The organism is Lactococcus nasutitermitis (assembly GCF_018403765.1).
In the GTDB taxonomy this organism is placed as follows: domain Bacteria; phylum Bacillota; class Bacilli; order Lactobacillales; family Streptococcaceae; genus Lactococcus; species Lactococcus nasutitermitis.
The window spans coordinates 1-57,671 of sequence record NZ_BOVQ01000002.1 but is presented as its reverse complement, the minus strand read 5'-3'; the positions used below and the strand labels follow the sequence as shown (position 1 = coordinate 57,671).

Genomic DNA, 57,671 nt, shown 5'->3' with positions numbered 1-57,671 from the left:
GTTGCAGAGCTGGCAGAATTGAATATCCCTATTGTTGTTCTCTTTACCTCGAAAATTTCACTGACCTTTACCGCAGAAAAATTATCAGCCGATGGCTGGACAGTTCTCGCACAGGACATCAACGGTACAGCCACACAAATCAAGAAAAAGTTTGACAAGGGAGAAAGTCAAATTTTGCTCGGACTAGGAAGTTTCTGGGAAGGAGTGGATTTTGAACAGCAAGACAAGTTAATTCTCGTCATTTCTCGCCTGCCATTTTCTACACCAGATGACATTTTAACCAAAAAATACGCCAGCAAATTTAAAAATCCCTTTTACGATTTCAATGTCCCAATGGCAACATTAAAAATGCGCCAAGCTTTGGGACGTGTCAATCGCCGAACAACACAGCGTTCAAGTGTCGTTGTTCTTGACAATCGCCTCCTAGGAAAAAGTTATGCCAAAAGGATGCGCCACAAACTCACAGATATCATTTCTCTAAAAAAGCTCGGATTTGAAGAGACAGTCAGCGAAATATTAAATTTTTTGCTATAATAAAATAAAGAAGTCAATCAAAAAAGCAAAGGAAAAGTCATGAGAAAGCGACGAATGAAAGCATCAACCCAAATCATCATAGGTGCGCTAACAGTCATCATAGCTATTTACATTGCCATAGGACTTTTCTTGAATAAAGCAATTAGTCCTTATAATACAACGCGCGCACAAGCTATCAATATTGCCAAAAAAGAGACAAATCTAAAAACAGCCCAAAGTTTTGACATCGCAACAACGGATATTACAACTTATGCCATCAAAGGACTGGATAAAAATAACAAAGAAATCGGTGTAATTATTCCTCAAAAAAGTGGGAAAATAACTGTTGTGGACATGGATAAAGGCGTTGCTCCCACAAGCCTTACGAGCAAAAACACAAGTTCAGTTGTCTTAACGCTCTATAAAGGCAAAGCAGCTTGGGAAGTCAACAGTAGCAACAACTATAAAGTTTATGATTTCACAACAGGAAAAGAACTTATTGGATAATTCAAAAATATTGGAGAAAAAATGAAAAAAATATCTGATTTTGTATTGGACATGGATGAATCTGTGACACTTGCTGCATCAGCGCGTGCCAAAGCACTAAAAGCGCAAGGTAAGGATATTATCAATCTCACCTTGGGCGAGCCAGATTTTACCACACCAGAAAAAATAAAAGAAGCAGCCAAAGCAGCGATTGATAGCGGAAAAGCTAGCTTTTATACACAATCTGGCGGACTTCCAGAACTAAAAGAAGCGGTAAAAAGCTATTGGCAACGTCATTATGGCTACGAGATTTCCGCTGAAAATGTTGTTGTCGCGACAGGCGCAAAATTTGCTCTTTACACTTTCTTTATGACGGTACTTGATAGTCAAGATGAAGTCATTATTCCTGCGCCTTGCTGGGTTTCTTACGTTGACCAAGTGAAAATGGCAGGTGGAAAAGCTGTTGTCGTAAAAACAGAGCAAAGCCATGATTTCAAAGTAACCGTTGAGCAACTTGAAGCAGCTTATACTCCAAAAACAAAAGTTTTGTTGCTCAATAGTCCGTCCAATCCGACAGGAATGATTTACACAGAAGCAGAACTTCATGCGATTGGCGAATGGGCTGTAGCACATGATTTATTGATTTTAGCAGATGATATCTATCATCAGTTGGTTTATAATGGCGCGACATTTACTGCGATTTCAACACTTTCAGAAGAAATTCGTAAACATACGATTGTCATCAACGGCGTTTCCAAAAGTTTTGCAATGACAGGCTGGAGGATTGGTGTAGCGGTAGGAGATAGTGAGATTATCGCAGGCATGACCAAGCTCATCAGCCAAATGACTTCAAACGCAAGTGCAGTCAGTCAATATGCAGCTATTGAAGCTTTTGCAAATCCTGATATGACAGATGTAGAGACGATGCGACAGGCTTTTGAAGAACGTTTGAATACGATTTATCCTCTACTTGTCGAAATTCCTGGTTTTGAAGTCGTCAAGCCAAATGGTGCTTTTTATCTTTTCCCAAAAGTCACAGAAGCAATGAAGTTGACGGGTTATACAGATGTCACGGCATTTACGACAGCGATTTTGGAAGAAGCAAATGTGGCACTCGTGACAGGAGCAGGTTTTCATGCCCCTGAAAATGTGCGCTTGAGCTATGCAACTGCGCTCCCATCACTTATTGAAGCCGTCACACGGATTAAAAAGTGGGTGGAAAGTAAAGTTTAAAGGTAACAGAAGTTTCTAATCCGTCATTCTAGAGAGGGACAAAGAAAATGAACATCATTGGCGAACTCATCCTAGGTGCAACACCAGTTAAAATGCCGAAATGGATTTTTTTGGCTACATGGAATTTTTCGGATTTTATTATGCTGTTTTGAAATTTTTATCGGTATTTTACTTATGCTTGTTTCTACTACGATGGGCTGGTGGCTACTGCTTATTGGACTTCTTGTCCTCATTGCTGGCTTTTTCTTTGGCATCAACAATACGATAAAATCAATAAAAAATTATAGAAAGACTTATACAAAATGAAAGATTTAATCTCAATCATAGATGTAAAAAATTACGTTGGAAAAGAAGTAAAAATTGGCGCTTGGCTTGCCGATAAATCAGGGAAAGGAAAACTCCAATTCCTACAACTCCGTGATGGCACGGCGTTTTTCCAAGCCGTCGTTTTTAAACCAAATATGATTGAAAAATTTGGAGAAGAAGCAGGAACAGCGAAGTTTGAGGAAATCAAACATCTTTCTCAAGAAACTTCTGTTTATGTGACAGGAACCATCAAAGAAGACAGCCGTTCAAAATTTGGCTATGAGATGGACGTGACAGACCTTGAAGTGATTGGCGAGTCAGTGGAATATCCGATTACACCGAAAGACCACGGAACAGACTTTCTAATGGACCATCGTCATCTGTGGCTCCGCTCAAAACGTCAAATGGCGATTATGCAAATTCGTAATGCAATTATCTACGCAAGCTATGATTTCTTTGCAAAAAATGGCTTCATCAAGTTTGATAGTCCGATTTTGTCAGGAAATGCTGCTGAAAATACGACAGATTTATTTGAAACAGATTATTTTGGAAATCCTGCTTTCTTGTCTCAATCAGGTCAGCTTTATCTTGAAGCAGGGGCAATGGCACTTGGACGTGTTTTCGACTTTGGACCCGTTTTTCGTGCAGAAAAATCAAAAACGCGCCGTCATTTGACAGAATTTTGGATGATGGATGCAGAATATCCATTTGTTAGTCATGATGAGTCACTTGATATTCAAGAAGCTTATGTGAAAGCAATGATTCAAGGTGTTTTGGACAATGCAAGCTATGCGTTGGATGTGCTAGAACGCGATACAGCTGCCTTGCAAAAATACGTGGATACACCATTTAAACGTGTACCTTACGATGAAGTAATTGACATTTTACAAGCACACGAGGGCGAAGAAGGTGCCGATTATGAGCATCTGGAACATGGTGATGACTTTGGAAGCCCGCATGAAACATGGATTTCAAACTTCTACGGTGTTCCAACTTTTGTCTGCAATTATCCTGCAAGTTTCAAGGCTTTCTACATGAAACCAGTTCCTGGCAATCCTGAGCGTGTTCTGTGTGCAGACCTCTTAGCACCAGAAGGTTACGGCGAGATTATCGGTGGTTCTGAACGTGAGACAGATTATGAAAAATTACTTGAAAAAGTTAAAGAACAAGGTCTGGCAGTTGAGGATTATGACTGGTATCTTGACTTGCGTAAATATGGTTCAGTGCCGCACGCTGGTTTTGGACTTGGGCTTGAACGCATGGTGACTTTTGTCGCTGGGACAGAGCATATCCGCGAAGCCATTCCATTCCCACGAATGTTACACCGTATTAAACCTTAAAAATTTTAAAAATCTTGTCAGTTTCTCTGGCAAGATTTTTTTGTTTCAAGCTTAGGACAAAGCACAAAAATCTTAAAATAGCATGATATAATGGATTTATCAGAAAATTGGAGGAAATTATGAAAAAAGTGATTATCATTTTTGCAATCACCATTGGCTATATTATTGGCTTAGGCAGACTTTTTTGGCTTTTGAAAATAACTGGAATTTTGCATTTACCACATTTGACAGGACTTGCAGGAATAGCGGCAAACACGCTTATTCAGGATGTTCCGCTTTTAGCTTTATTTATTTTTTTAAATATTAAATTTTTTAAGCAGAAAATCTTATTTGAACGTTATTCTTGGTTAAAAACTGTGGGAATTTTGTGGCTTGCTTGGCTTTATTTGGCGATTACAATCAATGCTGTCATTGTGAAACATTCTTCGTTTCCTTTGATATTATTGAATTTACTGGCATTTTTCATTGTCGGAGCTGCGGAAGAATTTATTTTCCGAGGCCTCATTTTTGGAAGTCTTGTCTCACGTGGAAAATCCTTACCTTTTGCGGTTGCAGTTTCGTCGATTTTATTTGGCTTGACTCATTTGGTAAATTTGACACATCAGTCGCTCAATAATACATTGTTGCAAGTGATTTATGTTGTCGCCCTTGGTGTGCTACTGGCGACTATTTACATGAAAAGTAATAATCTGCTCTTGCCAATTATTTTACACACAGCGATTGATTTCACGGCAGTTTCATTGACGAGCTCGGTAAATTCAACACACGCAACAGTAGGGAGTGTTATAGGACTTTATGTTGTCGTTGCAATCATTGTTGTTCCTTATCTTTTGACGGGCAAGAAACAGCTCAGTTTGTTCAAAAAACGCTTAGAAAATTAAAAAAATAGTTTTTGACAGTTTTGTCAAAAAAATTTAACAAAAATATCACTGATAGAAGAAATGAAAACGTTGTTTTGATATAATAGATTTATGGAATTGAATGACTATCAAGAAAAAATCGTTAAATTTGACCTCAATGGAGATATTCGCGCAATTAACACAGTTGACCTCGCCTTTTTGGACAAGATTTTGGGACTTCCAGGTGAGGCTGGTGAAGTAGCAGATAAGGTTAAAAAGATTATTCGTGACCAAAAAGGACAGATAACGCAAGAAAATAAGAAAGCACTTGGTAAAGAATTGGGAGATGTGCTTTGGTATCTTGCGACAACTGCGCGTTATTTGGGATTAAATCTTGATGATTTGGCACAAGAAAATATTGAAAAATTGGAAAGTCGTTTAACGCGGGGAAAGATTTCGGGAAATGGGGATGAAAGATGAGAGTATTGATTGTAGCAGGAATGCCAGCATTTTTGGCAGGAATGACTTTTGATAAAACGATAGGTGTAGATAGGGGAAACGTGATTTTGCTGGAAAACCGCTTGCCAGTTGATGTTGCAGTTGGAGATTTTGATTCTATTTCTTCAATTGAGTTCGACAAGGTCAAACGGATTGCCAAAGAACTTATAAAATTACCAGCAGAAAAAGATGATACTGACTTGGAAGTCGCACTTGATTATGCAATTCAACATTATCCTGGTGCGGAAATTACCATTGCGGGTGCACTTGGCGGACGTTTAGACCATATGTTGACCAATATTTACCTACCGCTTACAGAAAAATATTCCGAGTATTCTGAGCGCATTTCATTAGTAGATAATAAGAATATTATGAGATATTTGCGAGCTGGGAAACATATTTTACCGCGGATTGCCGATAAAAAATACATTGGTTTCATGCAAGTGGGAACAGAGGATACTTTGGCGATTGAAAATGCAAAATATCCACTCAAAGCTGAAGATAATTTCAAAGAAATTTATGCCAGTAACGAATTCATTGATGAAAATATGACCGTTAGTTTCACAAAAGGAAATGTCATCGTGATTTATTCTGGAGATTAGAAGTTTCTTAAATAAAAATAACAAAAGAGGTATAAATAATGAAAAAAATTGCAACTCCCAAAGCTCCAGCAGCTATCGGTCCTTATGTCCAAGGGAAAATCGTCAATGGCTTACTTTTTGCATCAGGGCAAATCGCTCTTGACCCAGCCACAGGTGAGCTTGTAGGGACAACGATTGAAGAACAGACTGAACAGGTAATGAAAAATATCAAAGCTTTGCTTGAAGCAGCTGGCACAGATATTGACCATGTCGTAAAAGCAACTTGTTTTTTGAGTAATATTGCTGAATTTGCTCAGTTTAATGTGGTTTATGCAGAAGCATTCAACACAGAATTTCCAGCACGTTCTGCTGTTGGAGTCGCAGGATTACCAAAATCTGCTCTTGTAGAAGTTGAAGTTATTGCCGCAGTAGATGAGAAATAAATAAAAAATTTTATCAAAGATATAATGAAAAGTAAAAAATAAATGTGTTTCTAAAAATTCAAGGAGAAATAAATGATAATCGGAGTTATTGGGGCAACATCAAACATTGCAAGTAAAGCATATTTACCAGTTTATGCGGCTTTGCAGGGCGAACAACGTTTTATTCTCTATTCACGTGAATGGGAAAAAGCAGAAAAAATCCGCAAAAAATACAAGTTTGAATATGCAACAACAGATTTAGCAGCTCTTGAAACAGTGGATTTAGTCGTTATTCATGCAGCAACAAGTCAGCATTTTGAACTGGCGAAGCGCTATTTATTAGCAGGTGTTCATGTTTTGATGGATAAGCCTATTTCAGAAAATTTTGCAGAAGTAGAAGAACTGTATCGAATTTCTGAAGAAAATCAAGTCTTGTTCGTGATTGCTTTCAATCGTCGCTTTGCTCCACAAACTCAAAAACTCAAAGAAATTTCTCATAAGAATTTTATTAAAGTAAGTAAAAATTTGGCAAATCATGCAGGTGATGCTCAATTTCTTCTTTACGATATTTTTGCTCATCCACTGGATACATTGATTTATCTGCTTGATGATGAGATTTTATCTTCTCATTCTTTTCTTAAAAAAGATGAAAATGGTTTGCTGACACAAGCGACGGTTATTCTTGAAACAAAAACAAGCACAGGAATTGCAACAATGAATTTGGAAGCTGGCGCATTTACAGAAGAATTTACTGTTGAATCACCTACACAAACTCAGCGTTTATCAGAATTAACAGAACTTACAGCTTTCACAGGAATTGACAAAAAACAGTTTGGCGTGAATGGCTGGTCATCTGCAAGCTACAATCGAGGCTTTGAAAATTTGGTTCAAGCTATGATGTTAGCTGTAGAAAATTTTGTACCTGCTCAACGCGAACAGCTTTTAAAAGATTTAAAACAAAAAAATATATTAAAAACTCATGAGATTATTGCTTCACTTTTGAATGATAAATGAGAGAAGGAAAAGAAAAATGTATATTTCATTTGATATTGGTGGCACAAACATTAAATTTGGTGTTGTAGATGATGAAGGAAAAATTTTTGAAAAATCAAAAATAGCAACACCAACAGAAAAAGCAAGACTTCTGCAAACTTTGACGGATACGGTAGCTACTTACAAGAAAAAATATGAGATTATTGGTATCGGTGTTTCCGCTCCCGGTGTTGTTTCAAAAGACGGTGTCATGACGACTTTTGGCGCACTCACAAATATGTACGGAATGCCATTGCGCGAGCAACTTTCACTTAAAACGGCATTACCTGTTGCCGTTGAAAATGATGCAAATGCTGCCGCAATCGCTGAACGTTGGACTGGTGGCGCGCAAGGTTTGCAAAACTATATCACAATCGTTGTTGGAACGGGACTTGGCGGCGGACTTGTACTTAATGGACAAGTCTATCAAGGCAGTCACGGTGTTGCAGGGGAGCTGGGTTGGCCACTTTATCATGGCTTTGAAGCTGCTGGAAATATTGAACGTTCATCTGAAACTTTCCATTCTGCCACAGTTTTGGGCTTGCTTGAACGTTATAATCAAGTCTTGTCAACGATAGGTGAACATGAAAAATTTACAAACACAAAAACCCTGATTGATTTGGTGAAATCTTCTGACGAAGTAGCGACAAGCGTTTTTGACAGTTTTGTCAAAGATTTAGCAACTAATATTCTTAATCTTTTTGCCATTTTTGACCCCGAAGCAGTACTTATCGGCGGTGGAATTTCAGAAAATCCATTTTTCATGAAAAAGTTGCAAAAGACTTGGAAAAAGTTAATCAGTCGTCACGAAGCCCTGAACAGAATGAATGAACTTGGACTTCTCGGAGAAATTCGCAAAGCTCAGTTGGGAAATGACGCAGGACTACTTGGCGCAGCCTACACTATTAAAAAACGGTTAGAAAATTAAAAACTCTACTGATAATAATTACCAGTGAGTTTAATAAAATAAGAACCAAATGATATTTTTTAATCGAATTATTATTTGTTTCTAAAAAAAATAGGAGGATTATCATGGATGATATTCTTGTAGTGACAACAAATGAAGTCGCAGGTTACACAATAAGCGAAGTTTACGGCGAAGTCTTTGGCTTAACAACACGTTCTCGTAACGCATTTTCAAGTGCCGGTCAACAGTTCAAAACAATCGTTGGTGGTGAAATCACTGGCTACACAAAATTACAACATGAAACACGCGAAAAAGCGATTGAACGTCTAAAAGAAGAAGCACGAGCAAAAGGGGCAAATGCGATTCTTGCTATGCGTTTTGACAGCTCCACTTTTGCAAATGTTGATTCTGTGGCAGCTTATGGTACAGCTGCAAAAATCGAAAAAAATAATTTACAGTAAAATTTTTGCTCATAAATTTTTTGACAGAACTGTCAAAAACTGTAAAGAAGAAAAACGTGTCATTTTTGACGCGTTTTTTCATATTTTTCAAATTCTTCTCTAATTTTATGCTTTGAAATCAACAATAATTTCTCTTTGCGCTTCAATTTATTCTTGAACCACCATTCACATTTCAAAGCATCAGATTTATTTTCAAAAGTGACAGAAGTCAATAATTTAACTGGCAAACGTGCTTTTGTATATTTAGCGCCTTTTCCCGTATTATGCGCTGTAAAGCGTTTTTCAACATCATTCGTATAACCACAATAAAGTGTATTATCCGCGCATTGAAGAACATAAATATAGTAAGTTTTATTCATTTTTTTCTCATAATCATTTGTCATTAATTCTCTCTCATTATAACAATTTTCTAAAATAATTGCCGAAAATATCTATGAAAGTTAGAAAATATTTAAAATATGATAGAATAAAAATAAGGAGAGAAAATGATTGAAATACAAACACACTACACAGCTGCAATTTACCGTCGCTATTGCTGGTTTAATATTTTTCACCGAAGAACAAAAGTGAGAATACTCTCTCTAACTCTTGCTTTACTCGTAATTGCCCCTCTTTCATTCACGGGAAATAGTGGCGGGCTTGTCCAATTTGTCGTGACCTTACTTTTAGCAATTATTATTATTCCGTTCTATCGCTGACTGGTCAGTCAAACCGTTAAAAAGTTTGAGAAAAATAATCCTGCAGTCGCAACGAGTCAGCAAAATTTACAGTTCACAGATGAACAGGTCACTATTGAAAGTACAGGAGATTTGCAAAACGGCACATCAGAAATGAAATATGAAAGTTTCACCTCAGTCCGTGAAACGGCAGATAGTTTTTATCTCTATATTAGCAATTCCGCTGCTTTTTTACTCACCAAATCAGATTTTACACAAGGAACACCAGATGAACTCAGACAGCTCCTACAAGAAAAAATCAAACGTTATAAATGACTAAGAAAACGGGAAGTACCGTTTTTCTTATTTAAAAATGTTATAATAAAGTTAATTATTTATTGAGAAAGAATTAAAATGCCACAAGATAAAATAATCATTCACGGTGCCAGAGAGCACAACTTAAAAAATATTGATGTCACGATTCCGCGTGATAAACTCGTTGTCGTGACAGGTGTTTCAGGTTCAGGAAAATCCTCACTTGCCTTTGAAACCCTTTACGCCGAAGGACAACGTCGCTATGTCGAAAGTCTTTCCGCCTATGCGCGTCAATTCCTCGGGAATATGGACAAACCAGACGTTGACAGCATTGATGGCCTATCTCCAGCGATTTCCATTGACCAAAAAACAACCAGCAAAAATCCACGTTCGACCGTAGGTACAGTCACCGAAATCAACGACTATTTGCGTCTTCTATACGCACGTGTCGGCACGCCTTACTGTATCAATGGGCACGGTAAAATTTCCGCCCAATCTCCTGAAGAAATCGTCAATCAAGTCCTCGAACTTCCTGAAAAACAGCGCCTACAAATTCTAGCACCAATTATTCGTGCGAAAAAAGGAACACATGTTAAAGTTTTTGAGCGTATCCAAAAAGATGGCTATGTTCGCACCCGCGTGGACGGCGAGGTTTATGACATTTCCGAAGTACCAGAACTCGATAAAAATAAAAAGCATACTATTGAAGTCGTCATTGACCGTATTGTCGTCAAAGAAGGCATTCGTTCCCGTCTGTTTGATTCGATTGAAGCTGCTTTGCACCAATCCGAAGGTTACGTCATTGTTGATAAAATGAACGGAGAAGAACTCCTTTTCAGCGAATTTTACGCCTGCCCTGTCTGTGGTTTTACAGTTCCAGAGCTTGAACCACGTCTTTTCAGCTTCAACGCTCCCTTTGGACAATGTCCAGATTGCGAAGGACTCGGTATAAAACTAGAAGCCGATGTCGATTTACTCATTCCAGATAAATCAAAAACCTTAGCAGAAGGTGCCATCGTTTATTGGTACGGCAAGCAATCCACCTATTATCCAGCACTTTTGGAACAAGCCTGCACGCAATTTGGTATTCCAATGGACGTTCCTTGGGAAAAATTATCTGAAGAAGCACAAAATGTTATCTTGAATGGCACGAAAAAACGCACTTTCCATTTCCGTCATCAAGGAGATTTTGGATATCAAGACAAAGATATGCTCTTTGTCGGTGTGATTCCCAATCTTTGGCGCCGCTATCGCTCAGGTATGACCGAGTCTTCTCGCGAACTCGCGCGTGGCTATATGACCGAGCTTCCATGTACGACTTGCCACGGCTTGCGCCTCAATGACCAAGCATTATCTGTTCGCGTTGGAGACAGGCACATTGGCGAGTTATCAAACTATGCCATTGGTGATGAGATTGATTTCTTTAAAAAATTAGAACTCTCAGAACAGAATAAAGTGATTGCTCAGCCTATTGTCAAAGAAATCTCCGACCGACTAAGTTTTCTAAAAAATGTTGGCTTGGACTATCTCACGCTTTCGCGTGCAGCAGGTACTCTTTCAGGAGGAGAAAGCCAGCGTATCCGCCTTGCCACTCAAATCGGGTCAAATCTTTCCGGCGTTCTTTATATCTTAGATGAACCTTCTATCGGGCTCCACCAGCGTGACAATGACCGTCTGATTGAATCACTGAAAAAAATGCGTGACTTAGGAAATACGCTCATTGTTGTAGAACATGACGAAGATACAATGATGGCAGCCGATTGGCTTATTGACGTAGGACCAGGAGCAGGTGACCTCGGTGGTGAAATCATCGCTAGTGGTACTCCCAAACAAGTGATGCGCAATAAAAATTCCCTCACAGGACAATATCTTGCAGGAAAACGTAGTATTCCAGTACCAGCACAGCGTAGACAGATTGACAAAGACAAAGCAGTCAAAATCACAGGTGCTGCCGAAAACAATCTAAAAAATCTCAATGTGAATTTTCCACTTGGTATCATGACAGCTGTCACAGGTGTTTCAGGCTCAGGAAAATCAACACTTGTCAATGCAATTCTCAAAAAATCACTCGCTCAAAAACTCAACCATAACTCAGAAAAACCAGGTAAACATAAATCCATCAGTGGTTACGAAAAAATTGAACGTTTGATTGACATTGACCAAAGTCCTATTGGACGTACACCGCGTTCAAATCCAGCAACTTATACCAGCGTTTTCGACGATATTCGTGACCTTTTTGCCAATACCAACGAAGCCAAAATTCGAGGATACAAAAAAGGACGTTTCTCATTTAATGTCAAAGGTGGACGCTGTGAAGCTTGCTCAGGAGACGGAATCATCAAGATTGAAATGCACTTCTTGCCCGATGTTTATGTACCATGCGAAGTCTGTCATGGCAAACGCTACAATTCTGAAACATTAGAAGTTCATTATAAAGAAAAAAATATCTCAGAAGTTCTCGATATGCGAGTATCTGATGCTCTCGAGTTCTTTAGACACATTCCAAAAATTGAGCGTAAACTCCAAACAATCGTTGATGTTGGCTTAGGCTATGTTACTTTAGGTCAACCAGCAACAACATTATCAGGAGGCGAAGCGCAACGTATGAAACTTGCCTCAGAACTCCAAAAACGTAGCGCAGGAAAATCATTCTATATCTTAGATGAACCTACAACAGGACTACATAGCGAAGACATAGCCACACTTTTAACCGTCCTCAACCGCTTAGTTGACCAAGGAAATACCATCGTTGTCATCGAGCACAATCTGGACGTTATCAAAACAGCAGACTATATCATTGACCTTGGACCTGAAGGCGGAGCAGGCGGAGGAACAATTCTTGCCACAGGTACACCAGAAGAAGTCGCACAAGTTCCCGAAAGCTACACAGGAAAATATCTGAAAACGAAACTACACGAATAAAGAGAAAGTAAAGTTAATAAATAAAAAAGGTTCAATTGAACCTTTTTTATTTATTACAGATTGCAAATATCAGTGCTGTTTTTTTATGGCTCCTGCCAGAATCGAACTGGCAATCACTGCTTAGGAGGCAGTAGTTATATCCGATTTAACTAAGGAACCGGTTGACCCGAAACGATTACCCTCATTTCGGGGAGAAACTTAATCTTTGTCTGCTGTGAAATGAATACCGGCACTCTGACGCATAGTATAACTTGTAGCTGCGACATCTTTCGCGAGACTTTGTAAATCTTTATAAAGATACTGCGAAGACATTGTATTAGCAGTATTTAAAATTTCGGCAAAATGAAGTGCCTCATCATAAAGATTATGTTTGGCAGCTGTGATTTTAATATTTTCTGTCCCACCATCAAATTTCACAAATTTTGCTTTCTTTATAGCATTAACACCGTCAAGAATTAAAGTACCATCAGTAGTGTAAATCTCGCTTGGCAAATAACTTGTCAAATTTCCTGCACATTTGATGGCAACTTTAAAGTTTTTATAATCCAAACTACCAATACCAGCTATATCAACACCACTTGGCAAAACAACAGCATCATAATGCGCATCTTCAGGTTTTCCAAACCAATAAATCGCTGCATAAAGCAAATAAACTCCCAAATCAGCAAGTAATCCACCAGAAAATTTAGGATTAAATTTATTAGGCAACTCTCCACGTAAAAGAGCTGGCATCTTTGAAGAATATTTAGAGTAAGTAAAATCTGCTCCTATAACTGTTTTATTTGCTAAAAAGTTATTAATAATTTCAAATGATGTTTCGTGAATATTGCGTGCTGCTTCAAAAAATAAAACCTTCTCTTCTTCAGCAAGGGCAATGATTTCTGATAATTCAGTGGGATTTGAAAAAGCAGGTTTTTCAACAATAATATTTTTTCCAGCCAAGATTGCTGCTTTCGCCTGAGAAAAATGAATAGCATTTGGACTAGCAATATAGATAATATCTAAATCATGCGTTAAAAATTCATCCAAATCTTCATATAAACTGACCTCTGCATAATCTTCGGAAAAACTTAATCCACTCGCTAAAGAACGAGAGAAAACAGCTTCTAAGCGATATTGCTTTGTCATATGAGCAGCTTCAACGAAAGAACTACTAATCCAACCAGTACCAATGATTCCAAGTTTTAACATAAAAAATCTCCTATTTTCCTATGAGAAAATCTTTATCTATTATAGCAGAAAAAAGAATAAAATTCTTGCTTTATTCTTTTCATTAAAAAATAAAAAGTAAACACTTCTAAGAATTAAAGTTTTGAAATGCTAATCAAATTGAAAGTATAAAAAAATACATTTTCTAAGAAATTTTGTGGTAAAATAAATAGGAAATAAGATTGAAAAAATGGAGTAATTAGCTTGAAAAAGACATTGATTATTGGTGTAACAGGTGGTTCAGCAAGTGGAAAAACGAGTGTTTCCCACGCTATTTTAGACTCATTTCCCGATGAGAGAATTGCAATGATTGAACATGATAGCTACTATAAAGACCAATCACATTTAACTTTTGAGGAGCGAACAAAGACAAACTATGACCATCCATTAGCTTTTGATACAGATTATTTGATTGCTCAACTTAAAGAATTACAACAAGGACGTGCAGTAGATATTCCGATTTATGATTATGCTAATCATACACGAAGCGCAGAGACTTATCGCCAAGAAGCAGTTGACGTTTTGATTGTTGAGGGAATTTTAGTTCTTGAAGACGAACGTTTGCGTCAACTAATGGATATAAAAATATTTGTAGATACAGATGATGATGTAAGAATTATTCGTCGTATTCGTCGGGATATTGAGGAACGTGGTCGTACATTAGATTCTGTGATTAGTCAGTATCTCACAGCAGTTAAACCAATGTATCATCAGTTTATTGAACCAACAAAACGTTATGCAGATATTATCATTCCTGAAGGAGTTTCAAATACAGTCGGGGTTGATATTATTACAACAAAAATTGCGAGTATTCTACATGAAAATTAAAAAATAGAAATGTTTATTTTTGAATACTTTCGCTAAAGTTTTAGGTTAAAAATCTTCTATCTCAAAGATAGAAGATTTTTGTGAAAAAATACTTACCATTTTGTGCAAATTGTGATATACTATGTGTGTAAAAGTAAGGTGCATCTATAACAATTAGAAAAAAATAAGCACCGAAAGGAATTTTATTTAAAATGGAACTTTTTGAATCATTAAAGCAAAAAATCAATGGTAAAGGGCTTAAAGTCGTTTTTCCAGAAGGTACTGATGCACGTATTTTAGGTGCTGCCAATCGTCTTAATGCAGACGGTTTGATTACACCAGTTTTTATTGGTAATGTTAAAGAAGTCACTGAAACTTTGATTTCACGTGGGATTAATCCAGAAGGATTTGAGATTTATGACCCAGAAAACTGTGGACGTTTTGAAACAATGACAGAAACTTTTGTTGAACGTCGTAAAGGTAAAGTTACTGAAGAACAAGCTAAAGAAATTTTGAAAGATCCTAATTATTTTGGAACAATGCTTGTTTATATGGGAATTGCTGATGGAATGGTTTCAGGTGCAATTCACTCAACAGCGGATACTGTTCGTCCAGCTTTGCAAATTATCAAAACAAAACCAGGTGTAAAATCTGTTTCAGGTGCGTTCATCATGGTACGTGGTCGCGATGACAATGAAAAATATGTTTTTGGAGACTGTGCAATCAATATCAAACCAGATGCAGCAACGCTTGCTGATATTGCCGCTGCCTCTGCTGAAACGGCTGCGCTCTTTGATATTGAACCTAAAGTTGCGATGTTATCATTCTCAACAAAAGGTTCTGGTAAATCTGAAGATGTTGATAAAGTAGTTGAAGCTACAAAACTTGCAAAAGAAGCACATCCAGAACTTGATTTGGACGGTGAATTGCAATTTGATGCAGCATTTGTTCCAGCTGTTGCTCGTCAAAAAGCACCAGAATCAAATGTTGCAGGTCATGCAAATGTCTTTATCTTCCCTGATATCCAAGCCGGAAACATTGGCTACAAGATTGCACAACGCTTGGGTAATTTTGAAGCTATCGGTCCTATCTTGCAGGGCTTGAACGCTCCTGTATCAGACCTTTCACGTGGTTGTAACGAAGAAGATGTTTACAAATTAGCTATCATCACAGCTGCTCAGGCTTTGTAAAATATAGTATATTAAAAAATAGTATATTAAAAAATAGTGCATATATCCTCGCACTATTTTTTATTAAGTAAAAACGAAAATAAATTCTTGACAAATTTAAGCTAGGGGAGAGCGATGAAAAAACTTTATATTCTTTCAATAATGATAGGAGCTATCCTCCTGTTCATACTTCAACTGTTTAGTTATGTCAATTATATTCTCATTGAAAATCATGTTTATTCTGGCTTACTTGATTCTACATTGTTGCTTAAAACATCGCTTCTAATTATTCCTTGTTTATTTATAGTTGCAGGACTTGTTGGCTTGTTATTCCCTTATCTCAAAGATAAAATTTAAATATCCTATAAAAAATCGCAAATTCTGTAAGTTTTTGTGATTTTTTTGTGCTAGATTTAGTAGAGCGGAGGGAAAAATCATGGTAAAAGAATTGACTACACAGGAAATAGCACGTTTGGAAAAGTTAGATAGTTTGATGCGAGCTAAGAATGGTGATTGGTACCAATTTGCAAAAGCAGTTGAACTACAAAAAATAGTTATAGCTAGCGCTCAAAAAGTGCAACTCATCAATGAGTGGGCGAAAACTGATAATGAAAAAGCCCAACTAGAACTTTTTGAGTTTTTACCACAACTGGCAAAATCTGCGAAGATTTATTTTCCTATAACAGGAATTGAATATCCTGACTCTTTTTGGGTTGGTGAGGAGACTTTTATCAACGCTGGTTTACAAATTATCAGTAGTGGTCGTGTGACGATTGGTAATCATTGTTTTATTGGTCCAAACTGTCAGTTATTTACAGCAAATCATCATAGCAGTGATAAATTTTTGAGACGTGCGGGATGGCAATATGATGCTCCGATTAGTATTGGAGATGATTGTTGGTTGGGAGGTTCAGTGATTATTCTGCCAGGAGTGGCTATTGGGGAAAATGTTGTGATTGGAGCGGGAAGTGTGGTGACAAAAGATATCCCAAGTAATTGTCTAGTAGCAGGAAATCCAGCACACTTAATCAGAAAGTTTTGAATAGCCGAGAGACAGTGCGTGTGTTATAATAGGGGAAGAAAAATAATGAATTAGAAATGGGAGAATGATGTCAAGAGCAAAAATTGCAGCTTTAGTTGGTTGTATCCTTTATACATTGGTAATCGTGCTAGGCTTTGTAATGGTGGTTGGTATATTGCTTTCACAACATTCATCTGAATTTAAAAGTTTGCTGAGCCGTTATCAACTAACGACAAACGAGGTCATCACAGCATTTTGTATTGCTTATGTTATCATTTTTGTGATATTGCTCCTTAGTTGGATAGCTTTTGCACGTTTGAATAAAGAAAGAGGTTGGCGTATTTATTTGCTGGTGTTGGGGATTGTTTATGGACTTGCTTCGATGGTAAATGGTGCAGGATTACTTGTGACTTTACCTGTTGCAGTTTGCTTTATTCTTAGTTTTGTGTTTAGTTTGCAAGAAAAAAGAAAAAAGGATATTTAATCCTTTTTTTATTTAATAGCAAATTTATAAAATTCCCCAGTATTTGAAAGCATTGACGATACCATGATTTGTGTTTTCTGTACTGATGAAATCGGCAAGTTCTTTGAGTTCAGGAACAGCATTGCCCATCGCTGTTTTATGGTCACTTGCACTAAGAAGATGAAGGTCGTTGCGTCCATCACCAAAAGCGAAAGTTTCTCCCTTGAAGTCTAAAATATCTGTCAAATGCTGGATACCTGTTCCTTTATTTGTTGTGATATTTGTCACGTCAATCGAGCTGGGAGAATTCATAAAGAAATTTAAGTCAGGGATATTTTCTTTATAATAATCGACTTGGCTGAGTTGATTGGTTAAAACAAGAAGCATATTGACTTCATTTTTCAAAAATCGTGTGGCATCAACAGTTGGCTCACTGGCATGAGTGTAAGCATAAGCGCTACGAGCAAAATCAGTCAGTTGATTGACCCAATAGCCATCACTATCATAGAATGCGAGAGCTTCATTACTTTTCGTGGCGAAGGCGTTGAGTTGCTCAATCACGGAAGTTGGAATAGCTTCTTTATAGACAACTTTTCCATCTAACATGATAAACTGTCCATTCATTGCAATCGCGCCAGTTATGCCTGTCTGCTTCATAATCCAGTCTAGTTCAAAATGTCCTCGTCCAGTTGCAATGATTGGGAGAACGCCATTTTCACGGATTTTGTGAATAGCAGAGATGACCTCATCATCGAGCTGGCTTTTGCTGTTTAAAAGCGTTCCGTCAAGGTCAAAGAACGCTAAAGCCTTATAATCATTGATATTTTCCATAAAAATATTGTATCACAAAATATGTTATAATTGTAGTAAATCTATCAATAATTGATGAAAAAATTCTAAGTGGAAGTTAAGAAAATGGCTACAAAAAAAAAGAGTAAACGAACAACAAAAAAACAACGACAGATGAGAGCAGCAAATCAACGAATGATTTTATTTTTTATTGCCATCATTTTGATTATTTTTGCCCTAGCGAGATTAGGGATTTTTGGTGTCTTTCTTTATAATTTTGTACGTTTGTTTGTCGGTTCATTGGCAATTTTAGCTTTGCTTGCTTTATTACTTTATCTTGGAATTTCTCGATTTAAGAAGCAATTTTTTAAGGAGAATAAGCGCGTTTTACCTGCCTTTATTTTGATTTTTTTAAGTTTAATGTTGATTTTCCAAGTGCAATTTGATAAAAATTATGGAAATGATGAAACTTTTTCTTTTCTTTGGGCAGAATTGTGGCATGGAAGAGTGAGTCATTTTGCTGGTTCTGGCTTGATTGGCTCATTAATTTTTACTCCTGCTAAGGCTTTATTTTCTGTTGTTGGAGTTTATATCATTGCTGTTATTTTATGCTTGATTGCTGTGTATTTGTTGGTGCCAAGTTTGTTGCCTCGAGTGCGTGAAGTAGTAAAAAATTGGCTTGAACAATGGCGGAAAAATCGGGAAGAAGCTGCTAAAAAGAAGCAGGAAGAAAGAGTTTTGACTCAAATGGCACAAGAAGAAGTGCCAGAGTCAGAAAATGAAATTCCGATTGCTATTCCAATAATCGAACCAGAAGATGAAAAAGAAGAAATAGAAGATGGTAAAGAAAATGTTGATGAACAAGTAAACTTTGCTTCTCCTGTTTATACGGGAAATTATAATTTGCCAACGATTGATTTACTTGCTGAAGTACCTGTGAAAAATCAATCTGGAGAACGCGAGCGTGTACGGACAAATATTCATATTTTAGAAGAAACGTTTAAATCTTTTGGGATTTCGGCAACGGTGGAATCGGCTGTTGTAGGTCCTTCTGTGACAAAGTATGAAATCAAATTGGCAATAGGAGTGAAAGTTTCGCGCGTGGTTAATTTGTCAGATGATTTGGCTCTGGCTTTGGCTGCAAAAGATGTGCGTATTGAAGCACCTATTCCAGGTAAATCTTTGGTTGGTGTGGAAATTCCTAACTCGGAAATTGCAACGGTTGGTTTTCGTGAGATGTGGGAAACCAGTAAAACCAATATGGGAAAACTTATGGAAATTCCGCTTGGAAAATCTCTGGATGGCAATATCCGTACATTTGATTTGAGTCGGATGCCCCATTTGTTGATTGCAGGTTCGACTGGTTCTGGGAAGTCTGTTGCGGTGAATGGGATGATTACCTCTATCTTGATGAAAGCTTTGCCAAGTCAGGTGAAATTTCTGATGGTGGACCCAAAAATGGTTGAACTTTCTGTTTATAATGATATTCCGCATTTGTTAATTCCCGTCGTGACAAATCCTCGTAAAGCTGCGCGTGCACTACAAAAAGTTGTTGATGAGATGGAAAATCGTTATGAATTGTTTAGTCGTTTTGGAGTGCGTAATATTGCAGGTTACAATGAAAAAATAGAGAAATATAATGCGACTTCTGATGAAAAAATGCTGGCTTTGCCACTTATCGTAGTCATCGTGGATGAATTGGCGGATTTGATGATGGTGGCAAGTAAAGAAGTTGAGGATGCGATTATTCGTTTGGGACAAAAAGCGCGTGCCGCAGGTATTCACATGGTTTTGGCAACGCAGCGTCCGTCGGTTGATGTTATTTCAGGCTTAATCAAGGCAAATGTTCCTTCTCGTGTCGCTTTTGCGGTATCTTCTGGGACAGATAGTCGGACGATTATTGACCAAAATGGTGCTGAAAAGTTGCTTGGTCGTGGTGATATGCTCTTTAAGCCGATTGATGAAAACCATCCTATTCGTCTGCAAGGGGCTTTCTTGTCAGATGATGATGTGGAAGCGGTGGTTGATTTCATTAAAAATCAATCGGATGCACAGTATGATTTGGAAAACTTTGACCCTGGTGAAGCTACGGAGGATGACAGTCGAGGAAATAGTGGAAATGGAGCAGATTCTGGCTCTGGAGACCCTCTTTTTGAGGAGGCGAAAACGATGGTTGTTTCTGCGCAAAAAGCTTCTACGGCACAGCTTCAACGTGCTTTAAAAGTCGGATTTAATCGTGCTTCTGATTTGATGAATGAGTTGGAAATGGCTGGAATAGTTGGTCCTGCGAAAGGAACAACACCTCGAAAAGTACTCATTACACAAGAGGGTGAAATTCTTGGAGATGAGGAATGAATGTGAGTGATATCAACCAATAAATCGAATTTATTTCTAAGGTTGAGGAGAAAATATGACGGTATTTGATGAATTTGAACGTGTTAAGCAAAATTTTCCGCAGGTTTTGGTAATTTTTGGTGAAGCGGATGATGTGGTTCAGGAATTGAAAAATCAATTTTTTGATTTTGTGAATTTTGATGCGACGGACTTGAGTCAGGCTTATTTTGATTTGACGAGTGCTAATGCAACTTTGGCGCTAGAAGAACTGGAATCTTTGCCCTTTTTTTCAGATTCTCGTTTGGTGATTTTTGAAAATCTGGTGAACTTGACAACTGCGAAAAAATCGGTTTTTGATGATAAACAGATGCAACGTTTGGACGATTTTTTGGATAATCCTGTTGAGACGACAAATTTAGTTGTGATTTTGCATGGAAAGATTGATTCGCGCTTAAAGATTGTGAAAAAATTGAAGCAAAAAGCGACTTTACTGGAAGCGAAAGTTTTGAAAAGTCAGGAATTAATTCAATATTTTTCTCGAAATTCGACCTTGGTGCGTCCCGTATTGGCAAGGATTGCGGAGAAGTCAAATGATAGTTTTTCTGTGATGCGACAAAATATTGACTTAGTCAAAACTTTTGCTGGTGCGCGTGAGGTGACTTTGGATGATGTTGAAGCAGTTGTTCCTAAGTCCTTGCAGGATAATATTTTTGCTTTGACGGATTTGATTTTTCAGGGAAATATTGCTGCGGCGCGAGATTTGGTGCATGATTTAACTTTACAAGGGGAAGATTTGATTAAAATTTTGGCGATTTTGAGTAATTCTTTTCGTTTGTATTATCAGGTAAAGATTATGCAGGGGAAAAATTGGCAGGAAGCGCAGCAGGTGAGTGCTTTGAAAATTCACCCTTATCCAGTGAAATTGGCAAATACACAGGTGCGCAAAGTTTCAAAAAATTATCTACAAAATGCCTTGACTGAGCTGATAAATCTGGATTTTCAGATAAAATCTGGTTTGGCGGATAAACAATATTTATTTGATATTGTTTTAATCAGATTAACCTTGAAAAAGTCTTGAATTTTTGATATGATAGGTTTGGACATTTTATAAATAATGAAGAGGACTAAAAATGCCAACATATAAACGTACACCAAAAGATATTTATGAAGCTGATTTTTCCACGAAGATGCGTGGTTTTGATAAAGAAGAAGTTGATGAGTTGCTTGATGATGTTATTCAAGATTATGAAACTTATCAGGCTGAAGTTCTTCGTTTGCAAGAAGAAAATGAATTTTTGAAGAAAAAGATTGTGGAGTTAGAAGCGCAAACGGCGAAACCGAATAAGGCAAATCTGGATGATACACAACGTTTTGAATCTGGGACATTTCAGCGTTCAGCAAGTGCAGCGGCTAGTCCAGCACGTCCAAAAGTGGAATTGCGCAATCCAAGTAATTTTGATTTGCTGAAACGTATCAATCGTTTGGAACAGGCTGTTTTTGGACCAAATGGCATTGCCAATGACAATAATTGAGTTAAAAATTTTTTGACAACTTTGTCAAAACAGTTTAATGACTGATTTGATAAGTATTTTGTTATGGAAAAATTTTGACAGGAGTGCCGTAGGGGCTAGAGAATTTATTCTCAGCCTTCTCGGACAGAGTGGACTTATAACGAAGTTGTAAGTTGTAAGTTGTAAGTTGTAGTTTTGTCAAAAATATTATTTTAGTAAAAAAACAGTTTTCGGATAACTGCGCGATTTTTTAGAAATCGTGAGGAAAGTCCAGGCTCGCGCAGGCTGAGATGCTTGCAGTGATTGTGTCAGGCGAACAAATAAGCCTGAGTAGGGCTGTCAACCCTAACGGCTGAAGTTGCCAGCTAAAACCTTCGGGTCATGCTGACAATTCTGTAAAAGTGCCAAAGTGACGAAGTTTGTTGGAAACGGCAAAAGTGGAACGTGGTAAACCCCTCAAGCGAGCAATCCAAACTTATGGTAGGAGCATTCGGTCAGTCGAAATGAAGATATGACTGAGATTGATTTTTAATCAATAGACAGATGGTTATCGAAGGGAGAATTCGCAAGAATTTGAACGGAACAAAACTTGGCTTATAGAAAACTGATGACACGAGCTGGAGCGTTTGCTCTGGCTCTTTTATATGAAAATACTGAGGCTTTTGTCTCAAGGAAATAGTAATCATATTTGCTGAAAATGTGATTAAAGAAAGAAAAAATGAAGAAAAATTTTAAGTTAATGGCAACAGCAGCGGCAGGTTTGGAAAGTCTTGTCGCACGCGAATTACGCAATCTGGATATTGAAAATGTGACGATTGATGACCGCTCGCGCGTTTTTTTCGAGGGAGATGAGTCAACGATCGCTAAGGCAAATCTTTGGTTGCGCACGGCAAATCGTGTGAAAATAGTTGTTGGCGAGTTTCAGGTGAAAACTTTTGAAGCTCTGTTTGATGCGGTTTATGAGTTGCCTTGGGAAGAATTGTTGCCTTTTGGGGTACAATTTCCAGTGAGTAAGGCGAAATCAGTGAAATCTGCTTTGCACAATGAACCATCTGTTCAGTCAATTACCAAAAAAGCGATTGTGAAGAAGCTACAAAGCATTTATCATCGTCCAGAAAATGTACCAATTCCAGAAAATGGGGCGAAGTTTTCTATCGAAATCGCTCTTTACAAGGACAAAGCGACAGTGATGATTGATACGACTGGGGAATCGTTGTTCAAACGTGGTTATCGTGCGGAAAAAGGAGAAGCACCACTCAAGGAAAATATGGCAGCAGCGATTATTATGTTGACAAATTGGCTGGCAAATCCTGTGCGTCCTTTCGTTGACCCGACTTGTGGTTCTGGGACATTTACGATTGAAGCAGCGCTTTTAGCGAAAAATATTGCACCTGGTTTGAAGCGAGAATTTGCTTTTGAAAGTTTTCCTTGGTTTGACAATGAGATTCTTGAGACTGAGCGAGAAAAAGCTCGTGCACAGATTCGTGAAGATGTGACACTTGATATTTCCGGTTTTGATATTGATGGAAAAATGATTGAACTTGCAAAGCGCAATGCTCTTGCGGCAGGTGTGTCTGATGTGGTAAAATATAAACAAATGCGTTTACAAGATTTTAAGACATCGGCGCTTGACGGCGTTCTCGTGTCTAATCCACCTTACGGTGTGCGATTGGAAGATGAGGAAGCTGTTGCGGCATTGTATGCTGAGATGGGAGCAAGTTTTGCACCACTTGAAACTTGGAGCAAGTATATTTTGACGAGCGATTTGGCATTTGAAACGCACTATGGCTCGAAAGCGACGAAAAAGCGTAAACTCTACAATGGAACGTTACGCACAGATTTGTATATGTATTTTGGCAAGAGAATCAAGTAATCATTAAATTTTCTAAAAGCAGTTTGTTGTGACAAAAACAAGCTGTTGGAGGCGAAAATGGCAAATAAAAAGAAAAAAAATTCTAAAAAGCAAATTGGCGAGAAAAGTTTAAAATTGCAAGATATGCAAAATTTTACTGTGGGCGAGATTGTTGAAAAGTCAAAGCGTGTTGAACAAGAAAATAAGACCAATGAAAACGTGCTTGACAAGTATATTCGCCAGCATCGTGATGAAATTGAAAAAGTAAAAAGTGAAAACTTGGACACTTTCATTCAAGATGAGCGTCAAAAATTGGAAAAAAAGACTGACAAAACGGATACAAAAAATTTGACAGAACTGTCAAAAAAAGTGGAGTCGGAAAAAGAAGTTTTGACAGAAGAAACAGTTTCTGACAGCTCTGTCAAAACATCAGAAGATGTCAAAACAGACAAGCCTGCTTTTGACGAAGTGAAAATTTCTAATCCGAATGTGGTGCCGGTCATTTTATCAGCTGATGCGATGAATTTGGAGGACGCTGATAAAGAAAAGTCGGTGAACGATGAAGAAGTAGCCTCCTCCGAGGTTTCTGACAAGAATGAAAAAGCGCCAGAAGTTGAAGCGACAAGTTCTGACGAAACTGTCAAAAATACTGAAAACATAGAAAATGATGAAAAAGTTACTGACAGTTCTGTCAAAAAGCCAATTTTTGATAAAGTGAAAATTGCAGACCCTACGGACACATTGGCTGCGTTGACGATTGACAAAGTGCTTCCTGAACGTTCAAGCAAAAATACTGCTGCCACTCAAAAAGAAGCGGATAAGCAGCAAACTGAGCAAGTAATTGATAATCAGACAAAAAGCCATAAAACACCGATTATTATTGGTGCTTGCGCGGTCGTTTTGCTACTGGCTTTGGCAACTGGATTTGCCCTAAATAATAAAAATGCACACAAGCCAGAAACTGCGAAAACAACAGTAACGAGTAAGTCTGCGAGTAAACAAAAAAGTGAAAAATTTAACAAAAATTATGCAGCTTTCTTCACAAATAGTCAGCACACAGCCTTAAAAAATTCAAATTTCACAAAGATTTCCACATTGGAAAAAGAAGCGACAACTACCCAAGAGAAAAAAGATTATACAGCATTGAAAACGCAAATTGCGGCAATTCAAACAGTGAATGGACTCTTTGAAAAAGATGCGATTGTTAACGGAAAATTCGCAAACACTGTGAAACTTAAAAATAAAGTGACAATTCCAGCGACACCAAAAACGAGCAATAAAGCACTGAACACTCTCTTGGCAGAAGCGATTGCCCTTGCAAATAAGCAACAAGCTACTTTGGCAAGTTCAACTAAAACTTCAACAAGTCAGAGTTCACAAAGTCAAAAATCTGCCAATACGCAAAGTTCAGCCAGCGCTTCAAGTGCTTCAAGCACAACTACAAAAACAGAAAATACCACAGGTACAAGCTCAGCAGCCTCAACAACGACACAAGCAGTCACTGTCGATAGTAGCAATGCACGTATTCAGCCACAAGCCAATCTTGACCTCGGCAATCCAGCTTTCACATGGAATGCAGGCATCGAGCAAATGGTACTTGATAAATGTCGCGCCCGCGGTTATATTACAGGTAATGATTATATATTAGTTCCAACTGCAATTCACACAACGAACGGCACGCAAGGTTTTCCAGCAGGTATCGTCAGTGGTTACTACAATCTTTACAGAAGCGACGGCACCTACCTCGTTTCGATAAATGACAAGACCGGCTATTTCGTTGGAAATGGCGCAGGACACGCGAGCGGATTGGATTATTGAAAAAGCGATAGGAGAAAAAAATGAAAAAATATTTACTAATTGGAGTAGGTTTATTAGTGAGCGCAGCTATTGGAGGGCAGGTTCACGCGGACAGTAATGTCTATCGACTTTACAATTCTAATACAGGAGAACATTTTTACACAACGAGCATTTTCGAAGCCAATAGCGATATTAGCGCTGGCTGGAATAATGAAGGAGTTGGCTGGGTAGCACCAACGACTAGTAAAGTGCCTGTTTATCGTGTCTATAATTCTCATGCTAAAGGTGGTGACCATTATTACACTAAAAGCAAAGCAGAAGCGATAGCACTTGTAAAACTCGGCTGGTCGTGGGATAACGCTGGGGAACCTGTTTTTTATTCAGCGGGGAATAAAGCCATCTATGTTGCTTATAATCCCAATGCTCAGTCAGGCTCGCACAATTACACTTCTAACCTAAGCGAAGAAAATAATCTGATTAATCTTGGATGGAAATATAAAGCCGTTGCTTGGAACGCCATAGCTGAAACACCACTTCCAGTAAAAATAGATTTGCCACAAATTGAAAAAGGAAACTTGTTGAGCCTTCAAGGCGTTTGGAAAAATTCAAAAGGACAGACCCTTACGATTAAAGGAAATACAGTGACGACAAGTGATCCAGATAGCTACAATAATTATAATCTATTAAACCCATTACTCACTGAGAGTGGCAAAGGTTGGGCAGATATTTCTTTTACAAACTCTCCTACAAAATGGGTAGAACTGAAAGTTTCAGTCGCTGGTTTTTCTCCAGTAATGGAAAATGGATATAAAGATAAAACGAACACTTCTTTGGATAGAATTGCCTTGACTCCGATGGACGGTAACTACATCTATTCTCAGGCACCTAATGCTTTTTATTACCGTACGAACTCTTAATTATCAAATAAATAAGAAAATTGAACCGTAAAAAGACTTTGACAACCTCGTCAAAGTCTTTTTAGATTTTTGACAGTTCTGTCAAAAAATTTCAAAATCAAAATACAGCCAAAAACATTTTGACAAAACTGTCAAAAACAAAAAAGCCCCGTAAAAACGGAGCAAACTATCTTAAAAAATCATCAAATCTTTATTTGTATGTGTAAATGTCTCGCAACCACTATCGGTCACGTAGAGACAGTCCTCAATCCGCACACCAACTTTTCCCGGAATATAAATTCCCGGCTCATCAGAAAAACACATTCCTTTTTCGATGATGATGTCCTCAGAACCACCAATAGATGGATATTCATGAACATCCATGCCAATTCCGTGACCCAGACGATGATTGAAATATTCACCGTAGCCAGCTTTTGTAATCACATCGCGCGCCACTTTATCAACTTCGATTGCCGACACACCGGGTTTGATAAAATCAAGTGCTGCAAGTTGCGCTTCAAGAACAATCTTGTGAATTTCTGCATCAAATTCACTTGGTTTGCCAATCGAAATCGTCCGTGTTGCATCAGAAGCATAGCCATTTTTCATCACACCAAGGTCAAACAAAAGCAACTTATTCGCCTCAATCTTGACTTCCTCAGGCTCACCATGTGGATTTGCTGCGCGCGCACCAGACAAGACAATCGTCTCAAAACTCATCTGTGGCACGCCCATACGTTTCATTTCGTATTCGATTTTTGCCACGACATCAGATTCTGTTCGCTCAGGATTAGCATAATTAAAGCCAATTTCAAAACATTTATCAGCGAAATCACCAGCGATTTTCATCTTTTCAATCTCATCAGCAGATTTGATTAAACGCATTCGTTGCACCAATGGCGCAATGTCAACAAATTTGACATCAGCAAATACAGAGCGCAATCCTTCGACTTTTGCCATTGTAATATCCACAAAATCAATCGCAATCTTCTTCACAGCAGTCCCGCCCAAGTGCGCCTTGACAACTTCCCAAGGATTTTCAGAATCCACATAGCCAAAAACATCAAAACCAGATGTTTTTTCCTGAGCCTTGGCAACTTCAAGAGCAGGTGTAAACAAAGCAGGCAAGCGGTCATTTTTGAAAATCATCAAACCAGCAATACGTTCATGCGGGTCAATCGCAAGTCCCGTAAGATAATCCAGCATCGTAGGATTCGTGATAAAAGTCATATCGACTTCATTTTCAATAAGAAAACTAGTTATTTTTTCAATTTTTGTATTCATTCTTTCATTTTACTCTAATTTTTTACAAAAATCACGTATTTTATTGTTGAAAAGCCTTACAGAATCTGCTATACTATTTATGAAAAGAGTTTTCATGAAAGTTTATGGAATAATAGGAAAAGAGGTTTCTCTAATATGGTAGAATCAACGACAACAATCTACGATGTCGCTCGTGTCGCCGGTGTATCTATGGCAACAGTCAGTCGTGTCGTCAATGGCAATGCAAATGTAAAGGAAAAAACACGCAAAAAAGTGTTGGACGCGATTGCAGAACTTGACTATCGTCCAAACGCTGTAGCACGTGGTTTAGCAAGCAAGCGCACGACAACAGTCGGTGTCGTTTTGCCCACGATTACAAACCCATATTTTGCAGCAATCGCTCGTGGAGTGGACGATGTTGCTTCTATGTACAATTACAATGTTATCCTCGCAAATAGCGATAATAACGAAGAAAAAGAAGGCAAAGTTATCGAAAGTCTTTTGTCTAAACAAGTGGATGGTATTGTCTTCACAGGAAGTTCTTTGCATGAAGATATCCGTACACAGCTAAAAACAGCACGTAGTGCAATTGTTTTGGCTGGGATGATTGATGGCGATAAAGAATTACCATCTATCAATATTGACTATCGTGCAGCAGCTTTGGAAGCAACAGCACAACTTGCAAAAAATAATAAAAAAATCGCATATATCTTAGGTTCATTAGAAAATACTGAGAATGTCGAACGCATGGTTGGTTATCAAGAATCACTAACAAATGCTGGCATTGAATTTGACGAAGGCTTGGTTTTTGAAGGCAATTACGACTATGAAAATGGTAAAGCCCTTGCAGACCGTCTCCTTGCAAAAGGTGTCACAGCAGCCGTTGTAGCGATTGATACAGTCGCAGTCGGATTGCTCAATGCGTTGCAAGCCAAAGGTGTCAAACTACCAGAAGATTTTGAAATCATCGCTGGTAGCAATTCATCCATCACAGAATACAGTTATCCAGGCTTGACATCTGTCAATCAACCCTTGTATGATCTCGGAGCTGTCTCAATGCGTTTATTAACAAAACTCATGCTCAAAGAAGAAGTCACAGAAACACAACTTGTCCTTGAACATGAAATTGTACAACGTGGCACAACAAAATAATTATTATAAACTGTTCTGAAATATTTTAGAACAGTTTTTTATCGCAAAATATTTTTGACAGAACTGTCAAAAAATTCAAAATAGCAAATGTCAAAAACTATTGACATTTTGTGTTATAATTTACTCATGAAAAATTACGATTTATTGATTGTTGGCGCTGGACCAGTAGGACTTTATGCAGGATTTTACGCAGGAATGCGTGGACTTTCTGTTGCCCTGATTGAGACCTCAGCTGTCGCAGGTGGACAACCACAAGCTCTCTATCCAGAAAAATTAATTTATGATATCGCTGGACTTCCAGCAATTTCAGGAACTGATTTGACTAAAAATTTACTAGAACAACTCGCGCGTATTCCACACGAGATTTTTCTCAATCAACGTGTAGAAAAAATTGACAGTTCTGTCAAAAATTCTGGTCAACAGATTTTTTCTGTCAAAACCAATAAAAACAGATACCAGTCAAAAGCCATTCTCCTTACAACAGGTGCAGGGCTGATTAGCCCAAGAAAAATCGGCATCTCCTACGAAGAAGAACTAGAACAAGCAGGAAAACTTTCCTACTTCATCACATCCATTGAAGACTATCGCAACCAAAAAATTGCCGTCCTTGGAGGAGGAGACTCAGCGCTGGATTGGGCATTGACGCTAGAAAATGTCGCCAGTGAAGTCCATCTCATTCATCGTCGCAAAGCCTTTCGCGCCCACGAAATGACCGCCGAACTCCTCAATGACTCAACGGTAAAAATTCATGTTCCTTACACAGTTTCCGCCATGAACGACAAAGAAATAACCATAAAATCTATTCCCCAGCGCAACGAAACACCTCAATCAGAAGAAAAACTCACCTTTCCCATTGACAAAATCCTCGTCAATTATGGCTTTTTAACAGAGCAAGTGACTCTCATTGACCAACTTTCACTCACACGCAATGGCAAAATAACAGTCAACAGCCAAATGCAAAGTAACCTTGCAGGAGTGTATGGCGCAGGAGATACTATTGATTACCTTGGCAAAGTCCCATTATTGTCAGTAGGCTTTGGCGAAGCTGTCGCAGCCATCAATGCAATGACAAAAACCATCAATTTTGAACACAATCTCCGTAAAGGACATTCCTCCACAGTATTTGGCTAAAATCATATAAAAAATCAAAAAAATGAACGTACCGCAAGCCAAGGGTACGTTTTTTATCCAAAATACGTTATAATAAAGGAAAAGCTTATTTAAGTAGTTTCAAAAGTTAAAGAACACAGGAATGAAAAATGCTATTAAACTTAATTATTCTCGCCCTCCTCGTTTGGGCATTCATGATTGGTTATTCACGCGGTTTGATTTTGCAAATTATCTATACTTTTGGCACATTGATTGCTGCCTTTATCGCCGCTGACAATTACAAAAGCCTCGCCACAAAGATTAGTATGTGGGTGCCTTTTTCCAGCGCTACCGCCGATTCACACCTCCTGATTTTTAGCGATAATCTCCTCTTTCATCTTGACGATGCTTTCTACGCTGCAGTTGCTTTTATCGCTATTTTTATTGTTGTTTACCTGATTATCCGTCTCATCGGGATATTTCTCCACTTCACAAAACAACCTCTTGGAAAAAATGGCAAGATTATAGCAGGCATTTTAGGACTAGCAGCCACTTATTTTGGCTTACAAATGTTCCTAATGACACTCAGCCTCGTACCAATGGCAACCATTCAAGAACAGTTAAATAACAGTTTCTTAGCACGTTTCCTACTTCTACACACACCAATATCATCAGGAATTTTACAACAACTTTTCATCGAAAATATCACACACATCAAGCCATTAGGCTAAATAATAAAAATAATTATATAGAAAAATGAATAAAAAAATCCTACAAATCTTAGAATTTGATAAATTAAAAGAGCAATTTTCCCCCTTACTTATCACAGCACAAGGAAAAAAAGAACTCGAAACACTTGAACCACTCACAGACAAAACAAAAATCCAGCTCCTCTTTGATGAGCTGGCTGATTTTCGTATTTTAACCCAAGAAAATGGACTACTAAAACTCTCAAAAACAGCAGACCTCAGCGAAATTCTACGCCGTTTAGAGCTTGATGCTGTTTTATCAGGACGTGAATTTGTCGAAATAAAAAAACTCGCCCAGCAAGGTATCAACATCTCCCGTTATTTTGAAGAAGCCGTCAATGTAGAAATTCCACATCTAACACTCACCCTAGATAAATTAACAAATCTTTCAGATTTAACAAAAAAACTAGAAATTTTTGATAATGCAGGAAGCCTCTACGACAATGCCTCAGCAGAACTCATGCACATCAGAAGTAACATCAAACGTTACCAGTCTGACATCAAAAAAATCATGCAAGAGTTATTAAACAAAAATCTCTCAAATCTAACAGAAAATCTCATAACAATCCGTAATGAGCGCCAAGTTCTTCCAGTCAGAGCCGACAGTAAAAATAAAATTCCCGGTGTCGTACATGATATGTCAGCCAGCGGACAAACTCTCTACATCGAGCCAAACGCGGTCGTAGCACTCAATAACAACCTCAACCAAGCATATCTCGAAGAAAAAAATGAAATTTCTCGCATTTATCACGAACTTTCTGCAGCACTCAAACCTTATACAGCAGAAATTCGCCAGAACGCTTGGCTCATTGGGCACATCGACCTCATTCGAGCAAAATACAACTACCTACTTCACAATAAAGCAAGCATTCCAAAGCTCACATCAGACAAAGATATTTTACTCTATGATGCGCGTCATCCCTTGATTGATACCCAAAAAGTCGTTGCAAATACTCTAAAATTTGACAATGAAACCAATACAATCGTCATTACAGGTCCAAATACAGGCGGAAAAACCATCACCCTAAAAACTCTGGGAATTATCACAGTCATGGCACAGTCAGGCTTACCAATTCTAACCGCTGATGAAAGCCGTGTTCACATTTTCAATGAAATTTTTGCTGACATTGGAGACGAACAGTCTATCGAGCAAAGTCTTTCCACTTTTTCCAGTCATATGACAAATATTGTCAACATCCTAGAAAAAGCAGATAGCACAAGCTTAGTCTTATTAGATGAACTTGGCGCAGGGACAGATCCAAAAGAAGGTGCGGCCCTTGCGATTGCGATTCTTGAACATCTTCGAGAAAATAACATAAAAACAATGGCAAGCACCCATTATCCCGAACTCAAAGCCTACGGAGTAGAAACGCCCAATGTTATGAATGCCAGCATGGAATTTAACATTGATAAAATGCAACCTACCTATCATCTCCAGCTCGGTATTCCTGGACGCTCTAACGCACTTGAAATTTCCCGTCGATTAGGATTACCAGAAAACATTATTACAACAGCCAGTGAGCAAATATCAGACACTGAGCATGATGTCAATCACATGATTGCCACACTCGAAGAAAAAACACACGAAGTTGTTGAACGTAGCACGCATATTCGCCAACTTGAACATGAAAATCAAGTCCTTCATCGTGATCTCACAAAAGTTTACAACCAAATCAACCGTGAACGAGAAAATGAACTTCAAAAAGCTCAAAAAGAAGCCGCAGAAGTAATTAAAAAAGCCAGTGAGCAAGCCCAAGAGATTTTAAAAAATCTCAATGAAAAATCAACACTCAAACCTCATGAAATCATTGCCGCTCGCGCAGAATTAGAAGCATTAGCACCAACGATTGATTTTAGTCAAAATAAAGTCCTCAAAAAAGCGAAAGCACAAAGAGGACTTAAACAAGGCGCAAAAGTCAACGTCACAGATTATAACCAACAAGGCACACTCATTCGCCTAGAAAAAGATGGACGTTGGCAAGTCCAAATGGGCGCAATCACAACACGCCTCACAGAAGACGAATTTGAACTCACCGAACAAGAAGAAGCAAAAGTAAAATCAAAAAATGTCACTCGCAAAGTAACTAATAAAGTCAAAGCACAACTCGATTTACGAGGAATGCGTTACGAAGAAGCAGAACTTGAGCTTGATAGTTATATCGACCAAGCGCTCCTTGCCAACCTCATCCAAATTACTATTGTTCATGGCATCGGCACAGGAGTTATCCGTGAAATGGTTCAAAAGAAACTTCAAAATAATCGCCACATAAAATCATACGAATATGCTCCAGTCAATGCAGGAGGAAGTGGCGCGACTCTCGCCATCCTAAAATAAATTCAAAAATGTATCAAAATTGAATAAAAGTGATTTTTAGAGTACAATAAAACAAAGAATCATAACATCAAAAATAACAAATATTTTAACTCTAAAGATTGAAGGAGAAAATCGTGCAAAGACGAACTCAAAAAAAGCCGCACCACTCATGGATTATTCCCCTGATTGTTTTAATTATTGTTCTTGTTGCAGGTATAGTTGCCTATAAGTTTTTTACTAAACCGCACATATCTACAGCAAGTAAAACAACTACCAGCTTACAAGCAGATAGCCCAACAAAAACCAATAAATCAAATGGATATGTCTCAGAAAAAGCAGTAAAATCAGCTTCAGGAAGTATGCCAGTAGCTTCAGATGCAGGCAATCCACAATGGATAAAAGTCCCAGCAAAAAAGAAACTTCAAAGATTTACAAACCTTTCAAAAGGCGATTTAACGATTTATCGTATCAATAATCCTGAAGTATTAAAAACAGCAACTAGTACATCAACAGCGCCAACCTATATAGCAGATATTGCAGCCAAATATCCCAATAGTCTTATTATAAACGCTACAGGCTTTAAGGTGTCAACAGGTAGTGTAGTAGGATTACAGATAAATAACGGACAGCTTTTTGAAGATTGGCCCATAACGACAAAAATTCGATACAGTTTTGTTATCAACAAAAACGGCAGTTGCAAAATTTACGATTCTAGCACACCAGCCAGCACCATTATCCAAAATGGTGCAGAACAAAGCTATGATTTTGGCGTAGCCCTTATCCGTGATGGAAAGATAGTTCCAAGTGATGGTAGTGTCAACTGGGAAACTCACTCATTTATTGGCAATGATAAAGATAACAATCTCTATGCTATCGTCAGTGCTACAAATGCAGGGTATCAAAATATTATTGATGGTGTTTCCTCTCTCCACCTAGAAAATCTTCTTCAACTAGATGGTGGAGGAAGTACTCAACTCTCGTTAAAAGGTAAGACAATCGTTCCCAGCGAATACAATCGTAAAGTTCCCGATTACATCGTGATGAAATAAAATAAAAAAAGTCAACTTCCTAAATAGTTGACTTTTTATTTTATTTAAAACTCTTAATGAATAAAGCTTTCATCTGATTCAGGTCATCATCTGAAACAACTAATTTTCCACTTGCATCTTTACTATCATGAAGATTTAACTTATTTGTGTTAAACAAAGCCTTATTATAATTTACAGCGATTTCCTTAAATTCATTAAAATTAATATCAGTTTTAACACTATCACCAAAAGCATCCAACAAGTTACGATAATAATTGATACTAGAAAGACTATGTTTATCTGCAATTTGTTTGAAATTAGCATAAGTTGCCATAGATACATCTTGCACACGAGTGATAGAAGCTGCTTCATCATTACTATTAACACGACTAAGATAAGCTTCAACCTGATTAGCAGTACTCAATTTGATAGTTCCTTGATTAAATTGATAACCCGAAGAAACAAAAGTTTCATCATTTTGAATTGTAATTCCACCAGTAGCTTCAACCAATTCTCCAAGTTTATTGATATTTATCTGAACGATTTTATTTACCTTAATTCCAAGTAGTTCTTGAACATTCTTCAAGACACCATTTAGTCCATTTGTCTGATAGACATTAGAAATGACACTAGCATTAGGTAATTCTGCCGTCACAGGAAAATTCACAAAAGTTGTCTGCCTTGTTTTCATATTTGTAGAAGAAACAACAGCAGCAACACAGTTCTCTTTCCCCTCTACTTTCCCAGTTTCTAAGAGTAAGGTAGAAAAAGGTTCAGATTTTTTGAAATTAACCGCAGCAGTCTTAGGGCCTTTAAAATAAGCACTATTAAAACTATTTTCAACACTCTTATAAAGTCCAAAAGCAACACCAGCACCAACAATTATTAAAACTGCTAGAATTCCCAGAAAAATTTTCAAACCCAAATAGCGATGTTTTCGATGATGATGTCTTTTCCTCTTACTTGTTTGTCTTTCCATTCAATAAAAACTCCATTCCACTAACTTTATCAATGACATTATAGCACATTCAAAAGAATACGCAAAATATACTGACATTTAAAAAAAGAAACATATAAAATACTATAATGTATAGTATAGCAGAGAATGATAAAAAATTTCAAGAGTTAAAAAACTTTAAAGTCCAATCATAATCTTTGAAAACTGACACAATTTCAGTTAGAATAGAAGCATATTAAAAAGAAATGAGAGAAATAAGAAACTCTCAGAGGAGAAAAAATGGAATACACAGCAACAGATGCAACCTTTGAAGAAGAAACAAAAGACGGTGTTGTTCTCATTGACTTCTGGGCAACATGGTGTGGCCCATGTCGTATGCAAGCGCCAATCCTTGAACAACTCGCAGATGAATATGACGAGTCAGAACTCAAAATCGTTAAAATGGACGTTGATGAAAATCCAGCAACACCACAAAACTTCGGTATTATGAGCATCCCAACTCTAATGTTCAAAAAAGATGGCGAAGTAGTAAAACAAATCGTTGGTGTTCATACAAAAGCACAACTCAAAGCAATTTTAGAAGAAATTGCCTAACGAATAAAAATTCAAGTAAGGAAATGAATGTAATGGAAATATTACGTTCGTTTTTTTTTTTTATTTAGTAACAATTATTTTACATAAACAACAGAACGTGTCAACAAAGCCATTGAAAATGAACAATAAGTAAATTAGACGAATAAAATTTAGTACGAAGCTAGACAAATTAGGGAAAAAAGTGTAATATATAAATTACGCAAGCTTAATAAATACCCTACTTTTTCGTTAATAAGTAGCAAAAGATTTAAGAAATAAAATAACAAAAAAGACAAGTGAGAAAATAAATGTATGCTTAAAAAAATAAGTATAGCAGTTATTATCTTAGTTGGTATAGTCGTTATAGTTTTTGGTTTTAGACATTATCAACAAAAGATAGCACAGACAACAAATATGAAAAAAACGATTTTAACTAAAACAAGCCTAAAAAAAGAACCCGATTTATCCTATCTTGCTTTAGCGAAAAATCTTCCTCCAACAATTCAAACACAGCTAAAATCAGCAGGACAAAATGAGCAAAAACTAACCATGACTTTTGTTGTCCAAAATAACCCAGCAGTGACACAAGCACTGATATCAGCGATGAAAAAAGCTTACGATACGAAAGTTTGGAATTTTGAAACCATAAATTATACAACAGAAACTTCCACCGCACTACTCAATAATAAAATCGTAGATAAAGTAACTGCCACAAAACCAAATGTCATTTTGTACGAAGCGCCATTACTAAATGATAATTTAAATATTCCAGAGACAGAGTCGCAAACAAGCAACAATCAACTCCTTTCACAATTTTCCAAGACCAAAGCGACAATTCTAGTGGAACCATCAAATCCTATCTACAATGGTGTCGTTTATCCAACTCAAGAACAAAGCTTTAAAAATGCACTCCCAAAACAATACACTTTTATTGATTATTGGACAGCATTTCCAGCAACAGATAGTCCAGCTATGCAAGCTTTAACTGTCAATACAAATGATACTTACTATACCTTAAATGCAGCAGGCAACAAACTTTGGGCAGACAATTTAATAAAATATTTTATTGCAAATTAAAAAACCACAAATCGGAGGAACCATGACAGAACAAAAAGAAAGAGTAATAGATTTAAAAGAAATTTTTAAACTCTTCCGCAAACATCTCGTACTTATTATACTAAGCACTTTTATCGTAGCTATTATTGGCTCTGTTTATACATTTTTTATAGCAACACCAGTTTATACTTCATCTACCCAACTTGTAGTAAAACTTCCAGATTCGGATAATTCTCAAGCCTATGCAGGACAAGTCACAGGAAATATCCAAATGGCAAATACAATCAATCAAGTAATAGTTTCTCCCGCCATTCTTGGTCAAGTACAAACAAAACTCAACTTGAATGAAACAGTTAAAGAACTACAAAGCAATATCACAGCTTCAAATACAACCAATTCTCAAGTTATCACCATTACCGTAAGAAATAGAAATCCTTACACAGCTAAAAACATTGCCAATGAAACAGCAAAAATCTTTAGTGATGACGCTCAAAAACTTCTCAATGTCACAAATGTTAGTATTCTAGCCGATGCGACAACGAATGCCAGTCCAGTAAGTCCAAGACCAAAACTTTATATTGCTGTTTCTATCTTAGCAGGACTTATCGTAGGAATAATCATGACTTTAGTCTTTGAACTCTTTAATAATAAAGTAGTTAACGAAGAAGATATCGAACAACTTGGTTTTATCGTCCTAGGTTCAACACCATATGCTTCAGAAAAAGACTTTATTGTTAAGAAAAGCTTAGAAACAAAAGTAGAGCAACTTTCTAACGAAACTGCATCAAGAACTCGTCGTTCAGCACGCTAAAGGGAGAAAAACTATGGCAAACAAAAATAAAAATATCTCAGATGAACGTTTACTTATCACAAGTATCAATCCCTTATCTCCCATATCTGAACAATATCGAACTCTAAGAACAAATATTGAGTTTATCATGGCAGATAAAGGCTTAAAAACATTGAGTATCACATCCGCAAATGCTGGAGCAGGAAAATCTACAACTACTGGAAATCTAGCCATCACATTTGCACAACAAGGCAAAAAAGTACTCCTCATTGATGGCGATTTACGAAAACCAGTCGTCCATCAAGTATTTAAAGTAAGAAACTTTACAGGATTAACTAATGTTCTTGCAAGACAAGTAGATTTAAATTCAGCAATTCAGAGAACGCGTATGAATGAAAACTTATTTGTCTTAGCATCAGGACCTATTCCTCCAAATCCTTCAGAACTTTTAGGCTCACTTACCATGCGCGAACTTTTAAAAGATGTGACCCAAAAATTTGACATTGTATTGATTGATACACCACCGCTCATGAGTGTAACAGATGCTCAATTATTGAGCCAGATTACAGATGGTGTTCTTGTAGTAGCACATGCCAATCAAACCAAAAAAGAAGAACTTGCCAGAGCCAAACGACTTTTAGAACAAGTAAAAGCAAATATTCTAGGCTGTATTCTTCACGGAGTAGAAAACAACGATACAAGTCAGTATTATTACTATGGAGCAGAATAAACATGATTGATTTACATTGTCATATTTTGCCCGGTATTGATGACGGAGCAAAAACACATGAGGACACTCTCATTATGTTACGCTCAGCGATTGAAGAAGGCATAACAGTAATTACAGCAACACCTCACCACAATCCAGAGTATAATAACGAACGCGATGGAATCCTAGAAAAAGTAAAAGAAGTAGAAAAAATTATCGCAGAACACCATTTACCGATAAAAATACTTCCAGGACAAGAAGTGAGAGCCTATGGCGAACTCATAGAAGATTACGAAGATGGCAAACTCGTCACGTCAGCAGATAGTACAGATTATATGCTGATAGAATTTCCATCCGACCATGTGCCAGGTTATGCCAGTAAACTCTTCTATGAATTACAATTAAAAGGCATCCAACCCATTCTTGTACATCCTGAACGCAATGGAGAAATTATAAAAAATCCTGAGAAACTCTATGATTTCGTAACTCAAGGAGTATTAACTCAGATTACAGGAGCAAGCATTACAGGACATTTTGGAAAGAAAATTCAACAATTTTCCTTTCAGATTATTGAGCATGAGTTAACGCATTTCATCGCTTCTGATGCTCATAATGTCACAAGCAGAGCTTTCAAAATGAAAGAGGCCTTTACCATAGTAGAGAAAAAATATGGAAAAAGCGTAGCTGAAAAGTTTAAAAATAATGCCGAACAAGTAATTATAAATGAAATAGTTTATCCGACAGAAGCAACACCTATAAAAAAGAGAAAAATTTTAGGTTTATTTTAAAAATGAAAGAAAATGAAAAAGCAAAAAGAACCTTATTCCGTGATGACTATACCGAAAGCTTGATAGCCGAAGGATTGGTAAAAATAAAAAGATGGACAGTGACAGAAATCATTATCAAAAGACTGATTGATATTTTAGGAGGACTTATGGGAAGTTTGCTTTTTCTGCTCATCATGATTATCCTCTTTCCCTTTTATAAGTTAAGTCCCAAAAAAGACAAAGGACCAATGATTTTCAAACAAAAACGTTACGGAAAACATGGAGAAATCTTCTATATTTTAAAATTCAGAACAATGATTGTAAATGCAGAAGAATACTTTGAAACACATCCCGATGTTTACGAAGAATACCAAGCACATGGCAATAAATTAAAAAATGACCCAAGATTTACAAAAATCGGATCCATTATCCGCAACCATTCAATAGACGAATTTCCCCAGTTTTTTAATGTTTTAAAGGGAGACATGAGTTTAGTTGGACCGCGCCCAATCTTGCTCTTCGAAGAGCAAGAATACGGAAGTAAACTTCCGTATCTCCTTATTTGCAAGCCGGGTATTACAGGATACTGGACAACTCACGGTAGAAGTAAAGTTTATTTTCCTGAAAGATGTGACCTAGAATTAAAATATCTCAATGTTCATAGTCTCGGTTTTGATTTTCTTACTATTTTTAGAACGGTAGCTCAAGCTATTAATGGTGCAGATATGTATGAGGGAGATGAAGAAACAGAGTGAAAGAAAAACATATATACATCATAGGTTCAAAAGGCATACCTGCAAAATACGGCGGTTTCGAAACATTTGTTGAAGAATTAACCGGTCATCAAATAAATAAAACACTCAAGTATCACATTGCTTGCCTATCAGAACAAGCAAAAGATAATTTTATTTATAACGATGCAGAATGTTTTAACATTGTAAAGAAAAAGATAGGACCTGCAAATGCTATTTATTACGACTTAGCAGCCCTAAAATATTCAATCAACAATATTAAGAAAAATCACTATCAAAATGCAATTATTTATATTTTAGCCTGCCGTATTGGACCATTTATTGGGACGTATAAAAAGCAAATGAAGCAATTAGGAATTACTCTACTGGTAAATCCAGATGGACACGAATGGCTTCGAGCAAAATGGAGCGCACCAGTCAAAAAATATTGGAAAATATCCGAGCAATACATGGTAAAACACGCAGATTTATTGATTTGTGATAGTAAAAATATTGAGAAATATATCCAAAATTCATATACAAAGTATCAACCAAAGACAACTTATATTGCCTATGGAGCAGATTTAAGCCTCAGTCAACTTGAAAATGACGACGAAAAACTTCTCAGCTGGTACAAGGAGAAAGAAGTAAAAACAAATGAATACTATCTAGTAATCGGACGTTTTGTTCCGGAAAACAATTATGAAACTATGCTTCGAGAATTTATGGCTTCAAATTCTAAAAAAGATTTTGTTCTTATTACGAATATCGAAAAAAATAAATTTTATGGAGAACTGAGGGAAAAAACAGGATTTCATAAAGATAAAAGAATAAAATTTGTCGGAACAGTTTATGATAAAGAACTCATTAAAAAAATCAGAGAAAATGCCTTTGCTTATTTTCATGGACATGAAGTCGGAGGAACCAATCCAAGTCTAGTTGAAGCATTAAGTTCAACAAAACTCAATCTCTTACTAAATGTCGGTTTCAACCAAGAAGTGGCCGAAGACGGAGCGTTGTATTGGGAAAAAACTGAGAAAAATTTAGCCAATCTTATCAATAAGATTGAAAAGTTCCCAGCAGATTATAACGACTTCGGAGAAAAAGCAAAAAACAGAATTTCACAATATTTTTCTTGGGAATACATTGTAAATGAATACGAAAAAGTATTTAATAACACGAAATGAAAAATAGACAAGTTCACCACCTTGAAGAAATATAAAAAGTGTTGTGGAGAAGAGTAAAAAAAGATATGAAAATTGCAGTAGTCAGCCATAAAGAAGCAGAGTTCCCAAAGTTAAAAAATTATATTCCTTTTTTCGTAGGAAAAAATGCAAATGATTTAGCAGAAAAATATCACGGATTAACAGACAATGCAGATGATAATATAGCTGAAAAAAACCCCTACTATTCAGAATTAACAGCATTATATTGGCTTTGGAAAAATGACACCAGCGATATTAAAGGACTCGTACATTATAGAAGATATTTTATAGTTAAAAATCATCTTTTAAACGATGAAGAGATAAAACAAATTCTCGCTCAAAAAGATAAGATGATTGTTGGACAACGCTATACAAAAAATTTAAAAAGAATGAATGTCCAAGAAAGCTATGAAAAATACCATTTTGGCAGAGATTTAGTGGCTGTAAAAAAATATATTTCAGAATTTTTCCCAACTTATCTCCCTTCTTTTGAACATATCATGGATTCTCACTCTTTTCATCCAATGAATATGATGATTGCGCAACGAGAAAACTATGACAATTATTGTGAGTGGCTTTTTCAGATTTTAATGAATTGTGATATTGATATGGAAGAAGTAAAAAAACGTCCTCCTTTTCAACAACGAGTATTTGGCTATTTATCAGAACGTTTATTAGATGTTTGGATAGAAGCTAATCACATAGAAACAATAGAACTTGAAACCTTGCAGACCAATCATCCGAATTCTAAACACAATCGAGTAAATAGATTTGTAGAACAAAGAGTAATGAGAACTCAAAAAGCAGTGGATAAAGCAAAACGGATAGCACATGGAGTTCAAAAGTAATGAAAGAAACAGACTATGGCTTAGAGTTATTACCTGAACTTCAAGAAAGTCAAGCATTGCTATTAAGAAAAATTATTGATTTTTTTCAAGCTAATGATATTCATTATTTTTTAACAGGTGGTTCTGTTTTGGGAAGTATCTACTATCAGAATTTTCTTCCATATGACGATGATGTTGATTTAGGCATTCCAAGAAAAGATTATACAAGATTAGTAGAAATTCTCAAGAAAGAACCACAAATTTTTGGAAAAGATACTTTTTCTAATCATTATTCAAGAGATAGTGATTTCAAGTATCCGGCAATCAAGGCATTTAATCTGAATTACAATGTCACTTCACTCCTAGAAAATGATAATGAAATATCACATCCTTTTATAGATATTGCCCCGATTGATGGTTCTCCTACAGGAAATTTTGAGAAAAAAATTTTTAAAATAAAATTCACCCTATTAGCAAAACTCTATGCTTATTCAATGGTTATGATTAACCCTAATAAAAAATCAAAAGTCATTTATCAGCTACAGCATCTCATTGCGATTACTTTAGCCCTATTTGTAAAAAAAGACAAGCAATTTTTCTTAAAAAAATTAGATAATTATATTGCAAAATTTGATATTGAATCAAGTGAGCAAAGCGGGACTTTATTGGGCAGATATGGCATGAAAGAACTCGTTCCTAGTAAAGATTGGGGAAAAGGAAAAAATGCACAATTTTCTAATATAGAAGTCCGAATTCCAGAACACCCAGAGGACTATATCAACGATTTGTATGGAGGCTACAGAACTTATACAAAAGAAGAATTTTTAGAAGAATGGCATATAATTATTTTAGGAAAAAATTCAGATTTAAGATTTTAATTCAGAAGAAAAAATGATAGCAAAAAATAATAGGAGAAGTAATGAAAATAGGAGCAGTAATAGTAACCTACAATCCAGATATTGACCTCATAGCAAATACCGTCAAATTTCTTATTAGCAACAATGTTGAAACTGTGATTGTTGATAATGCTTCAAAAAATAAAAAAGAATTGATGAACAAACTTTCATCTGCTTTTTGTGTAGAGGAAAATGAAAATGTCGGTATTGCAAAAGCACTTAATGACGGTGTAAAATATCTTATCAAACATACCGACTGTGATTGGGTTTTAACCTTAGACCAAGATTCTATCATGGCGGAGAACTATTTTGAAGAGATAAAAGCTAGAAATCTCAATGATGAAGTTGCTGTATATTTCCCCATGGTAACCGATAGAAATCAATCGGATGAATTGAATAAAAAAATCATAGATGCGAGAATAAAAGAAATTCAAAATCCAGATGATTATTTTTATATTCCAATCCAATCAGGAGCATTTATTAAGATTGAAGACTATTACTTGGTGGGAGGGATGGATGAAAGTCTTTTTATTGATGGTGTAGATTTTGATTTCTTTTTAGAAATCATTAAATATAATAAAAAAATGATTGGATTAAAAAATACTTTTTTGTACCAAACTGTCGGAGATAAAATTGAAAAAAAACTAATGGGACGTACATTTCATCCAACAAACCATTCGCCAATTAGATATTATTATACCTATAGAAATTTCCCAATCTTGATAAAAAGGCATCATGATTTGCTTTTATCTCCTCATTCTAGTACAAGATTTAAATCATTCTTTAATTTTGAAAAGAAACGCGTAATAAAGATGATTTTAGGAGAAAAAAATAAATTAAAAAAACTACAAGCTATGTATAAAGGCTATCATGATAGAAAAACATTAGATATTATACGAAAAAAATATATGTGAATTAAAATATTGAAAGGAGGAGTTCATGATAAACGAGAAGAACCAAAGCCAAAGTATTTTAGGAAAGATAGTCCTATCACTCTTTTTCCTATTTAATTTATTAAGTATCATTAGTATCAGCTCTTTTTCAACTTTTTATACATATCTTAGCGCAAAGTCTCATACAATTATGTATATCGCATTGTTCATTTTCATTCTTGGATTTTTTGCCATACGAACCTTAAGACAATTTATCGTAGCCTCTCTTTTTTTACTAGCTATTTTCATTAATTATTATTTTATTAAACAATTAAATTCAAATATTATTGTATGGCTTTTTATTTTATACGGTGTTTCTGCATATGGCATGAGATTGAAGCGACTAATTAAACTCCATTTCTTCGCTCTTGTTACTGCTATGATAGCGATTATCGGAATGAGTTTAGTAGGAATGTTACCACGTTCAGGAGAAGCAAGTTCAGTCTTATTCTCAAATTATCAAAATACAGTTTATTTTTATGGTTTTAACCATCCAAATATGTTTGGAATGCTTTTAGTAGTTTTAGGAATTGAAGCTATAGTTATAAATTTGATGAAGAAACAAAGGAATAACTTTATTTTTCTTGTTGTGGCGATTATATTTTCAGTAATAATCGGAGCTGGTACGGCTACGATGGGAGGAATAATTTTCATCATAAGTTACCTTGTGATGAAAATTATAGAAAATAAAGCTTGGTATAAAATACTTTCTTTGACCGCCTTTCTTCCCATTATTCTGACAAGTTTCGCTTTTTGGATAACAACACAGTTAGGAACACCTATATTTAACTTTATCAATGGTCATGTCCAGTCAAGACCAGCCTTGTGGACTTATTATCTGCAAAATTTTCCAATCAAAAACTTTGGAACGAATGTAATGACTTCTACAACAGTTGGCCTAGCAACTTATGGAAATGGAATACTTGACGGCGCGTATATCTACTTGACAATGTATTTTGGCAGGTTTGCTTTGGTATTATTTATAATCTCTCTCATAGTTGTACTAAGAGAAGGGATGAATCTAAAAGAAAAATTATATTTTTCATCCTTTATAGCTTTTTCTGTCATGGCATTTCCAGAAGACCAATCAGCAATGATTTATGTGAATATATTTTTGATAATTTTAGGATATTATCAGTTTTCAAAAAAAGAAAGAATGAACTTATTACAATTACGGACAGACACGGACGGTAAAAAATGAATAAGAAAGCAAAGATTTTGGTTATCAGTGGAGTTCCTTCAAAAGAAGGAGGCTCTAATTTAGCCTTAATTGAAAATATTTTAAGATTAAGAGAAAATTTTGATTTTTTAGTTGTCGTTCCACGAGCAGGAGCTTTCACTGAAAAACTTCAACAATTATCTATTCCTTTTGTAGTAATCAAAAGCCGCACTTGGACACATCGACGAGATAGAACTGGAAAATTGAGAGTTTTTAATCGACTCATAAAAATGATTTATAATCTTAGAGCAGATTTCAATATTATAAAACTTCACAGAAAAGAAAAGTTTTCTCTCGTTTATATCAATATATCAGCAACTAATGTTGGAGCTATAGCAGCACACTATTTGAAATTACCACTTTTGTGGCATTTAAGAGAGTATAGTAGTGAAGATCAAAATGTTAGCTTTGATTTTCCAAAGTTTGTCGCACATTCGATGAGAAAAGCAACACTTATTCCAATTTCAGAATCTGTAAAAGAATATTATTTAAAGTTTATCGGAAATACTGCTAAGTTTCATAAAATTAATGATGGGATAGAAAGTGAAAATTACGCAGAAATCTCATCACTGGAGCAAGTAACCCCTGAAACATTAAAGCTTACTTTTCTTGGAGGATATGAGGAATCTAAGCGACTTTTGGATGTACTAGAAGCAATAAAAATCCTGAAAGAAAAGGATAGAAAGCTTTGTTTAAATGTCTTTGGCTCTGGATATCAAGAAAATATCAAATTTTACTCAGAATTGGCAGAAAAACTTGATATATCTGATGTTGTTACTTTTCATTCCTTTGCAGAAAATTTAGAAGAAATTTATAAAAATTCTCATGTGGTTATCTCTGCTAGGACAGAAGCATTTGGAAGAGTAGTCGCTGAAGCTATGTGTTCAGGTCGGATTGTCATTGGAACAAACACTGGAGCAAGTCCAGAACTTATTGAAAATGAAAAGAATGGCTATCTTTTTGAGTTAAAAAATCCTCAAGATTTATCAAAGACACTTGAAAATATATCACAAAATTGGGAAACGCTTGTAACATATATCAATCAAAATAGAAAATCTTATATTTCAAAATTTTCTTCAAAAACAACAACTACAAATCTAAAAAAACTTCTTGAGCAAGAATTAGAAAAAAATAATTGAGGACAAAAAATGCGAAATGTGTCAAAGAATGTTGGCTTTTCAATTATCAATAATGTTATTGTCCTTATTCTCTCTTTTGTAGTAAGACGTTTTTTTATTCTTCAATTAGGAACGGATTATGTTGGGCTTAATTCATTATTTTCTAACATTTTAGGTATATTATCATTTGCTGAGCTGGGTATAGGTGTTGCAGTTACTGCTTCTTTATATGAGCCTCTACAAAGAGGAAATAAAAAATTAATTCGTGCTTATCTACACTTTTATCGTAAATTTTTGAATGCTGTTGCTATTATCATTACTTTAGCCGCTGCAACGGTTGGATTTTTTATTCCTACTTTTATTCATGGAGGTTCAATATTTACTGACTTTCAATTATGGCTTTATTTTTTCTTGTATTCACTATCATCAGCAGTAACTTATTTAATTACTTATAAACGAATTATTTTAACCGCTGACCAAAATGATTATTTAAATCAAGTGAATAATTTAATTTTTCAAAGTATCATTGCAATCCTGCAGATTGTTGTCCTAGTTTTCTGGCAAAATTATTTACTTTATCTTATCATTCAAGTTGTATTTGTAGTGTTATCTAACTTTACTATAAATCACCGTATCAATAAACGATATCCAGAGTTATTCAAGAAAAAATTAGTGGAAAAACTTGATAAGAAAACACATCATGAACTAAGAAAGTCTATAACAGGAATGATTTCTGCCAAAGTTGGTGGGATTGTTCTCACAAGTACAGATAATATTGTGATATCAGCTTTTCTTGGATTAACTATCTTAGGAAAATATTCTAACTATGTGATGATTGTGACTGGACTAACTGTAGTGCTTAATCAGCTAATTACGGCACTTACTCCATCTATTGGCAATTTTAGATTTTCTAATAAATATTCAAGTAGCAAGCAAGAAACAAAATTATTTTATCAAGTGACAGGAATGAATTATTTAATCGTGATTTTTGCTTGTTGTGGTTTTGCAGTATTTTCAGCATTATTTATTCAAGTTTGGGTTGGAAAACAATTTATTTTAGATTTTGGAATTGTTGTCTGTTTAATTGTCAGTTTTGGAGTGAATCAATTTAGACAAGCAATAATTGCCTTTGAAACAGCCTACGGTCTTTTTTGGCAACAAAGGTATAAGTCGATTTTAGAAGCCGCACTCAATATTGTGTCATCTATCTTATTGATTAAATATACAAATTTAGGTGTGATTGGTGTGCTTATTGGTACAATGTTTACCAACTTAACCCTAAATCTCATCTGGGAGATTTTAATTTTAAAATTAAATGCCCTGTCCCGCATCAAACTTTCAAGATATTTTATTCAATATTTTATCACGCTAATTTTTTTGATATGGACGACGATTTTGGGGATTTTTATATCTAACATCTTGTTGAGTAATATCAGTGTTCTGTTTGCTTTCCCAATCCTTATTATCATATTTTTGCTCTTGTGTGCATCAAACTATGCAGTTTTTTCAATAGTGTTCCCTGATGAGTATCAATTTGTTAAAAGTCGAATTAAACGTCAACGATAAGAATTAAGGAAGCTAGGAAATAATTTTTTAGAAACATTAAATTAGTAAAATTTATAGAAAGTAGAAAATTTTAATATGAAATTGAACACTCAGAATTATGATTATCTCATTGTTGGTAGCGGTCCTTATGGTTCTATCTTTGCTCACGAAGCTGCTAAACGTGGGAAGCGTTCACTGATTATTGAGAAGCGCGCACACATTGGTGGGAATATGTACACGCACAAGGAAAATGGTATTAATGTCCATGACTACGGCGCACATATCTTCCACACGGATAACAAAGAAGTCTGGGACTATGTCAATCAATTCACGGAGTTCAATGGTTATATCAATCAAGTCGTTGCCAATTACAAAGGAGAACTCTATAATCTGCCTTTCAATATGAACACTTTTTATCAGATGTGGGGGGTGAAAACACCAGCAGAAGCCGCTGCAAAAATTGCCGAACAAAAAGCTGCTGCAGGGATTTCAGGCGCACCGAAAAATCTGGAAGAACAAGCGATTTCATTGATTGGGACGGACATTTACAGCAAACTCATCAAAGGTTACACAGAGAAACAATGGGGGCGCAAAGCAACGGAACTCCCTGCTTTCATCATTCGTCGCCTGCCCGTACGTTATACTTTTGACAATAATTATTTCAATCATCGCTATCAAGGAGTTCCCATTGATGGCTACACAGCAATTTTTGACAAAATGTTAGCATCGGATTTGATTGATGTTCAGTTAAATACAGATTTCTTTGAAGACAAAGAAACCTATTTAAAAGAATTTCCACGAGTGATCTACACAGGGATGATTGACCAGTTCTTTGACTATCAATTTGGAGAATTAGAATATCGCTCAGTCAGATTTGAGTCTGAAACTTTTGAAAATAACAATGAGCAAGGAAATGCAGTGATTAACTATACAGATGCCGAAACCCCATTTACGCGCGTGATGGAGTGGCGACATTTTGATAAAAAAGCAGATGATGGCTTTACCATCTTGACCAAGGAATATCCTCAAGATTGGAACAAATCAAAAGAGGCTTATTATCCTGTCAATGATGCCAAAAATTCAGAGTTATTTAAAAAATATAAATCAGAAGCACATAAAGTCAATAATGTTATTTTTGGTGGAAGGCTTGGAAATTATCAATATTATGATATGGATCAAGTATTTAGCGCAGCATTAAAAGCTATCGAAAAAGAATTTAAAGAATAAAAAGATAAAAATCATAAATAGCCACTATTCATGATTTTTATCATATCAATAAGTTGAAATTAATTAAAAATTTTATATTAAACAGTTCATATCAATTGCTTTTGATTAAGTAATGTGAAAAAAGAGAGTCAAGTGATAAGTGAGTTGCACCCCTCAAAGTTTAAAAACTTACATAATGTTAGACTATATCTATTTTTTACTTGCAATTTCTCTTAAAAATTTTAAACATGATTTTGTAAATAATATGTTTAAGTAATTATAAAAATATTAATACGTAAAACCATAACTTGATATCTAGCTTTATATAAATTTTGAATTAGATATAGAATAAAAGGAAGGAGGAGTAAATTTGGGGAATGAGTTTCTCTTTCCTTATTATTCTTGGTTAAGTTTAAGATATAGATAAAGCTTTAAAAGCAGAATATTTTAAATAATATTCTGCTTTTTTGTTAGAGATGAGATTGAGAAAAGAGCTTTTAATTATTGATAAAATGTAGTAATTATTTTTTATAATAAATATTTTATAAACCACTTTATTGTTTTTTTATGATAGAATTATTTTTATGATTTCAGCAATAATTCACAATGTGGAATAAATATACTTGTTATGTAGCCTACAGGGATTTTTGTGATTTTAAATCAATAAATTTAGAAAACGTACTTGAGTTATTAGTAACGAATGTGAGAAGAATTAATATGAATAAAATATTTAAAAGTTTAGTAGGGAATACATTTATATTTGCTATAGGAAATGGTTCAGCTTTGCTTGTTTCTTTTTTCATGATTCCTATCTATACTTCAATCTTATCTACAACTGCATTTGGTATTTCAGATGTGATAAATACAACAGTTAGTATGTTGCTACCTATCGTATCATTAAATATCTTCACTGCTGTTTTTCGTTGGTCCTTAAGTGAAAGTAGCATAAAGGAAGAAGTTTTTTCTAATGGTTTATTCGTGACGATGATTGGAGCTGCTAGCTCTATAATTATTGGGGTGTTTATTTTTCTATTTCAGGTGAAATATGCTTGGGCGGTTGCCTTTAATATTAGCGGAGTTGTTTTACTAAACTTTTTTCAAAATTTTTTTCGTGGGACAGATAAAATCCGACTTTATGCATTTTCAGGTGTGGTTGGAGCAGTTGCTAATGCTATTCTAAACATATTACTGATGATTGTATTTAAATTCGGATTAACGGGCTATTTACTTTCTTTAATTATTTCTAATTATACCACGGTTCTTTTTTTAGTTATCTTCGGAAATGGCTTTCATTATTGGGATAAAAATTTAATTTCTCGAAAAAAAATTTTTGAAATGCTTCGCTTTAGCATGCCAATGATTCCAAATTCTTTTACATGGTGGATGACGAATGATATAAGTCGAATCATTATTTTAATCTTTATTGGTCCAGCAGGAAATGGGTTATATGCAATAGCAAATAAACTCCCCTCCATGATGTTTACTCTATTTAGTTTGTTTCAAAACGCATGGCAAATATCTTCTGTTAAGACAGCAAAAGAAAAAGATGTTGAAAAAATTTATTCAATTACATTTAATGTTGTTGTTGCTTTAATGATTTATGTTTCAACTCTGATTATAAGTGTAGTCAAAATTTTCATGCATTATTATGTGGCACCTTCATACTACGAAGCATGGAAATTTATTCCTATACTTTTGATGACAGCAATGCTATCTAATATCTCAGGTTTTCTTGGAACTACATACCTTGTAGCTAAGGAAACTAAAGGATTATTTACAACAACTATTTGGGGAACTGTTGTGAATATAGTTATGAGTTGTGTACTGATTCCAGTAATTGGTGTACAAGGAGCAGCGATTTCTGGAGCTCTAGGCTTCTTAGTTGTATCTAGTATCCGGTTAAAACAAACTGCAAAATGGGTAAAAATTCAGGTTAATTGGCTGGGGCATATGTTTTTAATTTTAGGTTATTTTTTTGTTTCACTAAATGAATATATTTATTTAAGACCTATATTTTTAAACATATGTATTATATTAGCGATGACTTTATTTTTAATACGATATCTCCGTAGAATAAGAGAATAAATACGGCATAGCGAATAGAATACAATATAAATTAAAAAGAAGGAGTAATTTATAATTTGAATAGGTATAGTTTGTTGAAGATTCATACTCCACCTTAGTATATAAAATATGAATTTGGAGTAATAGTGTTTATTGGAAAAAGAAAAGAGAGTAAAATGATTAATGTAGTAGGACTAGGATATATTGGATTACCAACAGCTCTGATGTTAGCAGACAGTGGTGTTGAAGTTATTGGTACAGATATTAATAAAGAGGTAATAGAGACACTTAGAAACGGGAAAGTAACTTTTGAAGAGGAAGGCTTGACATCTCTTTTTAAGAGTGCTCTGGAAAAAGGAATTCAATTTAGTGAGAGTTATTCTGAAAGTGATTTTTACATCATAAGTGTTCCAACCCCATATAACAAAGTAAATAAAAAAATTGATCCATCATACGTGATTGGAGCGATAAAGCAAGTTTTAAAGGTTTGTAAAAAAGAAGCTATAATTGTGATTGAATCAACAGTATCCCCAGGAACTATTGATCAATATGTGCGTCCAATGATTGAAGAATCTGGATATAAGGTTGGAATTGATGTTCATCTAGCACACGCACCAGAACGTATTTTACCAGGTCAAATGATTCAGGAACTTCGTTTAAATTCTCGAACAATTGGTGCAGATAATTTAAAGATAGCTCAAAAAGTAAAAGATATTTATTCAAGCTTTTGTGAAGGAGAAATTGCTACAACTGAAATTAGAACAGCAGAAATGACAAAAGTGGTCGAAAATACCTTTCGTGCTATTAATATTGCGTTCGCAAATGAATTAACTAAGTTAGCGCATCAAGAAAAAATGGATGTTTATGAAATTATAAAGATTGCTAACATGCATCCGCGAGTAAATATCTTAAATCCAGGTCCAGGAGTTGGCGGACATTGTATCCCCGTAGATCCATGGTTTTTAGTTGGAGACTATCCAAGATTAACAAACCTAATATCTACGGCTTTAGAAATTAATGAAAGCATGCCAGAACATGTATTGAGTCGTATTCATGAAATTATGGAAGAAAATGGCATAAAAGACAAAAATAAAATAGGGATTTATGGATTAACTTACAAATCAGATGTTGATGATGTACGTGAAAGCCCAACGTTACAAATGTTTGAAAAAATGTCTGAGAAATTTTCAACACCATTTCGTGTATATGATCCAATGGTAACCAAAAAAATTGTGGACAGCCAGGTTTTTGATTTTGATCAATTTTTAGAAGAATCTGAAGTTATTGTTATAATGCAAAACCATTCTCACATTAAAGAAAATATTAATAAGTTACAAAACAAATTATTATTAGATACACAAAATTTTATAGAAAACTCATACAAACTCTAAATTATGAAAAAGAAAATAATGACAATTTTTGGTACGCGGCCAGAGGCTATAAAGATGGCTCCGTTAATAAAAGCAATCGAAATGGAAGAAGAATTTGACTCTATCGTCGTGGTAACAGCTCAACATCGACAAATGTTAGACCAAGTGCTTGATATTTTCAATATTGTTCCAGATTACGATTTAAATATCATGAAAGAGGGCCAGTCTCTTTCAGATATAACAAGATGGATATTAGAAGAACTTGATACCATATTAAACGAAGTTAAACCAGATATTGTCTTGGTTCATGGAGATACTACTACTACTATTGCAGCTTCAATTTCGGCGTTCTACCATCAGATAAAAATTGGCCATGTAGAAGCAGGATTAAGAACTTGGAATAAAAATTCACCTTTTCCTGAAGAAATGAATCGTCAACTTACAGATGTTTTAGCAGATGTATATTTTGCTCCAACTAATAAAAGCAAAGAAAATCTATTAGCTGAGAATCACTTGGCAAAACATATATTCGTTACCGGTAATACGTCGATTGATGCTATGAGATATACTATTTCTGATACTTATTCTAATAGTTTTTTGAGTACACTAGACAATAAAAAGATTATTTTAGTTACAATGCATCGGCGAGAGAATATTGGTAAGCCAATGCAAAATGTATTTCGAGCAATCAATAAATTAATAGAAATTCATGATGACGTTGAAGTAGTGTTTCCTATTCATAAAAATCCCCACGTTCGTGAAAACGCTAAAAATATCTTGCTAGATTCAGAACGAATTCATATCATTGAACCTTTGAATGTGATAGATTTTCAAAACTTCGCAAATAAAAGTTATATAATTATGACTGATTCAGGAGGAGTACAAGAAGAAGCGCCTTCTTTAGGAGTGCCTGTCTTAGTTCTTAGAGACACAACAGAGCGTCCAGAGGGAGTTGAAGCAAAAACATTAAAGCTAGTTGGGACTTCTGAGAATGATGTATTCCTTGCAGTAGATGAATTATTAAAGGATAAAAAAAGATATGAAGAAATGTCTAAAGCATCCAATCCTTATGGAGATGGGTATGCTAGTGAACGAATAATTGAAGCACTAAAATCAATTTTGTGAGTAAGAATATACAGAGGTTAAATCATAAAAGTAATTTAAAAATTGTTGATAGAAATATCTCATAACTCTTAATTTTGTGGTATAGATACTAGAAAATTGGGATTATAATCCTTCAAGATAAATTAATTTATAATGGTGCAATTATGAAAAATTTTGTCTTAGAATCAAGAAATCCAAAATGGAAGAAGGGTGAAGAAATTTATTCTTCTTTTATTTTAACTTCTTGAGAAAAATGATACGAATTGTTTCTAATAATAGACATTATTAAGTTTGTTTCAGAATTTGGTATTAACTTATTCACTTTGGCTAAATATCAATCAATTACTGTGGATATTAATAGATAGGCATCCACTTATTATTGAAAAATCCGTATTTTAAAGTAATAAATTTTATGTTAAGTTAATAAATAAACACAAAATATAATGGTAAGGTTCGTATTTTCTAAAATTAGACAAAATATAAAAATATTAAGCACAATGATTACAATATTCTTGTATTATTTGTTTTATTATTATATAATAAATTGTCGTATGAAATAATCATATTTTTTATGGCACATATATATGTTTGTTTCTGGGAAATACGATTTTTTGGAAACGAACATTGGAAGAAAAGGAGTTAGGAGTTAATTATGGGGAAAAAAGTTCAAGGTTTTAGAACTTGGAAATCAGGAAAGCAATGGCTATTTGCGGGGGTAGTTATTGCAACCACACTTTTAGGTTCAGTTAGTTTAACTGGTAAAGCAGATACAAATAGTAATCAATCGGAGAATTTAAGTAGTACTACTGCCTCGATATCAACAAGTCAAAGTGTAACAAAAGTGACGGGTAATGTTACGGATGGGTATACAGCAACGGGTATATGGCAACCAGGTTTTAAAGTAACAGTTAAAGATACGAATGGTTCAATAGTTGGAACCACAACTACAGATCAAACTGGAGCATACACAGTAGCAATTCCAGCTGAAGTTGGACCAAATGTTTCATTGATTGTTGCTATAACGGATGAGGCGGGGAAAGAAAGTTATTCAGCATCAATATTAACCCCAGCAGATTCTACAACAATAGCCATAAGTGAAGAAACACCAGCAACTTCTGCGGCAACGACCGCAAGTGAAGAATCACCAACAACTTCTGCAGCAACGGTCGTAAGTGAAGAATCATCAGCAGCTTTTGCGGCAATGGCCGCAAGTGAAGAATCATCAGCAACTTCTGCGGCAACGACCGCAAGTGAAGAATCATCAGCAACTTCTGCAGCAACAGCCACAAGTGAAGAATCATCAGCAACTTCTGCAGCAACAGCCACAAGTGAAGAATCATCAGCAACTTCTGCAACAACAGCAACAACTACTGCTAAAAAAGCAAATGAAAAAAGAAAACCGGATGTTCAAACACTGCTTCATCTCTATAAAACAGATGTATCTCCTAAACCAGAAGGACAGGTGGCATCAACTAATATTTTAGATGTAATTGATGGAGGACTGCGAGCAGTTACATTTGGTACGGTTAGTTTAGAATCTCTAGGTTTGACATCTCATGCAAATCCAATTCCTGATAATACAGAAATAGGCAGTGGTGATAGTGCAACTATTTCAACTACCTATGATAAAGGATTATTACAAATTTTAAGTTCTGTAGAGGTTAACTACTACTACTACGATCCTGTTAAAAAAACATGGAATTTGTTCTATACAGATCCTACGGGTAATGCTGATAAAATTCCATTTAATCCTGAAGAATATGGCTTTGAAGATGGGGATGCGGTTTATATTCAAGCTGGTATTTCCATGAAGGGGTTGTTAACAAATATTCTTGGACAAGTCCCTCTACTTGGGGGGATTGTTAAAGATCTTGACCCAGGAAATCAAGAGATGTTTAGTAACGTGGTTACATTAATGGTTTTGGATAGAGATAAAGATGGTATTCCGGATGATGAAGACTCGGATATCACACCTATTAATACAGATAAAGATGATGTATCTTCAACCGCAAACGATCAAAGTGCTATTTATTCAAATCAAAAAACAATTATTGCAGGACAGTATAAAGCAGCGACTTATCCAAAGTCCGAAATGGTTTATTATGCGCATGATTCAAAAGGCAATGTCGTTGATGTCAATTCATCTTCAGATGTTGATGTAGATTATAGTGGTGTTGATTTTAATACACCAGGTGTTTATAATGTACCAGTAGTTTACAATGATCCAACTACAGGAAAGACAGTATTGGCCGTAAGTACTTTAACCGTTGTTGCAGATAAGAGTGAAATTCATAATAATCAAAAAACAATCGTTGCAGGACAATATACGGCAGATACTTATCCAAAATCTGAAATGATTTATTATATTGCTGACCACGATGGAAATCATGTTGAAGCTGATCAGATAGATGTAGATTATAGTCAAGTTGATTTTAACACACCAGGTGTTTATGATGTACCGATTTCTTATACTGATCCAACTACCGGGAAAGCATTATCAGCCGTAAGTACTTTAACTATTGTTGTAGATAAGAGTGAAATTCATAATAATCAAAAAACAATTGTTGCAGGACAATATACGGCGGATACTTATCCAAAATCTGAAATGATTTATTATATTGCTGACCACGATGGGAATCATGTTGTAGCTGATCAGGTAGATGTAGATTATAGTGGTGTTGATTTTAATACACCGGGTGTTTATGATGTACCGATTTCTTATACTGATCCAACTACAGGAAAAACATTATCAGCTGTAAGTACCTTGACTATTGTTGAAAATGACACTGATAATGATGGCCTGACAGATAGCCAAGAAGCAGCTAAAGGAACGGATCCAACCAAAGCCGATACTGATGGCGATGGAATCAACGATAAAGATGATGCTAACCCATTAGGAACTGACTTAGATGGCGATGGCCTGACAGATAGTCAAGAAGCAGCTAAAGGAACAGATCCAACCAAAGCTGATACCGATGGCGATGGCTTAACAGATGATGTTGATCCAAATCCAACTCATCCAGACATGAAATTTATAACCCATTTTGTTAATGACTCTGGCGATAAATTAAGTGCTGATATGGTTGAATATAGTTATTATAAAACGGATTATTTTAGATTGCCTGCTGTGGTCAAAGGTTATGTAGTTAATCTAGCTCAATCAACTATCCAATTATCTGATGCAAATGGGGTATATGGTGAGACCTTAGCTGAATTAGCCCAAGAAAAGGGTTATACATCAATTTCTCAGATGATAGCAGATCAAAACGAAGGCTTACGTGATGGTTCAATATCAAGTACTGGTGAATTATTTAGTTGGTATGATTTAACTTATGTGTATATGCCCGATAAGAGTGCACTTATAACAAATGATCAAACAATTAATGTAGGAGAAAGTGTCGATACAACTAAACTTGTAAACACAATCACGAGTGCTGATGGTTCTGCAGGTAATTTGGATAATGTCCAATTTGATTTATCTAAAGTTGATGTAAATACACCTGGGGAATATACTGCCACAGTTACGTACGTTGATCCAGTTTCATTGTCTAATATAACAGCAACTGTAAAAATTACTGTTTTAGATCAAGATACCGATGGCGATGGTTTAAATGGTGCGGAAGAAGCGACTAAAGGAACAGATCCAACCAAAGCCGATACTGATGGTGATGGAATCAACGATAAAGCTGATACGAATCCATTAGGAAAAGACTTAGATGGTGATGGTCTGACAGATAGCCAAGAAGCAGCTAAAGGAACGGATCCAACCAAAGCCGATACTGATGGTGATGGAATCAACGATAAAGATGATGCTAACCCATTAGGAACTGACTTAGATGGCGATGGCCTGACAGATAGTCAAGAAGCAGCTAAAGGAACAGATCCAACCAAAGCTGATACCGATGGCGATGGCTTAACAGATGATGTTGATCCAAATCCAACTCATCCAGACATGAAATTTATAACCCATTTTGTTAATGACTCTGGCGATAAATTAAGTGCTGATATGGTTGAATATAGTTATTATAAAACGGATTATTTTAGATTGCCTGCTGTGGTCAAAGGTTATGTAGTTAATCTAGCTCAATCAACTATCCAATTATCTGATGCAAATGGGGTATATGGTGAGACCTTAGCTGAATTAGCCCAAGAAAAGGGTTATACATCAATTTCTCAGATGATAGCAGATCAAAACGAAGGCTTACGTGATGGTTCAATATCAAGTACTGGTGAATTATTTAGTTGGTATGATTTAACTTATGTGTATATGCCCGATAAGAGTGCACTTATAACAAATGATCAAACAATTAATGTAGGAGAAAGTGTCGATACAACTAAACTTGTAAACACAATCACGAGTGCTGATGGTTCTGCAGGTAATTTGGATAATGTCCAATTTGATTTATCTAAAGTTGATGTAAATACACCTGGGGAATATACTGCCACAGTTACGTACGTTGATCCAGTTTCATTGTCTAATATAACAGCAACTGTAAAAATTACTGTTTTAGATCAAGATACCGATGGCGATGGTTTAAATGGTGCGGAAGAAGCGACTAAAGGAACAGATCCAACCAAAGCCGATACTGATGGTGATGGAATCAACGATAAAGCTGATACGAATCCATTAGGAAAAGATTTGGATGG

54 protein-coding genes, 1 tRNA gene and 1 other RNA gene (1 of these 56 running past the window's edge) are annotated in these 57,671 nt (G+C 35.7%); 50 read left to right on the top strand and 6 right to left on the bottom strand.

Going from position 1 to position 57,671, the window contains the following annotated elements; genetic code table 11:
- The 12 genes from KJS36_RS00780 to KJS36_RS00730 form a co-directional block, all read left to right on the top strand.
- A protein-coding gene (locus KJS36_RS00780) for a helicase C-terminal domain-containing protein (RefSeq protein ID WP_213533329.1) crosses the window boundary here: on the top strand, positions 1–534 show its end. 1,833 nt of this gene lie to the left of the window's left edge; the window shows 534 of its 2,367 coding nt (coding positions 1,834–2,367); its start codon lies off the left edge, out of view; the stop codon is at positions 532–534.
- A 54-nt stretch (positions 535–588) separates the two neighbouring features.
- Positions 589–1,020 (top strand): cell wall elongation regulator TseB-like domain-containing protein, encoded by a 432-nt coding sequence (locus tag KJS36_RS00775; RefSeq protein ID WP_244842514.1) that lies wholly within the window; start codon positions 589–591, stop codon positions 1,018–1,020.
- A 21-nt stretch (positions 1,021–1,041) separates the two neighbouring features.
- On the top strand, positions 1,042–2,232 hold the full coding sequence (locus KJS36_RS00770) for a pyridoxal phosphate-dependent aminotransferase (protein ID WP_213533325.1): 1,191 nt from the start codon (positions 1,042–1,044) through the stop codon (positions 2,230–2,232).
- A gap of 174 nt (positions 2,233–2,406) precedes the next feature.
- Positions 2,407–2,538, top strand: a complete 132-nt coding sequence (locus KJS36_RS10865; RefSeq protein WP_280520321.1) for a hypothetical protein — start codon at positions 2,407–2,409, stop codon at positions 2,536–2,538.
- Positions 2,535–3,878 carry an asparagine--tRNA ligase gene (gene asnS / locus KJS36_RS00765; protein ID WP_213533323.1) on the top strand — a complete coding sequence of 448 codons (1,344 nt, stop codon included), beginning with the start codon at positions 2,535–2,537 and terminating at the stop codon, positions 3,876–3,878. The genes KJS36_RS10865 and asnS overlap by 4 nt, the downstream gene beginning before the upstream one ends.
- A 119-nt stretch (positions 3,879–3,997) precedes the next feature.
- The gene (locus tag KJS36_RS00760) at positions 3,998–4,759 is read left to right on the top strand and encodes a CPBP family intramembrane glutamic endopeptidase (protein ID WP_213533321.1); all 762 of its coding nucleotides are present in this window, start codon (positions 3,998–4,000) and stop codon (positions 4,757–4,759) included.
- A gap of 90 nt (positions 4,760–4,849) precedes the next feature.
- Entirely contained in the window at positions 4,850–5,197 is a 348-nt protein-coding gene (locus KJS36_RS00755; protein ID WP_213533318.1) for a nucleoside triphosphate pyrophosphohydrolase family protein, read from the top strand.
- The gene (locus tag KJS36_RS00750; protein ID WP_213533316.1) at positions 5,194–5,817 is read left to right on the top strand and encodes a thiamine diphosphokinase; all 624 of its coding nucleotides are present in this window, start codon (positions 5,194–5,196) and stop codon (positions 5,815–5,817) included. Before KJS36_RS00755 ends, KJS36_RS00750 begins: the two co-directional genes overlap by 4 nt.
- Positions 5,818–5,855: 38 nt before the next feature.
- The gene (locus KJS36_RS00745; RefSeq protein ID WP_213533314.1) at positions 5,856–6,239 is read left to right on the top strand and encodes a RidA family protein; all 384 of its coding nucleotides are present in this window, start codon (positions 5,856–5,858) and stop codon (positions 6,237–6,239) included.
- A 72-nt stretch (positions 6,240–6,311) separates the two neighbouring features.
- A complete protein-coding gene (locus KJS36_RS00740) occupies positions 6,312–7,232 on the top strand; it encodes a Gfo/Idh/MocA family protein (RefSeq protein WP_213533312.1) in 921 nt (306 codons plus the stop codon).
- A gap of 16 nt (positions 7,233–7,248) precedes the next feature.
- A complete protein-coding gene (locus KJS36_RS00735; RefSeq protein ID WP_213533310.1) occupies positions 7,249–8,178 on the top strand; it encodes an ROK family protein in 930 nt (309 codons plus the stop codon).
- A gap of 104 nt (positions 8,179–8,282) precedes the next feature.
- Positions 8,283–8,618, top strand: a complete 336-nt coding sequence (locus KJS36_RS00730; RefSeq protein ID WP_213533308.1) for a heavy metal-binding domain-containing protein — start codon at positions 8,283–8,285, stop codon at positions 8,616–8,618.
- A gap of 59 nt (positions 8,619–8,677) precedes the next feature.
- On the opposite strand, the gene KJS36_RS00725 is transcribed toward KJS36_RS00730, so the two are convergent.
- The gene (locus KJS36_RS00725) at positions 8,678–8,977 is read right to left on the bottom strand and encodes a GIY-YIG nuclease family protein (protein WP_213533306.1); all 300 of its coding nucleotides are present in this window, start codon (positions 8,975–8,977) and stop codon (positions 8,678–8,680) included.
- A gap of 126 nt (positions 8,978–9,103) precedes the next feature.
- Between KJS36_RS00725 and KJS36_RS00720 the strand changes: the two genes are divergently transcribed.
- The 3 genes from KJS36_RS00720 (at position 9,104) to uvrA (ending at position 12,511) form a co-directional block, all read left to right on the top strand.
- Complete coding sequence (locus tag KJS36_RS00720; RefSeq protein WP_213533304.1) at positions 9,104–9,316, top strand: hypothetical protein; 213 nt, start codon at positions 9,104–9,106, stop codon at positions 9,314–9,316.
- 111 nt (positions 9,317–9,427) lie between these two features.
- Entirely contained in the window at positions 9,428–9,610 is a 183-nt protein-coding gene (locus tag KJS36_RS10975; protein ID WP_213533302.1) for a YcxB family protein, read from the top strand.
- Between the two features lie 78 nt (positions 9,611–9,688).
- The gene (gene uvrA / locus KJS36_RS00710; protein WP_213533300.1) at positions 9,689–12,511 is read left to right on the top strand and encodes an excinuclease ABC subunit UvrA; all 2,823 of its coding nucleotides are present in this window, start codon (positions 9,689–9,691) and stop codon (positions 12,509–12,511) included.
- Between the two features lie 86 nt (positions 12,512–12,597).
- Here the strand turns inward: uvrA and KJS36_RS00705 are convergent.
- Positions 12,598–12,670 (bottom strand) — tRNA-Arg (locus KJS36_RS00705).
- Positions 12,671–12,709: 39 nt separating this feature from the next.
- Positions 12,710–13,702 (bottom strand): Gfo/Idh/MocA family protein, encoded by a 993-nt coding sequence (locus tag KJS36_RS00700; protein ID WP_213533298.1) that lies wholly within the window; start codon positions 13,700–13,702, stop codon positions 12,710–12,712.
- A gap of 222 nt (positions 13,703–13,924) precedes the next feature.
- Between KJS36_RS00700 and udk the strand changes: the two genes are divergently transcribed.
- The 5 genes from udk to KJS36_RS00675 all read left to right on the top strand — a co-directional run bounded on the left by udk (position 13,925) and on the right by KJS36_RS00675 (position 17,201).
- Positions 13,925–14,548, top strand: a complete 624-nt coding sequence (gene udk, locus KJS36_RS00695) for a uridine kinase (protein ID WP_213533296.1) — start codon at positions 13,925–13,927, stop codon at positions 14,546–14,548.
- Positions 14,549–14,739: 191 nt separating this feature from the next.
- A complete protein-coding gene (gene pta / locus KJS36_RS00690; RefSeq protein WP_213533294.1) occupies positions 14,740–15,717 on the top strand; it encodes a phosphate acetyltransferase in 978 nt (325 codons plus the stop codon).
- Positions 15,718–15,831: 114 nt separating this feature from the next.
- On the top strand, positions 15,832–16,053 hold the full coding sequence (locus KJS36_RS00685; RefSeq protein ID WP_213533292.1) for a hypothetical protein: 222 nt from the start codon (positions 15,832–15,834) through the stop codon (positions 16,051–16,053).
- Between the two features lie 79 nt (positions 16,054–16,132).
- Positions 16,133–16,738, top strand: a complete 606-nt coding sequence (locus KJS36_RS00680; RefSeq protein ID WP_213533290.1) for a sugar O-acetyltransferase — start codon at positions 16,133–16,135, stop codon at positions 16,736–16,738.
- Positions 16,739–16,805: 67 nt separating this feature from the next.
- A complete protein-coding gene (locus tag KJS36_RS00675; protein ID WP_213533288.1) occupies positions 16,806–17,201 on the top strand; it encodes a hypothetical protein in 396 nt (131 codons plus the stop codon).
- A 24-nt stretch (positions 17,202–17,225) separates the two neighbouring features.
- Here the strand turns inward: KJS36_RS00675 and KJS36_RS00670 are convergent, their stop codons facing one another.
- A complete protein-coding gene (locus KJS36_RS00670) occupies positions 17,226–18,011 on the bottom strand; it encodes a Cof-type HAD-IIB family hydrolase (protein WP_213533286.1) in 786 nt (261 codons plus the stop codon).
- Positions 18,012–18,095: 84 nt separating this feature from the next.
- Here KJS36_RS00670 and KJS36_RS00665 point away from each other — a divergent pair, with 84 nt between their 5' ends.
- The 7 genes from KJS36_RS00665 to KJS36_RS00635 all read left to right on the top strand — a co-directional run bounded on the left by KJS36_RS00665 (position 18,096) and on the right by KJS36_RS00635 (position 26,380).
- Positions 18,096–20,324: a DNA translocase FtsK gene (locus tag KJS36_RS00665; RefSeq protein WP_213533284.1), complete on the top strand. Its 2,229-nt coding sequence runs from the start codon at positions 18,096–18,098 to the stop codon at positions 20,322–20,324.
- Positions 20,325–20,379: 55 nt separating this feature from the next.
- The gene (gene holA / locus KJS36_RS00660) at positions 20,380–21,381 is read left to right on the top strand and encodes a DNA polymerase III subunit delta (RefSeq protein WP_213533282.1); all 1,002 of its coding nucleotides are present in this window, start codon (positions 20,380–20,382) and stop codon (positions 21,379–21,381) included.
- 52 nt (positions 21,382–21,433) lie between these two features.
- The gene (locus KJS36_RS00655) at positions 21,434–21,835 is read left to right on the top strand and encodes a DivIVA domain-containing protein (protein WP_213533280.1); all 402 of its coding nucleotides are present in this window, start codon (positions 21,434–21,436) and stop codon (positions 21,833–21,835) included.
- Positions 21,836–22,040: 205 nt separating this feature from the next.
- An RNA gene (gene rnpB, locus KJS36_RS00650) (RNase P RNA component class B) lies at positions 22,041–22,416 on the top strand.
- A 116-nt stretch (positions 22,417–22,532) separates the two neighbouring features.
- A complete protein-coding gene (locus KJS36_RS00645) occupies positions 22,533–23,687 on the top strand; it encodes a THUMP domain-containing class I SAM-dependent RNA methyltransferase (RefSeq protein ID WP_213533278.1) in 1,155 nt (384 codons plus the stop codon).
- 57 nt (positions 23,688–23,744) lie between these two features.
- The gene (locus KJS36_RS00640) at positions 23,745–25,484 is read left to right on the top strand and encodes a cell division site-positioning protein MapZ family protein (protein WP_213533276.1); all 1,740 of its coding nucleotides are present in this window, start codon (positions 23,745–23,747) and stop codon (positions 25,482–25,484) included.
- A gap of 20 nt (positions 25,485–25,504) precedes the next feature.
- Positions 25,505–26,380, top strand: coding sequence for a DUF6287 domain-containing protein (locus tag KJS36_RS00635; RefSeq protein ID WP_213533274.1), 876 nt, complete (start codon positions 25,505–25,507; stop codon positions 26,378–26,380).
- A gap of 171 nt (positions 26,381–26,551) precedes the next feature.
- Here KJS36_RS00635 and KJS36_RS00630 read toward each other — a convergent pair whose 3' ends face one another.
- The gene (locus tag KJS36_RS00630; protein ID WP_213533272.1) at positions 26,552–27,643 is read right to left on the bottom strand and encodes a M24 family metallopeptidase; all 1,092 of its coding nucleotides are present in this window, start codon (positions 27,641–27,643) and stop codon (positions 26,552–26,554) included.
- Positions 27,644–27,778: 135 nt separating this feature from the next.
- Here KJS36_RS00630 and ccpA point away from each other — a divergent pair, with 135 nt between their 5' ends.
- From ccpA to KJS36_RS00605, 5 genes are all read left to right on the top strand, one after another.
- A complete protein-coding gene (gene ccpA / locus KJS36_RS00625) occupies positions 27,779–28,774 on the top strand; it encodes a catabolite control protein A (protein ID WP_213533270.1) in 996 nt (331 codons plus the stop codon).
- A gap of 126 nt (positions 28,775–28,900) precedes the next feature.
- A complete protein-coding gene (locus tag KJS36_RS00620; protein WP_213533268.1) occupies positions 28,901–29,905 on the top strand; it encodes an NAD(P)/FAD-dependent oxidoreductase in 1,005 nt (334 codons plus the stop codon).
- A 128-nt stretch (positions 29,906–30,033) separates the two neighbouring features.
- The gene (locus KJS36_RS00615) at positions 30,034–30,594 is read left to right on the top strand and encodes a CvpA family protein (protein WP_213533266.1); all 561 of its coding nucleotides are present in this window, start codon (positions 30,034–30,036) and stop codon (positions 30,592–30,594) included.
- Positions 30,595–30,619: 25 nt separating this feature from the next.
- Entirely contained in the window at positions 30,620–32,947 is a 2,328-nt protein-coding gene (locus KJS36_RS00610; RefSeq protein WP_213533264.1) for an endonuclease MutS2, read from the top strand.
- 113 nt (positions 32,948–33,060) lie between these two features.
- On the top strand, positions 33,061–33,975 hold the full coding sequence (locus KJS36_RS00605; protein ID WP_244842505.1) for a phosphodiester glycosidase family protein: 915 nt from the start codon (positions 33,061–33,063) through the stop codon (positions 33,973–33,975).
- A 40-nt stretch (positions 33,976–34,015) separates the two neighbouring features.
- Here KJS36_RS00605 and KJS36_RS00600 read toward each other — a convergent pair whose 3' ends face one another.
- Positions 34,016–34,933 (bottom strand): LCP family glycopolymer transferase, encoded by a 918-nt coding sequence (locus tag KJS36_RS00600; protein ID WP_213533259.1) that lies wholly within the window; start codon positions 34,931–34,933, stop codon positions 34,016–34,018.
- Between the two features lie 258 nt (positions 34,934–35,191).
- Between KJS36_RS00600 and trxA the strand changes: the two genes are divergently transcribed.
- The 18 genes from trxA to KJS36_RS00510 all read left to right on the top strand — a co-directional run.
- A complete protein-coding gene (gene trxA / locus KJS36_RS00595; protein WP_213533257.1) occupies positions 35,192–35,506 on the top strand; it encodes a thioredoxin in 315 nt (104 codons plus the stop codon).
- A 291-nt stretch (positions 35,507–35,797) separates the two neighbouring features.
- Positions 35,798–36,562 (top strand): polysaccharide biosynthesis protein, encoded by a 765-nt coding sequence (locus tag KJS36_RS00590; protein WP_213533255.1) that lies wholly within the window; start codon positions 35,798–35,800, stop codon positions 36,560–36,562.
- 22 nt (positions 36,563–36,584) lie between these two features.
- Positions 36,585–37,352, top strand: a complete 768-nt coding sequence (locus tag KJS36_RS00585; protein WP_213533253.1) for a Wzz/FepE/Etk N-terminal domain-containing protein — start codon at positions 36,585–36,587, stop codon at positions 37,350–37,352.
- Between the two features lie 13 nt (positions 37,353–37,365).
- The gene (locus KJS36_RS00580; protein ID WP_213533251.1) at positions 37,366–38,061 is read left to right on the top strand and encodes a polysaccharide biosynthesis tyrosine autokinase; all 696 of its coding nucleotides are present in this window, start codon (positions 37,366–37,368) and stop codon (positions 38,059–38,061) included.
- A 2-nt stretch (positions 38,062–38,063) separates the two neighbouring features.
- Complete coding sequence (locus tag KJS36_RS00575) at positions 38,064–38,828, top strand: tyrosine-protein phosphatase (RefSeq protein ID WP_213533249.1); 765 nt, start codon at positions 38,064–38,066, stop codon at positions 38,826–38,828.
- A 2-nt stretch (positions 38,829–38,830) separates the two neighbouring features.
- Complete coding sequence (locus KJS36_RS00570) at positions 38,831–39,562, top strand: sugar transferase (RefSeq protein WP_213533247.1); 732 nt, start codon at positions 38,831–38,833, stop codon at positions 39,560–39,562.
- Positions 39,559–40,725 carry a beta 1-4 rhamnosyltransferase Cps2T gene (cps2T, locus tag KJS36_RS00565; RefSeq protein ID WP_213533245.1) on the top strand — a complete coding sequence of 389 codons (1,167 nt, stop codon included), beginning with the start codon at positions 39,559–39,561 and terminating at the stop codon, positions 40,723–40,725. Before KJS36_RS00570 ends, cps2T begins: the two co-directional genes overlap by 4 nt.
- Before the next feature lie 65 nt (positions 40,726–40,790).
- A complete protein-coding gene (locus KJS36_RS00560; protein ID WP_213533243.1) occupies positions 40,791–41,591 on the top strand; it encodes a DUF4422 domain-containing protein in 801 nt (266 codons plus the stop codon).
- Positions 41,591–42,448, top strand: a complete 858-nt coding sequence (locus KJS36_RS00555; protein WP_213533240.1) for a LicD family protein — start codon at positions 41,591–41,593, stop codon at positions 42,446–42,448. The genes KJS36_RS00560 and KJS36_RS00555 overlap by 1 nt, the downstream gene beginning before the upstream one ends.
- Before the next feature lie 41 nt (positions 42,449–42,489).
- On the top strand, positions 42,490–43,380 hold the full coding sequence (locus KJS36_RS00550) for a glycosyltransferase (protein WP_213533239.1): 891 nt from the start codon (positions 42,490–42,492) through the stop codon (positions 43,378–43,380).
- A 25-nt stretch (positions 43,381–43,405) separates the two neighbouring features.
- Positions 43,406–44,599, top strand: a complete 1,194-nt coding sequence (locus tag KJS36_RS00545; protein WP_213533238.1) for a hypothetical protein — start codon at positions 43,406–43,408, stop codon at positions 44,597–44,599.
- Complete coding sequence (locus KJS36_RS00540) at positions 44,596–45,756, top strand: glycosyltransferase (protein WP_213533236.1); 1,161 nt, start codon at positions 44,596–44,598, stop codon at positions 45,754–45,756. The genes KJS36_RS00545 and KJS36_RS00540 overlap by 4 nt, the downstream gene beginning before the upstream one ends.
- A gap of 9 nt (positions 45,757–45,765) precedes the next feature.
- On the top strand, positions 45,766–47,301 hold the full coding sequence (locus KJS36_RS00535; protein WP_213533234.1) for a lipopolysaccharide biosynthesis protein: 1,536 nt from the start codon (positions 45,766–45,768) through the stop codon (positions 47,299–47,301).
- Between the two features lie 75 nt (positions 47,302–47,376).
- On the top strand, positions 47,377–48,507 hold the full coding sequence (gene glf / locus KJS36_RS00530; RefSeq protein WP_213533232.1) for a UDP-galactopyranose mutase: 1,131 nt from the start codon (positions 47,377–47,379) through the stop codon (positions 48,505–48,507).
- 696 nt (positions 48,508–49,203) lie between these two features.
- Complete coding sequence (locus KJS36_RS00525; protein WP_213533230.1) at positions 49,204–50,571, top strand: lipopolysaccharide biosynthesis protein; 1,368 nt, start codon at positions 49,204–49,206, stop codon at positions 50,569–50,571.
- Between the two features lie 155 nt (positions 50,572–50,726).
- Complete coding sequence (locus KJS36_RS00520; RefSeq protein WP_213533228.1) at positions 50,727–51,941, top strand: nucleotide sugar dehydrogenase; 1,215 nt, start codon at positions 50,727–50,729, stop codon at positions 51,939–51,941.
- A 3-nt stretch (positions 51,942–51,944) separates the two neighbouring features.
- Positions 51,945–53,045, top strand: coding sequence for a non-hydrolyzing UDP-N-acetylglucosamine 2-epimerase (wecB, locus tag KJS36_RS00515; RefSeq protein ID WP_213533226.1), 1,101 nt, complete (start codon positions 51,945–51,947; stop codon positions 53,043–53,045).
- A 631-nt stretch (positions 53,046–53,676) separates the two neighbouring features.
- Positions 53,677–57,671 (top strand): bacterial Ig-like domain-containing protein (locus KJS36_RS00510; protein WP_213533224.1); only part of this gene is annotated, 3,995 nt, incomplete at its 3' end.

What these genes read in the sequence shown, in the direction of transcription:
- KJS36_RS00675 (WP_213533288.1), top strand. Translation starts at nt 16,806, where the DNA reads ATGTCAAGAGCAAAAATTGCAGCTTTAGTTGGTTGTATCCTTTATACA.
- KJS36_RS00615 (WP_213533266.1), top strand. Translation starts at nt 30,034, where the DNA reads ATGCTATTAAACTTAATTATTCTCGCCCTCCTCGTTTGGGCATTCATG.
- KJS36_RS00640 (WP_213533276.1), top strand. Translation starts at nt 23,745, where the DNA reads ATGGCAAATAAAAAGAAAAAAAATTCTAAAAAGCAAATTGGCGAGAAA.
- KJS36_RS00630 (WP_213533272.1), bottom strand. Translation starts at nt 27,643, where the DNA reads ATGAATACAAAAATTGAAAAAATAACTAGTTTTCTTATTGAAAATGAA.
- KJS36_RS00670 (WP_213533286.1), bottom strand. Translation starts at nt 18,011, where the DNA reads ATGGAAAATATCAATGATTATAAGGCTTTAGCGTTCTTTGACCTTGAC.
- trxA (WP_213533257.1), top strand. Translation starts at nt 35,192, where the DNA reads ATGGAATACACAGCAACAGATGCAACCTTTGAAGAAGAAACAAAAGAC.
- KJS36_RS00720 (WP_213533304.1), top strand. Translation starts at nt 9,104, where the DNA reads ATGATTGAAATACAAACACACTACACAGCTGCAATTTACCGTCGCTAT.
- KJS36_RS00770 (WP_213533325.1), top strand. Translation starts at nt 1,042, where the DNA reads ATGAAAAAAATATCTGATTTTGTATTGGACATGGATGAATCTGTGACA.
- KJS36_RS00525 (WP_213533230.1), top strand. Translation starts at nt 49,204, where the DNA reads ATGAATAAAATATTTAAAAGTTTAGTAGGGAATACATTTATATTTGCT.
- KJS36_RS00725 (WP_213533306.1), bottom strand. Translation starts at nt 8,977, where the DNA reads ATGAATAAAACTTACTATATTTATGTTCTTCAATGCGCGGATAATACA.
- KJS36_RS00620 (WP_213533268.1), top strand. Translation starts at nt 28,901, where the DNA reads ATGAAAAATTACGATTTATTGATTGTTGGCGCTGGACCAGTAGGACTT.
- KJS36_RS00750 (WP_213533316.1), top strand. Translation starts at nt 5,194, where the DNA reads ATGAGAGTATTGATTGTAGCAGGAATGCCAGCATTTTTGGCAGGAATG.
- KJS36_RS00685 (WP_213533292.1), top strand. Translation starts at nt 15,832, where the DNA reads ATGAAAAAACTTTATATTCTTTCAATAATGATAGGAGCTATCCTCCTG.
- KJS36_RS00760 (WP_213533321.1), top strand. Translation starts at nt 3,998, where the DNA reads ATGAAAAAAGTGATTATCATTTTTGCAATCACCATTGGCTATATTATT.
- glf (WP_213533232.1), top strand. Translation starts at nt 47,377, where the DNA reads ATGAAATTGAACACTCAGAATTATGATTATCTCATTGTTGGTAGCGGT.
- KJS36_RS00735 (WP_213533310.1), top strand. Translation starts at nt 7,249, where the DNA reads ATGTATATTTCATTTGATATTGGTGGCACAAACATTAAATTTGGTGTT.
- KJS36_RS00775 (WP_244842514.1), top strand. Translation starts at nt 589, where the DNA reads ATGAAAGCATCAACCCAAATCATCATAGGTGCGCTAACAGTCATCATA.
- KJS36_RS00540 (WP_213533236.1), top strand. Translation starts at nt 44,596, where the DNA reads ATGAATAAGAAAGCAAAGATTTTGGTTATCAGTGGAGTTCCTTCAAAA.
- KJS36_RS00520 (WP_213533228.1), top strand. Translation starts at nt 50,727, where the DNA reads ATGATTAATGTAGTAGGACTAGGATATATTGGATTACCAACAGCTCTG.
- KJS36_RS00560 (WP_213533243.1), top strand. Translation starts at nt 40,791, where the DNA reads ATGAAAATTGCAGTAGTCAGCCATAAAGAAGCAGAGTTCCCAAAGTTA.
- KJS36_RS00575 (WP_213533249.1), top strand. Translation starts at nt 38,064, where the DNA reads ATGATTGATTTACATTGTCATATTTTGCCCGGTATTGATGACGGAGCA.
- KJS36_RS00655 (WP_213533280.1), top strand. Translation starts at nt 21,434, where the DNA reads ATGCCAACATATAAACGTACACCAAAAGATATTTATGAAGCTGATTTT.
- KJS36_RS00730 (WP_213533308.1), top strand. Translation starts at nt 8,283, where the DNA reads ATGGATGATATTCTTGTAGTGACAACAAATGAAGTCGCAGGTTACACA.
- KJS36_RS00745 (WP_213533314.1), top strand. Translation starts at nt 5,856, where the DNA reads ATGAAAAAAATTGCAACTCCCAAAGCTCCAGCAGCTATCGGTCCTTAT.
- KJS36_RS00545 (WP_213533238.1), top strand. Translation starts at nt 43,406, where the DNA reads ATGATAAACGAGAAGAACCAAAGCCAAAGTATTTTAGGAAAGATAGTC.
- KJS36_RS00755 (WP_213533318.1), top strand. Translation starts at nt 4,850, where the DNA reads ATGGAATTGAATGACTATCAAGAAAAAATCGTTAAATTTGACCTCAAT.
- KJS36_RS00610 (WP_213533264.1), top strand. Translation starts at nt 30,620, where the DNA reads ATGAATAAAAAAATCCTACAAATCTTAGAATTTGATAAATTAAAAGAG.
- KJS36_RS00740 (WP_213533312.1), top strand. Translation starts at nt 6,312, where the DNA reads ATGATAATCGGAGTTATTGGGGCAACATCAAACATTGCAAGTAAAGCA.
- KJS36_RS00700 (WP_213533298.1), bottom strand. Translation starts at nt 13,702, where the DNA reads ATGTTAAAACTTGGAATCATTGGTACTGGTTGGATTAGTAGTTCTTTC.
- KJS36_RS00535 (WP_213533234.1), top strand. Translation starts at nt 45,766, where the DNA reads ATGCGAAATGTGTCAAAGAATGTTGGCTTTTCAATTATCAATAATGTT.
- KJS36_RS00585 (WP_213533253.1), top strand. Translation starts at nt 36,585, where the DNA reads ATGACAGAACAAAAAGAAAGAGTAATAGATTTAAAAGAAATTTTTAAA.
- KJS36_RS00590 (WP_213533255.1), top strand. Translation starts at nt 35,798, where the DNA reads ATGCTTAAAAAAATAAGTATAGCAGTTATTATCTTAGTTGGTATAGTC.
- KJS36_RS00665 (WP_213533284.1), top strand. Translation starts at nt 18,096, where the DNA reads ATGGCTACAAAAAAAAAGAGTAAACGAACAACAAAAAAACAACGACAG.
- pta (WP_213533294.1), top strand. Translation starts at nt 14,740, where the DNA reads ATGGAACTTTTTGAATCATTAAAGCAAAAAATCAATGGTAAAGGGCTT.
- KJS36_RS00600 (WP_213533259.1), bottom strand. Translation starts at nt 34,933, where the DNA reads ATGGAAAGACAAACAAGTAAGAGGAAAAGACATCATCATCGAAAACAT.
- KJS36_RS00550 (WP_213533239.1), top strand. Translation starts at nt 42,490, where the DNA reads ATGAAAATAGGAGCAGTAATAGTAACCTACAATCCAGATATTGACCTC.
- KJS36_RS10865 (WP_280520321.1), top strand. Translation starts at nt 2,407, where the DNA reads ATGCTTGTTTCTACTACGATGGGCTGGTGGCTACTGCTTATTGGACTT.
- KJS36_RS00635 (WP_213533274.1), top strand. Translation starts at nt 25,505, where the DNA reads ATGAAAAAATATTTACTAATTGGAGTAGGTTTATTAGTGAGCGCAGCT.
- KJS36_RS00580 (WP_213533251.1), top strand. Translation starts at nt 37,366, where the DNA reads ATGGCAAACAAAAATAAAAATATCTCAGATGAACGTTTACTTATCACA.
- uvrA (WP_213533300.1), top strand. Translation starts at nt 9,689, where the DNA reads ATGCCACAAGATAAAATAATCATTCACGGTGCCAGAGAGCACAACTTA.
- KJS36_RS00645 (WP_213533278.1), top strand. Translation starts at nt 22,533, where the DNA reads ATGAAGAAAAATTTTAAGTTAATGGCAACAGCAGCGGCAGGTTTGGAA.
- KJS36_RS00570 (WP_213533247.1), top strand. Translation starts at nt 38,831, where the DNA reads ATGAAAGAAAATGAAAAAGCAAAAAGAACCTTATTCCGTGATGACTAT.
- wecB (WP_213533226.1), top strand. Translation starts at nt 51,945, where the DNA reads ATGAAAAAGAAAATAATGACAATTTTTGGTACGCGGCCAGAGGCTATA.
- asnS (WP_213533323.1), top strand. Translation starts at nt 2,535, where the DNA reads ATGAAAGATTTAATCTCAATCATAGATGTAAAAAATTACGTTGGAAAA.
- holA (WP_213533282.1), top strand. Translation starts at nt 20,380, where the DNA reads ATGACGGTATTTGATGAATTTGAACGTGTTAAGCAAAATTTTCCGCAG.
- ccpA (WP_213533270.1), top strand. Translation starts at nt 27,779, where the DNA reads ATGGTAGAATCAACGACAACAATCTACGATGTCGCTCGTGTCGCCGGT.
- KJS36_RS00555 (WP_213533240.1), top strand. Translation starts at nt 41,591, where the DNA reads ATGAAAGAAACAGACTATGGCTTAGAGTTATTACCTGAACTTCAAGAA.
- KJS36_RS00680 (WP_213533290.1), top strand. Translation starts at nt 16,133, where the DNA reads ATGGTAAAAGAATTGACTACACAGGAAATAGCACGTTTGGAAAAGTTA.